The 55,049-nt window shown below is 69.0% G+C and carries 50 protein-coding genes (1 of these 50 cut by a window edge); 22 read left to right on the plus strand and 28 right to left on the minus strand.

Annotation, left to right across the window (positions count from 1 at the left end; genetic code table 11):
* Positions 1–620: the 5' portion of an alpha/beta fold hydrolase gene (locus tag ACFOD9_RS02620; RefSeq protein ID WP_379508532.1), read on the minus strand. 289 nt of this gene lie to the left of the window's left edge; only the first 620 of its 909 coding nucleotides appear in the window; its start codon is at positions 618–620; the stop codon falls past the left edge of the window.
* Between the two features lie 169 nt (positions 621–789).
* On the opposite strand from ACFOD9_RS02620, the gene ACFOD9_RS02625 reads away from it, so the two are divergent.
* The 7 genes from ACFOD9_RS02625 to ACFOD9_RS02655 all read left to right on the plus strand — a co-directional run bounded on the left by ACFOD9_RS02625 (position 790) and on the right by ACFOD9_RS02655 (position 8,151).
* Positions 790–1,290 carry an A24 family peptidase gene (locus ACFOD9_RS02625; protein ID WP_379508533.1) on the plus strand — a complete coding sequence of 167 codons (501 nt, stop codon included), beginning with the start codon at positions 790–792 and terminating at the stop codon, positions 1,288–1,290.
* Positions 1,291–1,376: 86 nt separating this feature from the next.
* Complete coding sequence (cpaB, locus tag ACFOD9_RS02630) at positions 1,377–2,426, plus strand: Flp pilus assembly protein CpaB (protein ID WP_379508534.1); 1,050 nt, start codon at positions 1,377–1,379, stop codon at positions 2,424–2,426.
* A gap of 4 nt (positions 2,427–2,430) precedes the next feature.
* Complete coding sequence (locus ACFOD9_RS02635) at positions 2,431–4,134, plus strand: type II and III secretion system protein family protein (protein WP_379508535.1); 1,704 nt, start codon at positions 2,431–2,433, stop codon at positions 4,132–4,134.
* Between the two features lie 26 nt (positions 4,135–4,160).
* A complete protein-coding gene (locus ACFOD9_RS02640; protein WP_379508536.1) occupies positions 4,161–4,814 on the plus strand; it encodes a CpaD family pilus assembly lipoprotein in 654 nt (217 codons plus the stop codon).
* A 3-nt stretch (positions 4,815–4,817) separates the two neighbouring features.
* Positions 4,818–6,086: a pilus assembly protein CpaE gene (locus ACFOD9_RS02645; protein ID WP_379508537.1), complete on the plus strand. Its 1,269-nt coding sequence runs from the start codon at positions 4,818–4,820 to the stop codon at positions 6,084–6,086.
* Between the two features lie 69 nt (positions 6,087–6,155).
* Positions 6,156–7,127, plus strand: coding sequence for a type II secretion system F family protein (locus ACFOD9_RS02650; RefSeq protein WP_379508538.1), 972 nt, complete (start codon positions 6,156–6,158; stop codon positions 7,125–7,127).
* Positions 7,128–7,146: 19 nt separating this feature from the next.
* Positions 7,147–8,151, plus strand: coding sequence for a type II secretion system F family protein (locus ACFOD9_RS02655; RefSeq protein ID WP_379508686.1), 1,005 nt, complete (start codon positions 7,147–7,149; stop codon positions 8,149–8,151).
* Between the two features lie 110 nt (positions 8,152–8,261).
* Here the strand turns inward: ACFOD9_RS02655 and ACFOD9_RS02660 are convergent, their stop codons facing one another.
* The 3 genes from ACFOD9_RS02660 to ACFOD9_RS02670 form a co-directional block, all read right to left on the minus strand.
* Positions 8,262–8,801 (minus strand): MarR family winged helix-turn-helix transcriptional regulator, encoded by a 540-nt coding sequence (locus tag ACFOD9_RS02660; protein WP_379508539.1) that lies wholly within the window; start codon positions 8,799–8,801, stop codon positions 8,262–8,264.
* A gap of 104 nt (positions 8,802–8,905) precedes the next feature.
* On the minus strand, positions 8,906–9,775 hold the full coding sequence (mtnP, locus tag ACFOD9_RS02665; RefSeq protein ID WP_379508540.1) for an S-methyl-5'-thioadenosine phosphorylase: 870 nt from the start codon (positions 9,773–9,775) through the stop codon (positions 8,906–8,908).
* A gap of 40 nt (positions 9,776–9,815) precedes the next feature.
* The gene (locus tag ACFOD9_RS02670) at positions 9,816–10,574 is read right to left on the minus strand and encodes a TetR family transcriptional regulator (protein WP_379508541.1); all 759 of its coding nucleotides are present in this window, start codon (positions 10,572–10,574) and stop codon (positions 9,816–9,818) included.
* A 274-nt stretch (positions 10,575–10,848) separates the two neighbouring features.
* Between ACFOD9_RS02670 and ACFOD9_RS02675 the strand changes: the two genes are divergently transcribed.
* Positions 10,849–13,851, plus strand: a complete 3,003-nt coding sequence (locus ACFOD9_RS02675) for a TonB-dependent receptor domain-containing protein (protein ID WP_379508542.1) — start codon at positions 10,849–10,851, stop codon at positions 13,849–13,851.
* Positions 13,852–13,965: 114 nt separating this feature from the next.
* Here the strand turns inward: ACFOD9_RS02675 and clpB are convergent, their stop codons facing one another.
* Entirely contained in the window at positions 13,966–16,545 is a 2,580-nt protein-coding gene (gene clpB / locus ACFOD9_RS02680; protein ID WP_379508543.1) for an ATP-dependent chaperone ClpB, read from the minus strand.
* A 181-nt stretch (positions 16,546–16,726) separates the two neighbouring features.
* Here clpB and ACFOD9_RS02685 point away from each other — a divergent pair, with 181 nt between their 5' ends.
* Positions 16,727–19,600, plus strand: coding sequence for a M16 family metallopeptidase (locus ACFOD9_RS02685; RefSeq protein ID WP_379508544.1), 2,874 nt, complete (start codon positions 16,727–16,729; stop codon positions 19,598–19,600).
* 50 nt (positions 19,601–19,650) lie between these two features.
* Positions 19,651–19,950: a hypothetical protein gene (locus ACFOD9_RS02690; protein ID WP_379508545.1), complete on the plus strand. Its 300-nt coding sequence runs from the start codon at positions 19,651–19,653 to the stop codon at positions 19,948–19,950.
* A gap of 23 nt (positions 19,951–19,973) precedes the next feature.
* On the opposite strand, the gene ACFOD9_RS02695 is transcribed toward ACFOD9_RS02690, so the two are convergent.
* From ACFOD9_RS02695 to rpsU, 8 genes are all read right to left on the minus strand, one after another.
* Positions 19,974–20,777 carry a hypothetical protein gene (locus ACFOD9_RS02695; protein WP_379508546.1) on the minus strand — a complete coding sequence of 268 codons (804 nt, stop codon included), beginning with the start codon at positions 20,775–20,777 and terminating at the stop codon, positions 19,974–19,976.
* 23 nt (positions 20,778–20,800) lie between these two features.
* Entirely contained in the window at positions 20,801–22,300 is a 1,500-nt protein-coding gene (gene gatB / locus ACFOD9_RS02700) for an Asp-tRNA(Asn)/Glu-tRNA(Gln) amidotransferase subunit GatB (RefSeq protein WP_379508547.1), read from the minus strand.
* Positions 22,301–22,354: 54 nt separating this feature from the next.
* Positions 22,355–23,545 carry an acyltransferase family protein gene (locus tag ACFOD9_RS02705; protein WP_379508548.1) on the minus strand — a complete coding sequence of 397 codons (1,191 nt, stop codon included), beginning with the start codon at positions 23,543–23,545 and terminating at the stop codon, positions 22,355–22,357.
* Positions 23,526–24,512 carry an acyltransferase family protein gene (locus tag ACFOD9_RS02710; RefSeq protein ID WP_379508549.1) on the minus strand — a complete coding sequence of 329 codons (987 nt, stop codon included), beginning with the start codon at positions 24,510–24,512 and terminating at the stop codon, positions 23,526–23,528. Before ACFOD9_RS02710 ends, ACFOD9_RS02705 begins: the two co-directional genes overlap by 20 nt.
* A 7-nt stretch (positions 24,513–24,519) precedes the next feature.
* Positions 24,520–26,007 (minus strand): Asp-tRNA(Asn)/Glu-tRNA(Gln) amidotransferase subunit GatA, encoded by a 1,488-nt coding sequence (gene gatA / locus ACFOD9_RS02715; protein ID WP_379508550.1) that lies wholly within the window; start codon positions 26,005–26,007, stop codon positions 24,520–24,522.
* Position 26,008: 1 nt separating this feature from the next.
* A complete protein-coding gene (gene gatC, locus ACFOD9_RS02720; protein ID WP_379508551.1) occupies positions 26,009–26,311 on the minus strand; it encodes an Asp-tRNA(Asn)/Glu-tRNA(Gln) amidotransferase subunit GatC in 303 nt (100 codons plus the stop codon).
* A 17-nt stretch (positions 26,312–26,328) separates the two neighbouring features.
* Entirely contained in the window at positions 26,329–26,859 is a 531-nt protein-coding gene (locus ACFOD9_RS02725) for an FKBP-type peptidyl-prolyl cis-trans isomerase (RefSeq protein WP_379508552.1), read from the minus strand.
* Between the two features lie 114 nt (positions 26,860–26,973).
* The gene (gene rpsU, locus ACFOD9_RS02730) at positions 26,974–27,180 is read right to left on the minus strand and encodes a 30S ribosomal protein S21 (RefSeq protein ID WP_008995590.1); all 207 of its coding nucleotides are present in this window, start codon (positions 27,178–27,180) and stop codon (positions 26,974–26,976) included.
* 217 nt (positions 27,181–27,397) lie between these two features.
* Here rpsU and ACFOD9_RS02735 point away from each other — a divergent pair, with 217 nt between their 5' ends.
* The 5 genes from ACFOD9_RS02735 to ACFOD9_RS02755 are packed head-to-tail and all read left to right on the plus strand — an operon-like array spanning position 27,398 to position 30,711.
* Positions 27,398–27,823, plus strand: coding sequence for a CrcB family protein (locus ACFOD9_RS02735; RefSeq protein WP_379508553.1), 426 nt, complete (start codon positions 27,398–27,400; stop codon positions 27,821–27,823).
* The gene (locus ACFOD9_RS02740; RefSeq protein ID WP_379508554.1) at positions 27,820–29,130 is read left to right on the plus strand and encodes an RluA family pseudouridine synthase; all 1,311 of its coding nucleotides are present in this window, start codon (positions 27,820–27,822) and stop codon (positions 29,128–29,130) included. The genes ACFOD9_RS02735 and ACFOD9_RS02740 overlap by 4 nt, the downstream gene beginning before the upstream one ends.
* A complete protein-coding gene (locus ACFOD9_RS02745; protein WP_379508555.1) occupies positions 29,130–29,786 on the plus strand; it encodes an HAD-IA family hydrolase in 657 nt (218 codons plus the stop codon). Before ACFOD9_RS02740 ends, ACFOD9_RS02745 begins: the two co-directional genes overlap by 1 nt.
* The gene (locus ACFOD9_RS02750) at positions 29,783–30,019 is read left to right on the plus strand and encodes a hypothetical protein (RefSeq protein WP_379508556.1); all 237 of its coding nucleotides are present in this window, start codon (positions 29,783–29,785) and stop codon (positions 30,017–30,019) included. Before ACFOD9_RS02745 ends, ACFOD9_RS02750 begins: the two co-directional genes overlap by 4 nt.
* Positions 30,016–30,711 (plus strand): ATP12 family chaperone protein, encoded by a 696-nt coding sequence (locus ACFOD9_RS02755; protein ID WP_379508557.1) that lies wholly within the window; start codon positions 30,016–30,018, stop codon positions 30,709–30,711. Before ACFOD9_RS02750 ends, ACFOD9_RS02755 begins: the two co-directional genes overlap by 4 nt.
* Positions 30,712–30,884: 173 nt before the next feature.
* Here the strand turns inward: ACFOD9_RS02755 and ACFOD9_RS02760 are convergent, their stop codons facing one another.
* The 4 genes from ACFOD9_RS02760 to ACFOD9_RS02775 are packed head-to-tail and all read right to left on the minus strand — an operon-like array spanning position 30,885 to position 34,383.
* Positions 30,885–31,487: an ABC-type transport auxiliary lipoprotein family protein gene (locus tag ACFOD9_RS02760; RefSeq protein WP_379508558.1), complete on the minus strand. Its 603-nt coding sequence runs from the start codon at positions 31,485–31,487 to the stop codon at positions 30,885–30,887.
* 10 nt (positions 31,488–31,497) lie between these two features.
* A complete protein-coding gene (locus tag ACFOD9_RS02765; RefSeq protein WP_379508559.1) occupies positions 31,498–32,436 on the minus strand; it encodes an MlaD family protein in 939 nt (312 codons plus the stop codon).
* 1 nt (position 32,437) lies between these two features.
* The gene (locus ACFOD9_RS02770) at positions 32,438–33,274 is read right to left on the minus strand and encodes an ABC transporter ATP-binding protein (protein ID WP_379508560.1); all 837 of its coding nucleotides are present in this window, start codon (positions 33,272–33,274) and stop codon (positions 32,438–32,440) included.
* Complete coding sequence (locus ACFOD9_RS02775; protein ID WP_379508561.1) at positions 33,274–34,383, minus strand: ABC transporter permease; 1,110 nt, start codon at positions 34,381–34,383, stop codon at positions 33,274–33,276. Before ACFOD9_RS02775 ends, ACFOD9_RS02770 begins: the two co-directional genes overlap by 1 nt.
* Positions 34,384–34,511: 128 nt before the next feature.
* Here ACFOD9_RS02775 and ACFOD9_RS02780 point away from each other — a divergent pair, with 128 nt between their 5' ends.
* From ACFOD9_RS02780 to ACFOD9_RS02790, 3 genes are all read left to right on the plus strand, one after another.
* A complete protein-coding gene (locus tag ACFOD9_RS02780; RefSeq protein ID WP_379508562.1) occupies positions 34,512–37,214 on the plus strand; it encodes a valine--tRNA ligase in 2,703 nt (900 codons plus the stop codon).
* A 70-nt stretch (positions 37,215–37,284) separates the two neighbouring features.
* Complete coding sequence (locus ACFOD9_RS02785; RefSeq protein ID WP_379508563.1) at positions 37,285–38,022, plus strand: 7-carboxy-7-deazaguanine synthase QueE; 738 nt, start codon at positions 37,285–37,287, stop codon at positions 38,020–38,022.
* The gene (locus tag ACFOD9_RS02790; RefSeq protein ID WP_379508564.1) at positions 38,019–39,449 is read left to right on the plus strand and encodes an MATE family efflux transporter; all 1,431 of its coding nucleotides are present in this window, start codon (positions 38,019–38,021) and stop codon (positions 39,447–39,449) included. The genes ACFOD9_RS02785 and ACFOD9_RS02790 overlap by 4 nt, the downstream gene beginning before the upstream one ends.
* 12 nt (positions 39,450–39,461) lie before the next feature.
* Here the strand turns inward: ACFOD9_RS02790 and ACFOD9_RS02795 are convergent, their stop codons facing one another.
* The 7 genes from ACFOD9_RS02795 to rplU form a co-directional block, all read right to left on the minus strand.
* Positions 39,462–41,165, minus strand: coding sequence for an ATP-binding protein (locus ACFOD9_RS02795; protein WP_379508565.1), 1,704 nt, complete (start codon positions 41,163–41,165; stop codon positions 39,462–39,464).
* A 104-nt stretch (positions 41,166–41,269) separates the two neighbouring features.
* On the minus strand, positions 41,270–42,022 hold the full coding sequence (locus ACFOD9_RS02800; protein ID WP_379508566.1) for a TIGR02186 family protein: 753 nt from the start codon (positions 42,020–42,022) through the stop codon (positions 41,270–41,272).
* Positions 42,019–42,933, minus strand: a complete 915-nt coding sequence (locus tag ACFOD9_RS02805; protein WP_379508567.1) for a sulfite exporter TauE/SafE family protein — start codon at positions 42,931–42,933, stop codon at positions 42,019–42,021. Before ACFOD9_RS02805 ends, ACFOD9_RS02800 begins: the two co-directional genes overlap by 4 nt.
* A gap of 122 nt (positions 42,934–43,055) precedes the next feature.
* Positions 43,056–43,658 (minus strand): TetR family transcriptional regulator, encoded by a 603-nt coding sequence (locus tag ACFOD9_RS02810; RefSeq protein ID WP_379508687.1) that lies wholly within the window; start codon positions 43,656–43,658, stop codon positions 43,056–43,058.
* Between the two features lie 160 nt (positions 43,659–43,818).
* Positions 43,819–44,457 carry a GNAT family N-acetyltransferase gene (locus ACFOD9_RS02815; protein ID WP_379508568.1) on the minus strand — a complete coding sequence of 213 codons (639 nt, stop codon included), beginning with the start codon at positions 44,455–44,457 and terminating at the stop codon, positions 43,819–43,821.
* 235 nt (positions 44,458–44,692) lie between these two features.
* Complete coding sequence (gene rpmA / locus ACFOD9_RS02820; RefSeq protein WP_379508569.1) at positions 44,693–44,962, minus strand: 50S ribosomal protein L27; 270 nt, start codon at positions 44,960–44,962, stop codon at positions 44,693–44,695.
* A gap of 18 nt (positions 44,963–44,980) precedes the next feature.
* Positions 44,981–45,331, minus strand: coding sequence for a 50S ribosomal protein L21 (rplU, locus tag ACFOD9_RS02825; RefSeq protein ID WP_379508570.1), 351 nt, complete (start codon positions 45,329–45,331; stop codon positions 44,981–44,983).
* A gap of 214 nt (positions 45,332–45,545) precedes the next feature.
* Here rplU and ACFOD9_RS02830 point away from each other — a divergent pair, with 214 nt between their 5' ends.
* Positions 45,546–46,136 carry a hypothetical protein gene (locus tag ACFOD9_RS02830; RefSeq protein WP_379508571.1) on the plus strand — a complete coding sequence of 197 codons (591 nt, stop codon included), beginning with the start codon at positions 45,546–45,548 and terminating at the stop codon, positions 46,134–46,136.
* Between the two features lie 63 nt (positions 46,137–46,199).
* Here the strand turns inward: ACFOD9_RS02830 and ACFOD9_RS02835 are convergent, their stop codons facing one another.
* The 4 genes from ACFOD9_RS02835 to ACFOD9_RS02850 form a co-directional block, all read right to left on the minus strand.
* Positions 46,200–46,625 carry a hypothetical protein gene (locus ACFOD9_RS02835; protein WP_379508572.1) on the minus strand — a complete coding sequence of 142 codons (426 nt, stop codon included), beginning with the start codon at positions 46,623–46,625 and terminating at the stop codon, positions 46,200–46,202.
* Positions 46,626–46,744: 119 nt separating this feature from the next.
* Entirely contained in the window at positions 46,745–47,761 is a 1,017-nt protein-coding gene (gene hemH, locus ACFOD9_RS02840; protein ID WP_379508573.1) for a ferrochelatase, read from the minus strand.
* Positions 47,762–47,763: 2 nt separating this feature from the next.
* The gene (locus ACFOD9_RS02845; RefSeq protein ID WP_379508574.1) at positions 47,764–50,043 is read right to left on the minus strand and encodes a xanthine dehydrogenase family protein molybdopterin-binding subunit; all 2,280 of its coding nucleotides are present in this window, start codon (positions 50,041–50,043) and stop codon (positions 47,764–47,766) included.
* 1 nt (position 50,044) lies between these two features.
* Positions 50,045–51,037 carry an Mrp/NBP35 family ATP-binding protein gene (locus tag ACFOD9_RS02850; protein ID WP_379508575.1) on the minus strand — a complete coding sequence of 331 codons (993 nt, stop codon included), beginning with the start codon at positions 51,035–51,037 and terminating at the stop codon, positions 50,045–50,047.
* A 102-nt stretch (positions 51,038–51,139) separates the two neighbouring features.
* On the opposite strand from ACFOD9_RS02850, the gene ACFOD9_RS02855 reads away from it, so the two are divergent.
* The 3 genes from ACFOD9_RS02855 (at position 51,140) to ACFOD9_RS02865 (ending at position 54,964) form a co-directional block, all read left to right on the plus strand.
* Positions 51,140–52,369 (plus strand): protease modulator HflK, encoded by a 1,230-nt coding sequence (locus ACFOD9_RS02855; RefSeq protein WP_379508576.1) that lies wholly within the window; start codon positions 51,140–51,142, stop codon positions 52,367–52,369.
* Positions 52,369–53,232, plus strand: a complete 864-nt coding sequence (gene hflC / locus ACFOD9_RS02860; RefSeq protein WP_379508577.1) for a protease modulator HflC — start codon at positions 52,369–52,371, stop codon at positions 53,230–53,232. Before ACFOD9_RS02855 ends, hflC begins: the two co-directional genes overlap by 1 nt.
* Positions 53,233–53,410: 178 nt before the next feature.
* On the plus strand, positions 53,411–54,964 hold the full coding sequence (locus tag ACFOD9_RS02865) for a Do family serine endopeptidase (protein WP_379508578.1): 1,554 nt from the start codon (positions 53,411–53,413) through the stop codon (positions 54,962–54,964).
* The last annotated feature ends 85 nt before the right edge of the window (positions 54,965–55,049 follow it).

Here is a 55,049-nt window from a genome sequence, read left to right on the forward strand (position 1 = left end):
GGACCCATGCCCAGCCCCGGACGGCGTTCGCGCCACCACAGTTCGTCGGCATAGCGCGCGGCATCGTGGGTGAGCAGGGCCATGCGCCCGGCCGGCACCTGCCCGGGCTTTTCGCTGTCCTGGCCCCAGGCGGCACGGCGCGGATCGCCGATCGCGCACATCAGCGCGGCAAGGCAGCGCGACAGCCAGCGCGACAGGCCGGTGGGCAGGCCGTGGCGGACAAATCCCAGCATCGGCGCGGAGAGCACCAGGGCATCGGGCCGCACCCGCCCCTCGGCCACGGCGCGCAGGGCGAGATGCCCGCCCATCGAATGGGCGACCAGCACGTGGGGGCCGGGCCGCTCGGCCACCCAGGCCGGCCAGAACGCGGCAAGATCGGCGACCCAGCGGCCGAAATCATCGACATGGCCGGTCAGGGAATCGGTCCCGAGCCGGCCGGACAGAGCCTGGCCGCGCCAGTCCAGCGCGGTCACCGCCCAGCCCCGGCTGGCCCAGTGATCCAGCGATTCCAGGTATTTCTCGAGGAAATCCCCCCGTCCGGGGAGGAACAGCAGGCTCCCGCGGGGGGCCGTTTTGCCCCCCCAGTCAACCCGCCGGATCGCCCACCCATCTTCGGCCAACCACCGGGATTCCAACGCTTTTTCAGGGAATTCCCGGCGTGGCGAATGGCCCTCCAGCGATCCCGCACCCGGTTGCATACCTAATTCGACCCTCAAGCGGTTGGTTACTTTTTGGTAAGTCCTGCCGTGGCAGGGATGCAAGCGTAGTACCGGGGCACGGGGACCGATCTTGCGTAGCGAACTGCTTACCTATGGACTGCTGGCCGTGCTGGCAATCGGCCTGCTCGCCGCGGCCTTCACCGACCTGAAGCGCCGCCAGATCGACAACTGGCTCAACGCCGCGATCGCACTGGCCGCGCCGGCCTTCTGGTGGGCGAGCGGGCTGGACCTGTGGCCGGGCGTGGCCTGGCAACTGGGCGTGACAGCGCTCGCCTTCGTGATCCTTGCCGCACTGTTCGCCATGCGGATGATGGGCGGCGGCGACGTCAAGCTGCTGGCCGCGCTGGCCCTGTGGATCCGGCCCGAACACTTCCTCTGGCTGGTGGTGGTGATGAGCGTGATCGGCGGCGTGCTGACCATCGTCTTTGCCGCCTGGCACGTCACGCGCCGCCAGACCGGCCGGATCGCCATTCCCTACGGCGTGGCGATCTGCGCCGCCGCCTTGCTGACCGTTTACGTGAAATCCCTGCCTGCACTTCAGGCGACAATTCCGGCCGCCCATCTCGGGTGACCCAATCTTAACCATTTTGACCGAAACTTGGATCTTATTCGGGACCAAACTGACCTGGTCCGATCCTTAGGGGGGCTTCGATAGCCATGGACAAGAGAAAGCTCATGCTGCTGCTGGGGGCGCTGGTCGTCGCGATCGGCACGGCGCTTGCCGCCCGGAGTATGCTGGGTGGGGGCGCTGCTCCCGCCGCCGAAGCGGCCCAGCAGGCCCAGGGACCCAAGGTGCTGGTCGCCCAGCGCGCCCTGCCGGTGGGCACGATCATCACCCAGGATGCGATCAGCTACCAGGCCTGGCCCAAGGACATGGTCAAGGACGCCTACTTCATCGAAGGCGAGGCCGACGTGAACAAGCTGCTCGGCACCGTGGTCCGCTTCCCGGTCACGGCCGGCCAGCCGGTCACCCAGGGCGCGCTGGTTCGTCCCGGCGACCGCGGCTTCCTGGCCGCCGCGCTCGGGCCGGGTATGCGCGCGGTTACGATCTCGGTCTCGGGCCGTTCGGGCGTTGCCGGCTTCGTCTTCCCGGGCGACCATGTTGACCTCATGCTGACCCAGACGGTCAGCCCGCAGGGCGCCGATGGCGGCCTCCCGCTCAACGTCGCCGAAACCATCATCCGCAACCTGCGCGTTCTCGCCACCGATCAGTCGACCGAGACCAAGGTGGTTGATGGCAAGACGGTCGTCTCGAACTTTGGCCTGGTCACCATCGAGGTGAACCCCAAGCTGGCCGAGAAGATCGCGGTCGCCGACAAGCTGGGCCAGCTCAGCCTCTCGCTGCGCTCGATCGCCGACAATCAGTCGGAGCTCGAGAAGGCGGTTGCCAGCGGCCAGGTCAAGCTGCCGGCCGGCGCCTCCAAGGCCGAGGAAGACCGCCTGCTCAGCCAGGCGATGAACCGCCCGGTCGACAGCTCCACCACCTTCCAGACCGGCGGCGACGTCTCGCGCTTCCAGCGCCGGGCCATGGGCAAGCCGGCCGAACCCAAGAGCTTCGGCGAGGCCATGGGCAACGCGCTGGGCTCGATGGTCAAGGCCGTGGCCTCGGCCGCTCCGGGCCTGGGCGGTCCGCTCCCGGTCCAGTCGGGTCCGTCGGTCCGCGTTACCCGCGGCAAGACGACCACCGTCGAACAGGCGGGGAGGTAAGGCCATGACGCCGCGCAATTCCAGCCACGCCACCGGCCACGCAAAGGGCATCCAGATGAAGAACCGACTGGCCATCACCCTCCTCGCCGCTGGGGCCGGCATCGTCCTCCCCGCGGCCCTGGCCACGGCGCCACTCAGCGCCCAGGCCGTGACCCGTCCCTCGCAGGACATCGCGATCTCGATCGGCCGCGGCCAGCTGATCACGGTCCCCGGTCGCATGGCCGACGTGTTCATCGCCGACGACAAGGTCGCCGACGTGCAGATCAAGGCGACCAACCAGCTCTACGTGATGGGCAAGTCGGGCGGGGTCACCACGATCTACGCCAGCGACAGCGCCGGCAACGTGATCTGGTCGGCCAATGTCCGGATCGGCTCCAACATCGATAGCGTCGACCAGATGCTGCGGGTGGCCATGCCCGAAGCCAAGATCTCGATTTCCACCTTCGGTTCGGACACGGTCCTGCTCACCGGCACGGTCGCCGCGCCGGAAGACGCCGCCGAGGCCAAGCGCCTGGTGGAAGCCTTCATGGGCAAGTCCACCAATGTCATCAGCCGCCTGCGGATGGCGACCCCGCTCCAGGTCAACCTCCAGGTGCGGATCGCCGAGGTGAACCGCAGCCTGGTCAAGTCGATGTCGAGCAACCTGACCACGATCGACGGGACCGGCGGGTTCCAGTTCGGCCTGGGCCAGGGCCGCACGGTCGGCACGATCAGCACGGGCCTGCCGGGATACCCCGGCGCCCTGGGCATGGGTGCGTCGGTCGCCACGACCTACGCCAACCCGTTGGACCCCCTGGGGACCAACCCGACCCTCTATCCCCGGATCGTCGCGCCCGGAACCGCGGTCACGCCCGCCGGTGGCGGCGTGACCACGCTGGCCGGGGCCGGCAAGCTGTTCGGCCTCAACCTGCTCGGCACGCTCGATGCGGGCGAGACCGCGGGCCTCGTTACCACCCTGGCCCAGCCCAATCTCACCGCGATCTCGGGCGAAACCGCCGAATTCCTCGCCGGCGGCGAGTTCCCCTACCTGGTCAGCCAGGGCGCGAACGCAGCCACCTCGGTGGAATTCAAGAAGTACGGCGTCAGCCTCAGCTACACCCCCACGGTGCTCGCCAATGGCCGCATTTCCATCCGCGTGCGGCCGGAAGTGTCGGAACTGGGCGAATCGGTGCGCCAGGGCGGCTACGACGTGCCCTCGATCACCACGCGCCGCGCCGAAACCACCGTGGAGCTGGGTTCCGGCCAGAGCTTCATGATCGCCGGCCTGCTCCGCAATTCGACCAGCAACACCGTGCAGAAGCTGCCCGGTGCGGGCGACGTGCCGATCCTGGGCGCGCTGTTCCGTTCCACCGGCTTCAAGCGCGGCGAGACCGAGCTGGTCATCGTGGTAACCCCCTACCTGGTCAACCCGGTGGACGCCAACGACATCAAGCTGCCGACCGATGGCTACCAGGCGCCCAACGATGTCCAGCGCATCTTCGGTAACATGGAAAGCGCCGGGCACTCCGGCCGCGACCGGCCCAAGCCGAGCCAGGCGCCCGCGACCCAGGCGGCCACGCCGCCCACGCCGCGGATCGGCCAGAACGAAGGCGATGCCGCCCCGGCGACCGGCGCCGAACTGCCCGCGCTCGCCAGCGCCGCCCCCGCCAAGCCCGGCAAGCCCGTCAAGGCGGACCCGGCGGCCCAGCCCGGCTTCAGCCTGAAGTGAGAGAGGCCAGACCCATGAGGACTCCCATGAGCATTGCCATGCACACCAAGATCCTGACCAAGGTTCCGGCCGCCCTCGCGCTTTCGCTGGGCCTCGCGCTCGCCGGCTGCGGCGGCATGGCCACCAACCGCGGCCTCGAGAGCGTCCACCAGCCGGTGGTCGAGAAGACCAACTACGTGCTCGACCTGACGACCGGTCCCGGCGGCCTGTCGCTGCCCGAGCAGCGGCGCCTCGCCGGCTGGTTCGACGCGATGAACCTGCGCTACGGCGACAAGGTGTTCATCGACGATCCGCTCGCCAGCGGCGCCACCCGCGCCGCGGTGGAAGCCGTGGCCGCGCGCTTCGGAATGCTGCTGAGCGAGGGCACGCCGGTCACCCAGGGCTATGTCAATGCCGGCACTGCCCGCGTGGTCGTGGTCCGCGCCGTGGCCTCGGTTCCGGGCTGCCCGGACTGGGGCAACAACGCCGACACCAATTTCGCCAATGCCACCAGCCACGGCTACGGCTGCGCGGTCAACGGCAACCTGGCCGCCATGGTCGCCGATCCGGAGCACCTGATCCACGGCGCGACCGGCTCAGGCCAGACGGTCGTCATGAGTTCGAACAAGGCGATCGACGCCTATCGTGAACGCTCTGCCACGGCCGGCCAGGCCAAGGCCCAGTCCACCGGGGGGAACTGATCAATGAACGCGCCGTGGAAGGCCGGGATGCCCGGCAACAACCGAGACCCCTTCGCCGCCTTCATCTGCGACGAGGCCGCGCTCGACGCGCTGCGCCCCGTGGTCGTGGAGATGGGCTGGCAGCCGGAGAAGTGCAACAAGGGTGGCCTGCGTAATGCGGTCCAGTCGCTCTCGATCACCGCCAGCCCGAACATCCTGATGGTCGACCTGTCGGAAAGCGGCGATCCGCTCAACGATATCAACGCGCTCGCCGAAGTGTGCGAACCGGGCACGGTGGTCATCGCCATCGGCCAGGTCAACGACGTGCGGCTCTACCGCGATCTCGTGGCCTCGGGCATCCAGGACTACCTCCTGAAGCCGCTCTCGGCCGGCCAGGTGCGCGATGCCCTGCTCTCGGCCCAGGCGATCTTCACCCAGCCCAAGGCCCACGATTCCAATTCGGCCAAGCGCCACATCTCGACCGCGGTCGTGGGCACACGCGGCGGGGTCGGCGCCAGCCTGCTGGCGACCTCGCTGGCCTGGCTGTTCTCCAACGACCACAAGCTGCCGACCGCGCTGCTCGATCTCGACGTGCACTTCGGAACCGGCGCGCTCACGCTCGACCTCGAGCCGGGCCGCGGCCTGACCGACGCGATCGAGAACCCGAGCCGCATCGACGGGCTGTTCATCGAACGCGCGATGATCCGCGCCAACGACAACCTGGCGATCCTTTCGGCCGAGGCGCCGATCAACTCGCCGCTGATGACCGATGGCTCGGCTTTCGTGCAGCTGGAGGAGGAATTCCGCCAGGCCTTCGAGATGACGGTCATCGACCTGCCGCGCAATATGCTGATCAACTTCCCCCACCTGCTGGCGGACGTGAACTGCGTGGTCCTGGCAACCGAATATACCCTGTCCTCGGCGCGCGATGCGATCCGCATCCTCTCCTGGCTCAAGGCCAATGCGGCCCACGTGCAGACCTTCGTGGTGGTCAACAAGGTCCAGACCGCCGCGCAGGAAATCAGCAAGGCCGACTTCGAGGCCTCGATCGAGCGCAAGGTCTCCTACCAGATCCCCTATGACCTGAAGTCGGTGACCAATGCCGCCAAGCTCGGGCAGACCTTCGCCGAGGCCAACCGCACCACCAAGGCCGGCGCCGTGGTGCGCGAGATTGCCCAGGTAATCACCGGGGTGAGCGATGCCGCCGAGGCCGCCGCCGCGGGCAAGAAGTCGCTGCTCGGCAAGTTCGACCTCAAGGGCCTGCTCGCCAAGAAGGAGAAGGCACCGGCCTGAGCGCCGGGCCTTCCCCCGCCTGCCCCACCTGCCGTTCATGACCATGCCTGACCGCCCGGAGACTGCCCGATGAACACGATGCAACTGATGGTCGTCGCGACCGGCGGTGCCGCCGTTCTGGCGATGGGCGTCGGCGCGTTCCTGGGGCCGAACCCCCAGAAGGAACAGGCCCGCCGGCTCCAGGCCTTGCGCTTCCGCCATTCCGAGAACGCCACCGACAAGGTCGAGGCCCAGCTCAAGAAGGCGGTGGCCGCGCGCAAACCCCAGGCCCACCGCATCGCCGGCTCCGGCTCGCGCATGGAGGCCCTGGCACTGCGCCTGCACCGAACCGGCATGGGCTGGTCGATCACCAACTACATCTATGCCTCGATCGGCCTCAGCCTGGGGATCGCATTGCTGATCTACCTCAAGTCGGGGATCCCGCTGCTGTCGCTGTTCGTCGGCGCGGTGATCGGGCTCGGCCTGCCGCATATGCTGGTCAATTTCTTCATCAAGCGCCGGATCGACGCCTTCACCACCAAGTTCCCCGACGCGATCGAACTGCTTGTGCGCGGGCTGCGCTCGGGCCTGCCGGTCACCGAGACGCTGGGCGTCGTGGCGGGCGAAGTGCCCGGCCCGGTGGGCGAGGAATTCAAGCTGGTGACCGAGCGCATCCGCATCGGCAAGACCATGGAGGATGCCCTCCAGGAAACCGCCGACCGCCTCGCCACGCCCGAGTTCCAGTTCTTCTGCATCACGCTCGCGATCCAGCGCGAGACCGGCGGCAACCTCGCCGAAACGCTCTCCAACCTGTCCGACGTGCTTCGCAAGCGCGCGCAGATGAAGCTCAAGATCCGGGCGATGAGCTCGGAGTCCAAGGCCTCGGCCTATATCGTCGGCTCGCTGCCGTTCATCGTCTTCGGCCTGATCTGGTGGGTCAACCCGGGCTACGTCCACAAGTTCTTCGAGGACGAGCGGCTGATCGTCGCCGGCTGCGGCGGCCTGGTGTGGATGAGCATCGGCGCCTTCATCATGGCCAAGATGGTCAGCTTCGAGATCTGAGCGGGGGAACAAGACCATGATGACCACCCAGGCCGCTCACCCCACGCTGCTCGGCGTCGACGTGATCCTCGTCGGCTCGATCCTGGCCGGCGTCGCCGCGCTCGCGGTCGTGCTGGCGATCTATGCCGCCGTCACCGTCCGCGATCCGATGGCCAAGCGGGTCAAGGCACTCAACGAGCGGCGCGAACAGCTCAAGGCGGGCATCGTCACCAGTGGCGCGCGCCGCCGCCAGAGCCTGGTCCGCAAGAACCAGACCACCGAGCGGCTCAAGGACATCCTCGGCAAGCTCCAGGTCCTCCAGGACAGCCAGATCCACGACATCCAGCAGAAGCTGGCCTATGCCGGCATCCGCAAGAAGGAATATGCGGTCGCGGTGATCTTCGGCCGGCTGGTCCTGCCGATCGTCTTCGGCCTGGTTGCCGCCGCCGTGATCTACTGGGCCAACTACTTCCCCGACTGGGGCAGCACCAAGCGCTTCATGGGCTTCGCGGCCGCGGTGATCCTGGGCTACAAGGCGCCCGAACTCTACCTCAGCAACATTGCCTCCAAGCGCACCGACGCGATCCGCAAGGGCTTGCCCGATGCGCTCGACCTGATGGTGATCTGCGCCGAGGCGGGCCTCACCGTCGATGCCGCCTTCGGCCGCGTCGCCAAGGAACTGGGCCGGGCCTATCCGGAACTGGGCGACGAGTTCACCCTCACCGCGATCGAGCTGTCGTTCCTGACCGAGCGCCGCATGGCCTTCGAAAACCTGGCCTACCGGGTCAATCTCGATGCGGTGAAGGGCGTGGTCACCACGATGATCCAGACCGAGCGCTATGGCACCCCGCTGGCCAGCGCCCTGCGCGTGCTCTCGGCCGAATTCCGCAACGAGCGCATGATGCGCGCCGAGGAAAAGGCCGCGCGCCTGCCCGCGATCATGACCGTGCCGCTGATCCTGTTCATCCTGCCGGTGCTGTTCATCGTCATTCTCGGCCCGGCCGGCTGCTCGATCGCCGACGCCTTCGCCAATCAGAGCAAGTAGGCCAGACCAAGCAGGCCACACCGGCCGAACGCGGCAAAAGGGCCGCCGGGGCAATCCCCGGCGGCCCTTTTCGCATTCAGCGGCAAAGCAGGATCAGGCGGTAGGCGGGATCAGGCGGCCATGTCCTGCCGGGTCGCCCCATCCGCCGCCCCATCCGCCAAGCCGTCCACCGGCCCCGCAGTCAGCCCGGCACCTGCTTCGCCCGCCGGGCTGAATTCGGCTCCCTGCCGCACCCGGCCAAGCAGGCGGACCAGGGTGCGCCGCTCCTCCTCGTCGAGCGCGCCCAGGATGCCGCGCTCCATCTCCAGCGCCAGCGGCATGATCCGCGCGTGGACGCTGCGCCCGTCCGGGGTCAGTTCGAGATGATGCGAACGCCCGTCACGGGTATTGGCCCGGCGCACGGCAAGGCCGCGCGCTTCCAGCGCCTTGGCCGCGCGGTTCACCGCCACTTTGTCCATCAGGGTCGCGCGGACCAGGTCGCGCTGGGTGCGCGGCCCCGCATCGCCCAGCACCACCAGTACCCGCCATTCGGGAATGCGGATGCCGAAGCGGGCGCGGTATTCCTCGGCGATGCGATCGCTGACGGCGCTCGCGGTGACCGAAAGGAGATAGGGGAGGAAGTCGGAGAGCGGCGAATTGGGGGCAGTCATAATCGCCGTCCGCTGCCCGCCTCCCTATCGTTTGGCAAGGGCAAACCGGCCCGGATCGGCGGAATTTTCCCGATCCGTGGAACCCTTGCCACAGTCCGGCGCGATCACCCCAGCACGCGGCCGGCCACGGCATCGAGCCAGGCGACCAGGCGCCGGTCGCGGGCCTCCGGCGCGGTGACCAGCGCATGGTCGAGCACGGTGTCGATCGGGCTGGCGGTCCGCTCGGCCGGCAGGCGGGCCACCAGCTCGCGCACCGCCGCGCGGGCAAGCTCGGCATTGGCCCGCATCACCGCGAAGACCTCGGCCGCTTCCACCCCGGCCGCGCTGTCGCGCCAGCTGTCGTAGTCGGTCACCATGCCCAGCACGGCATAGGGCAGCTCGGCCTCGCGGGCGAGGCGCGCCTCGGGCATGGCGGTCATCCCGATCACGTCGGCGCCCCATTCACGATACATCCGGCTTTCGGCGCGGGTCGAGAACTGCGGCCCCTCGATGGCGACATAGCAGCCAGCGGGATGGACCACCGCGCCCGCGCCGCGCGCCGCCTCGACCGCCAGGGCGGCCAGCCGCGGGCAGACCGGATCGGCCAGGCCCACATGGGCGACCAGCCCCGGCCCGAAGAACGAGCCTTCGCGCCCAGCGGTCCGGTCGATGACCTGGTCGACCACCACGAACTGCCCCGGCGCCAGCTCCTCGCGCAGCGAACCGATCGCGCTCAGCGCCAGCACGTCGCTCACCCCGCAGCGCTTGAGCACGTCGATATTGGCGCGATAGTTGATCGCCGAGGGCGGCAGGCGGTGCCCGGCGCCGTGGCGGGCAAGGAAGGTCACCCGCACCCCGCCCAGCGTGCCGGTGATCACCGGCCCCGAAGGCTCACCGAACGGCGAGGCTACCGGGATCTCCTGGGCCTCGTCCAGCCCGACGCCTTCGGCCAGGCCCGAGCCGCCGATGATGCCGATATGCCAGCCGCGTGCCATGCCCACCCCCTCAAATAGAACCGCCGGTCGCCCGCCGCGCTCAGGCGCTGGGCACGAGAATGCCGGCGACGACGAAATCGTTGAGGTGGGCGCGATAGCGGTCACGCAGGCCCTCATCAAGCAGGGTGGCGTCGAGAACTTCGGTGTCCGAGCAATAGCGCAGCGCCAGTTGCGCGGTGAAGAACCGGTCGGCCGCGCCGATCACGGTGAAGTAGAACAGTTGCGGATCGACCGGGCGGAACACACCCCTGGCCACGCCCTCGCCAATCAGCGCCGCATAGGCGTTCAGCATCGGCTTGAGGTAGCTGTCAGCCAGCCGCCGGGCCTCGGCCGGCTGGCTCTCGCGGATCATCCGCAGCAGCAGGCGGTGGGTGTAGGGCTGGCGGAAGAAGTTGTCGACCACGCCGGCCATGTGGATACGCAGCTTGGTTTCCGGATCGAAGTCGCGCGCCAGCAGGGTTTCCACCTGGCGGACCCGCGCGCTCCACTCCCGGTCGATCAAGGCGCGCAGCAGGCCGGCCTTGTTGCCGAAATAATATTTCACCAGCGCCGAATTGAGCCCCGAACGGCGCGACAGCTCCGACAGCGAGACATCCTCGATATCGCCCTGGCACATGATTGCGCTGGCCGCATCCAGCAACTGGGTGCGGGCATCGCCGGCCTCATCGGGAACCATGGCAGCGGAGGGCGTGCCGTCAGGAGCCATCATGCCAGGCTGCGGCCCTTCCGGCGCGCAATCGCCCGGATGCGCGGCATCGGCATCATCGGCGCCCGCGCCAACCGGCAGGAACCTGTCCATCACTGCCGTCCCGATCCCGGGTTCGACCGGCAAGCCATTCTCGGGCAACTCCCTGTGTCTTAATCGGGCGGTTAAATAGGCGTGGTGGGTGGCCGCGGTCAAATGCGACGTGCGAGGCCAGCCGATCGCGCCGCGCGGCTCCGCAGGCATCCGCCGCCGAATGTTTATCCTTCATTTACCATGGATCGCTACATTCCCCCTTGAGAACGCGCGGCAGGGCCGCACGCAACCGCCGGCAGATCAACCCGGCAACAGACAAGGGAACGCAAAGACGATGGGGCGCAAGACTATCCGGCTGGCCGCAATGGGCGTGTCGCTGCTGGCCTGCATGGCAGCCGAGCAAGCGCTCGCGCAAGCGACCGCAGCCCCGGCCGCGCCGCTTGCCGAAACCCCTGCCTCGGAAGCCCCGGCCGCCGATACCATCGTGGTCACCGGCTCGCGCCTCGCCCGGCTGCGCGCCGATGCCACCGTCCCGACCCTGGTGACCCCGGCCTCCGCGCTCGAACGCTCGGGCGACGTGCTGCTCCAGGAAAGCTTCAAGCGCTCGCCGGCCTTTGCCTTCACCACGCCGGGGGCCAGCAGCCCGATCGGCGCGCAGTCCGGACCGTTCGGCTCGGGCCAGACCTTCATCGACTATCTCGGCCTCGGCTCGCAGCGCACCCTGGTGCTGCTCGACAGCCGCCGCTCGATCAGTTCCAGCAGCGCCTCGGTGTTCGGCGCGGGCGATCCGGGCAGCCAGGTCGATCTCAACACGATCCCGACCCTGATGGTTGACCGGATCGAGACCATGTCGGTCGGCGGCGCGCCGATCTACGGCTCCGATGCCATCGCCGGCACGGTCAACATCGTGCTCAAGGACCAGTTTCAGGGGCTGAAGCTCGATGGCGAATATGGCCTGTCCGACCACGGCGACGCCGCCCAGTACCGCCTCGGCGTGCTGGCCGGAACCGACTTTGCCGGCGGGCGCGGCTCGGTCGTCGCCAGCTTCGAATATACGCAAGGCGACGGCCTGCTCGCCAGCGACCGCGAGGTCACCCGCGATGGCCCGACCTACCTGCCGCCGGTCACCGGCACCTCGGCGTTCAAGAACGTCTACGTGCCGAATATGCGGATCTCGGCCTTCTCGGAATATGGCGTGCCGGTGGCCTTCCCGCTGACCGTCCCCGGCCTCAAGGTGTCCGGGCGCAGCTTCGACATCCGCAATGCCCAGGGCCAAACGCTCGGCTTCAACGCCACCGGCCAGCTGGTGCCTTATGATCTGGGCACGGCCAGCGGCTCGCCGCTGACCTCGGCCGGCGGCGACGGCTACAACGCCGCCAATGCCACCAGCCTGCTCACCCCGCTGCGCCGCTATGTCGGCATGGTCAAGGCGCGCTACCGGCTGACCGACGGGATCACCGCCCATGTCGGCCTGTCCTATGCCAATTCGCGCGGCACCACGCTGCGGACCGATCCGGCCTACAATTCGCTGGCCTTCGGCAACCTCGGCACGGTCAACGGCTATCTCGCCATCCCGCTGAGCAACCCCTTCCTCTCCGCCGCCGACCGCGCGACGATCGCCTCGTCGATCACCGCGGCCACCGGCAATCCGCGGCCGAGCGTGTTCTACCTTGGCCGCGCCAGCACCGATGCCGTGAGCGGCCGCGCCACTTCCACCACCGAGCTCTATCGCCTGGTCGGCAGTGTCGATGGCAGCTTCGCCCTTGCCGGCCGCGAATGGCAATGGGAGGTCAGCTCCACCTACGGGCGCATGGTCAACACCGGCGAGGGCCGCCAGCTCCTCGAACAGAATTTCCAGAACGCGCTGGCCGGCTGCACCGGCGCCAGTTCGCCGCTGGCCTCGATCAACCCCACCTGCTCGGCCTTCAACCCCTTCGGTCAGACCAACAGCCAGGCCACGCTCGACTATGTCAGCGCCGCCTATACGGCCAAGTCGAAGAACACCCAGTGGGTGGCAACCGCCTCGGCGCGCGGCTCGCTGTTTGACCTGCCCGGCGGACCGGCCGGCGTGGTCGTCGGCTACGAACACCGCTACGAGCATTCGCAGTTCGATCCCGATGCCTTCCTGTTCGGCAAGGTCGTCAGCCCCGATCCCACCGTGGCGCGGGTGTCGTGGGGCCGCTCCGCCCCGGTAGATGCGGTGCGCGGGCACTTCCACACCAACGAAGTGTTCGGCGAACTGCGTCTGCCCTTCATCGAGCAGGTCGAGGTCAACGCCGCCGGCCGCTATGTCGATCATTCGACCGCGGGCGGCGCCTTCACCTGGACCACCGGTGCGCGTTTCCGCCCGGTGCCCGACGTGGCCCTGCGCGGCAATTTCACCCGATCGATCCGTTCGCCAGCGGTCACCGAACTGTTCAATCCGGCCAGCCAGGCCTTCCTCACCGGCAACGATCCGTGCGATTCGCGGTTCCTCGCCAGCGGCCCCAACCCCGCCGTGCGCGCAGCCAATTGCGCCGCCGCCGGGGTGCCGACTACGCTGATCTCGAACATCGTCACCACCGGCGTGCTCGGCATCAATTCGGGTAACCGCGCGCTGAAGAACGAGGTCGCCGACAGCTGGACGCTGGGCCTGGTGCTCACCCCGAGCATGGTGCCCGGCTTCGCGCTCACCGTTGACTGGCTCGACATCCGCCTGAAGGACGCGATCATCTCGGCCACGGCGCGCCAGGTGCTGGAAGCCTGCTACGATTCCACGAGCTACCCGGCCCCTTCGGCCTGCGGCCAGTTCACCCGCAATGCCGCCGGCCAGGTCACCGCCCTCCGCACCGGCTTCATCAACGCCGCCTCCACCCGCTACAGCGGCCTCGCGGTCGATGCCTCGTGGCGGATCGGCGCGCCGTTCCTCGGGCAGGACGGCCGGATCACGCTGGACGCGCAGTACCAGTATACCGACCGGCTCGAAACCCGCATCGGCGATGGCGCGATCACGCACCTGGCTGGCGCGATCGGCAACTCGAAGCACAAGGCCACCGGCACCCTGGCGGCCGATACCCGGTCGGTCGGCGGCTGGCTGCGGATGCAGTACATCGGCCCGGCCGAGGTGGACATGGATGCCGCCGCCGGCACCTATGACCTGCCCCACCGCGATGCCGTCGCCTTCATCGATGCCGGCGCGCGCTTCACGGTGCAGGACAAGTTCACCCTTCGCCTCTCGGTCGAGAATGTGTTCGACACGAAACCGCCTTTCCCCTCGCCGGCCGGCGGCGGGGTGATCGCCTACTGGCAGGGGGTCATGGGCCGCTATGTCAAGGTTGGTGCAAGCGCCGCGTTCTGAGCCTCCGCGGAAAGCTGCACCAAAAGAGGGGCCGGGGAGCGCAAGCTCTCCGGCCCTTCGTCTGTATCGCAACCGACAATCTCGCCCCCTCCCGGCGAGAGATGGGTTAGTGCCTCAGGCTACCGAAATCGCCAGCTGGCCCTCGCCCTCGTCGATCCGCACCGCGGCGCCGTCGGGGATCTGGCCGCCCAGCAGCTTTTCCGCCAGCGGATCCTGCAAATAGCGCTGGACCGCGCGCTTCAATGGCCGCGCGCCATAGACCGGATCGTAGCCCACCCGGCCCAGCCAGCGCCGGGCCGCATCGCTGAGGTCGAGCGTGATCTTGCGGTCCTTGAGCAGCTTCTGCACCCTGCCCACCTGGAGGTCGACGATCGGCGCCATGTGCTCCTGGCCCAGGCGGTGGAACAGGATGATCTCGTCGAGCCGGTTGAGGAATTCGGGCCGGAAATGGCCGCGCACCACTTCCATCACCTGCGGCTCGACACTCTCCACGTCCTGCCCTTCCTCAAGCCCGGCCAGGTACTGGCTGCCCAGGTTCGAGGTGAGGATGATCAGCGTGTTGGTGAAGTCCACCACACGGCCCTGCCCGTCGGTCAGCCGGCCATCGTCCAGCACCTGGAGCAGCACGTTGAACACGTCGGGATGGGCCTTTTCCACCTCGTCGAACAATACCACCTGATACGGGCGCCGTCGCACGGCCTCGGTCAGCACGCCGCCCTCGTCATAGCCGACATAGCCCGGAGGCGCGCCGATCAGGCGGCTCACCGCGTGCTTCTCCATGAACTCCGACATATCGATGCGAACCATCGCGGCGTCGTCGTCGAACAGGAAGCCGGCCAGCGCCTTGGTCAGCTCGGTCTTGCCCACGCCCGTGGGGCCAAGGAACAGGAAGGAGCCGAGCGGCCGGTTGGGGTCCTGAAGCCCCGCCCGGGCGCGGCGCACGGCCTTCGACACGGCGGTGACCGCGTCCTTCTGGCCGATCACCCGCGCGCCGATCACCTCTTCCATGCGGAGCAGCTTCTCGCGCTCGCCCTCCATCATCCGGTCGACCGGCACCCCGGTCCACCGGCTGACCACCCCGGCGATGTCATCGGCGGTCACTTCCTCGCGCAGCAGGGCGCCGTCGCCCGAAGCCCCCTGCGCCGCCGCCAGTTGCTGCTCCAGCTCCGGGATCCGGCCATAGGAAAGTTCGCCGGCCTTGGCATAGTCGCCCTGGCGCTGGGCCTGCTCCAGTTCCACCCGCGCGGCGTCGAGCTGTTCCTTGATCTTGCCTTCCGCCGCGATCTTGTCGCGCTCGTTCTGCCAGCGGGTGGTCAGTTCCGAGCTCTGCTGCTCAAGGTTGGCCAGCTCCTCGCGCAGGGCCGCAAGCCGGTCCTTGCTGGGCTGGTCGCTCTCGCGGCCCAGCGCCTGCTCCTCGATCTTGAGCTGGATGATCCGCCGGTCAAGTTTCTCGATCTCCTCGGGCTTGCTCTCCACTTCCATGCGGATGCGGCTGGCCGCCTCGTCCATCAGGTCGATCGCCTTGTCGGGCAGGAAGCGGTCGGCGATGTAGCGGTTGGACAGCGTCGCCGCCGCCACGATCGCGCCATCGGTGATCCGCACCCCGTGGTGCAATTCGTAGCGGTCCTTCAGCCCGCGCAGGATCGAGATCGTATCCTCGACCGTCGGCTCGCCCACGAACACCGGCTGGAACCGCCGCTGCAAGGCGGGGTCCTTCTCCACATACTTCTGGTATTCATCGAGCGTGGTCGCGCCAATGCAGTGCAGCTCGCCGCGCGCAAGCGCGGGCTTCAGGAGGTTGCCCGCATCCATCGCGCCCTCGCCCTTGCCCGCGCCGATCAGGGTGTGCATCTCGTCGATGAACAGGATAATCTGGCCCTCGGCGCCCTTCACCTCGTCGAGCACGGCCTTGAGGCGCTCCTCGAACTCGCCGCGATACTTGGCGCCCGCAATCAGGCTGCCCATGTCGAGCGCCATCAGCGCGCGGTCCTTGAGGCTGTCGGGCACGTCGCCATTGGCGATCCGCAGGGCCAGGCCTTCCGCGATCGCGGTCTTGCCCACGCCCGGCTCGCCGATCAGCGCCGGGTTGTTCTTGGTGCGCCGCGCCAGGATCTGCACCGTGCGGCGGATTTCCTCGTCGCGCCCGATCACCGGATCAAGTTTGCCGTCGCGCGCCGCTTGCGTGAGGTCGCGCGCATATTTCTTCACCGCATCATAGCTTTCCTCGGCCGAAGCCGAATCGGCCGTGCGCCCGCCGGTCGCCTCCTGGATCGCCGCCTCCAGCGCCTTGGCATCCACGTTCGCCGCCTTCAGCGCCTGCCCGGCCGCGCCGGTGCTCAGCGCCAGCGCCTGCAAGATCCGCTGCACCGGCACGAAAGAGTCGCCCGCCTTGGCGGCAAGCTGCTCGGCCTGGTCCAGCACGCGCACGGCATCGTTATCGAGGCCAGGCGTCGCCTGCGCCCCGCCGCCCGAAACCGCCGGAACCTTGCCCAGCGCCTTCTCGACCTCGTCGTTGGCAAATTTCGCATTGCCCCCGGCGCGCTGGATCAGCTGCGCGGCCATGCCCTGGTCATCATCAAGCAGCGCTTTCAGCAGATGCTCGGGCGCGATGCGCTGGTGGCTCTTGCGGATCGCAACGGTCTGCGCGGCCTGAAGGAAACCCTTGGCCCGATCGGTAAACTTTTCGAGATTCATGTGGGTGTCTCGCCTCCTGTTGGTGGAGAGATAGTGTTGCACTTTGGCAACACAAGTTCCTCGCCCGTGATTTTTATGCCCGGCCCAATCTGGTCATGCTTTGACGTTCCGCAAGAGTCTGATCGCAGGCGCAAAAATTGCCGGCACTGGCGCGCACCGGCAGCGATGCTAGACATCCGTCATGCACCGCTTCTCCGCCCCGCTCGCCGCACTCGTCCTCGCCGCCTGCGCCGCCCAGCCGCGCCCCGCGCCGCCGGCAGCGGCCCCTGCCCCACCCGTCGCCACGGCCGAACCCCAGCCCGCGCCGCTCTCCGCCCTGGTCGATGCCGTTTCCATCCCCTACGAGAAGTTTACCCTGGCCAACGGCCTCACCGTTCTCGTCCACACCGATCGCAAGGCGCCGATCGTCGGCGTCACCACCTATTATCGCGTCGGCTCGAAGAACGAACCCAAGGGCCGCACCGGCTTCGCCCACCTCTACGAGCACCTGTTCTTCGGCGGCTCGGAAAACGTGCCCTCCTTCGATGTGCCGCTGGAAGGTGCCGGCTCCACCCCCACCAACGGCTCCACCTGGTACGATCGCACCAACTATGTCGAAACCGTCCCCACCGGCGCGCTCGACCGGGCGCTGATGATGGAGGCGGACCGGATGGGCCACCTGCTCGGCGCGGTCACGCAAGCCAAGCTGGATAAGCAGCGCGGCGTGGTCCAGAACGAGAAGCGCCAGGGCGACAACCAGCCCTATGGCCTTGCCGAATATGCGATCGGCGAAGGGCTGTTCCCGGTCGGCCACCCCTATCGCCACTCCACCATCGGCTCGATGGCCGATCTCGATGCGGCAACCCTGGCCGACGTGCGCGCGTGGTTCCGCGATCACTATGCCCCCAACAACGTGGTTCTCGCGCTGACCGGCGACATCGATGCGGCCACGGCCCGCCCGCTGGTGGAAAAGTGGTTCGGCGCCATTCCCGCCGGCCCGCCGGTCAGCCCGGTCGCCGCCGCGCCGGTCACCCTGCCCGCGCCGGCCAGCCGCGACATGGCCGACCAGGTGCCCACCTTGCGGCTCACCCGCAACTGGAGCGGCCCCGGCCTCAACGATGCCGATGGCCCGGCGCTGATGGTCGGCATGGACGTGCTTGGCGGCCTTGCCTCCTCCCGGCTCGACAATGCGCTGGTGCGCGGCCAGCAGATCGCCGTGGCAGTCACCGCCTCGGCCCAGCAGTTCGAAGCGGTGAGCCAGCTCCAGGCCTCGATGGACGTCAAGCCCGGCGTCGATCGCGCCCGGGCCGAAGCCGCCCTCGATGCAGTCATCGCCAGGCTGGTGGCCGAAGGGCCGACCGCCGACGAGGTCCGCCGCTCCGCCACGCGGCTCGCCAGCGCCCAGATCGGCGCGCTCGAACAGGTCGGCGGCTTTTCCGGCAAGGGCGCGACCCTGGCCGAGGGCCAGCTCTATTCGGGCGATCCGGAAAAGTTCCGCCGCGACCTCGCGGCCATTGCCGCGCTCACCCCGACGCAGGTCCAGGCCGCATTGGCCAAGTGGCTCGGCCGGCCCGCCTTCGCGCTCGCCGTGGTGCCCGGCACGCGCACCGAAAAGGGCGAGCAGATGGGCGGCTGGGGCGATGAAGGCGCCGCCCCGCCCCGCCCGAAAGACCCGAAGAAGCCCGTGTCCGCGGTCAAGCAGGGGCCGAAGCGCGCCATTCCCGAGGTCGCCCCGGTGGGCGATCTCGCCTTCCCCGCGCTGGAACGGGCCGCCCTGTCCAATGGCGTGGCAGTCACCCTTGCCCGCCGCACCGCCGTGCCCAAGGTGCTGGTCTCGATCAGCTTCGATGCCGGCACCGCGGCCGACCGGCTCGATGCGCCCGGCACGCAAGGCGCCATGCTCGCCCTGCTCGATGAAGGCACGGCCACGCGCGATGCCACCCGGATCGCCGAGGACCAGGAGCGCCTCGGCGCCACGATCAGCGCCCAGGCCGGGCTGGATTCCTCGGTGGTCACGCTCGATGCGCTGACCGCCAACCTTTCCCCCTCGCTCGCCCTGATGGCCGATCTGGTCCGCAATCCCGCCTTCCGCGCCGAGGATGTCGCCCGGGTCCGCGACCAGCGGCTGAGCGAACTGGCCCAGGCCGAGGCCAGCCCCGGCGCCCTCGCCTGGCGCACCCTCGCCCCGCTGCTGTTCGGCCCGGACCACCCCTATGGCCTGCCCGCCGATGGCCTCGGCACGGCCAGCGCGGTGAGCGCCCTCACCCCCGAGGCGCTGGCCGCCGCCCATGCCCGCTGGCTGCGCCCCGATCTTGCCCGGATCACCGTGGTCGGCGATGTCACGATGGACCGGCTGCTGCCTCTGCTCGAACAGGCCTTTGGCGCCTGGACCGCGCCCGCCGCGCCGCCCCCGGCCAAGCCGCTCACCGCCCCGATCCCCGCGCCCGCCGCCCGGATCCTCGTCCTTGATCGGCCCAACTCGCCGCAGTCCTACATCCTCGCCGGCCGCGTCCTCCCCCTCACCGGCCGCGACCAGAACCACGAGGCGCTCGATCTGGCCAACGAGGTTCTCGGCAATGGTTTCCTCTCGCGGCTCAATCTCGACCTGCGCGAGGACAAGGGGTGGAGCTACGGCGTGCGCTCGGCCATCTCCAGCCCGGTGGGCCAGCGCAGCTTCAGCCTTGCAGCCCCGGTGCAGGCCGACCGTACCGGCGATGCAATCCGCCTGCTGCTGGCCGACATCGCGGCCTTTCCGGCGGCAAGGCCCGTCACCCCGGACGAACGCACCCGCGTCACCGACGGCAATATCCGCGGCCTGCCCAACCGCTATGAAACCAATGCCCAGGTCCTCCAGGCGATCGTCGCCAACCAGCGCCTCGGCCGGCCTGACGACTATGTGACCACGCTGCCGGCCCGCTACCGCGCGATCGATGCCGCCGCGCTCGATGCCGCCGCGCGCAGCTGGCTGGGACCGCAGGGGCTGACCTTCGTGGTGGTGGGCGACCGCAAGGTGATCGCCCCGCAGCTCACCGGCCTCGGCCTGCCGATCACCTATGCCCCCGCGCCGGGCGGTTGACAGGGGCCGAAGGCTCGGCAACCTTTGGCCGCGCATCAGGGAGTATCGAAATGAGCGTTGCCGGCACCTACGAAGTCACCATCAAGACCCCGATCGGGCCGCAGACCGGCACGATGACGGTCGTCCCCGATGGCAGCACCTTCACCGGCCAGTTCACCAGCCCGATGGGCGATGCGAGCATCGAAGACGGCGCCGTTGCCGGCGATACGCTCACCTGGAAAGTCAGCCTGACCAAGCCGATGCCGATCGCGCTGACCTGCACCGCCACGGTCAGCGGCGATGCGATTCAAGGCAGCGTCAATGCCGGCGCCTTCGGCTCCATGGCACTGGAAGGCACCCGCAAGGGCTGAAATCGGGCGCCCGGCGGCAGCGATTACGGAATCGAGAAGTCGTAAATCCGGAAGCTCGTCTTGCCGCCGGGCAGCACGAAGGCATATTCGCCCGCCGGCAGGTCGGCCGCGAACTGGATCCGGAAGATCCCGTCGCCCATGTCCTCGGCATCGAAGGGCAGGGTATTCTTCGGATCGACGCCGACCACCTCGACATAGGGCTGAACCCTGCCGACCACGAATTGCCGGGTATTCTTGTCCACCCGGAATTTCACCAGGCTGAATTCGTTGGGCGATTGCGCGGCGGCCGAACCCACGGTCCCGAACGTGTTCACCTTCTCATCGTCGGCGTTGAAATAGAAGTAGAAGGTTGGCCGCGAGCCGTGGATCACGGTCTGGGCCTGGGCCTGGGTGACCGTCAACTTGGCCATCAGCGGAAACAGGATGCTTCCGTTGCCGGTGACCTTCAGCCCTGCCGAAGCGGCCGGGCGCAGCATGGTCATCTTCGCCGGCTGGGCGCTTTCCAGCAGGTAGATGCCCGGCGCGTGCTTGACCAGCGGATCGGCCGAGGCATTGTTCACGCCCTGCGCCCGCGATGAGCCGGTGCACTTGTCGACCATCGCCACGATGACATCCTGCGCCACCCCGGCCGAACTCAGCGCGATGATCGCCTCGGTCGACGTATCGTAGTTGCAGGGCAGTGCCCTGATCTTGGCGATGATCACGTCGGGGCCAAGCCCGGCCCGGTGCAGGGCCATCACGCTGCGGTTATCGAACGACTGGGCATTCGCCGCCGTCGCCGCGCCAAGCGCCAGCGCCATGGCCAGCGCCCCTGTTCCCCTCCGCATCCGTCAGCCCCCCGTTCGCGAAATCAGCCCAGCGCCTTCTTCAGCAGCTCGTTGACCACCTGCGGGTTGCCCTTGCCCTGCATGGCCTTCATCGTCTGGCCCACGAAGAAGCCGAACAGGGCTTCCTTGCCGCCCTTGTACTGCGCCACCTTGTCGGCATTGTCGGCCAGGACCTTGGCGACCACGGCCTCGATCGCGCCGGTATCGCTCTCCTGCTTCAGCCCCTCGCGCTCGACGATCGCTTCCGCGCCGTCTCCGCTCTCCAGCATCTTTTCCAGCACCTGCTTGGCGATGGAGCCAGAGATCGTGCCATTGCCGATCAGCGCCAGCAGCTCGGCGGCCTGCGCGGGCGAAACCGGGCTGTCTTCAAGGCTGCGGCCGATGCGGTTCAAGGCGCCGAAGAATTCCGAGGTCAGCCAGTTGGCCGCCTGCTTGGCCACGCCGTCCTCGCCCTTGCCCTGCCTGGCGGCGGCCTCGGCCAGCAGCGCCTCGAACCAGCGCGCGGTTTCCACCTCGGCGGTCAGCACCCCGGCCACGTAGGGCGTGAGGCCCAGCGCGTTTTCATAGCGGTGGCGCTTGGCGTCGGGCAGCTCGGGCAGGCTCGCCCGGCAGGCTTCCACGAAAGCATCGTCCAGCTCCAGCGGGAGCAGGTCGGGATCGGGGAAATAGCGATAGTCGTGCGCGTCTTCCTTGCTCCGCATCGAGCGGGTGGTGCCGGTGTCGGGATCAAACAGGCGGGTTTCCTGGACGATCTTGCCCCCGCTCTCCAGCACGTCGACCTGGCGGCTGGCCTCATGCTCGATGGTGGCCATGACGAAGCGCACCGAGTTGACGTTCTTGGTCTCGGTCCGGGTGCCGAATTCGTCACCAGGCTTCCTCACCGACACGTTGACGTCGGCGCGCATGGAGCCTTCCTCCATGTTGCCGTCGCACGATCCCACATAGCGCAGGATCGCGCGCAGCTTGCGGAGATAGGCTCCGGCCTCGGCCGGCGAGCGCAGGTCCGGGCGGCTGACAATCTCCATCAGCGCCACGCCCGAACGGTTGAGATCGACATAGGACATGGTCGGATGCTGGTCGTGCATCAGCTTGCCGGCATCCTGCTCGACATGGATGCGCTCCACCCCGATGCGCTTCACGTCGGCTTCGGGGTTCTTGTCATCGAGGCTGATGTCGATGTGCCCCTCGCCCACCAGCGGGTGGTAGAGCTGGCTGATCTGGTAGCCCTGCGGGAGATCGGCGTAGAAATAGTTCTTCCGGTCGAACCGGCTCCACTTGTTGATCTGCGCGTCGATCGCCAGGCCGGTGCGGACCGCCTGGCGGATGCATTCCCGGTTGGGCACCGGCAACATCCCGGGCATGGCCGCATCGACCAGGCTCACCTGGGAATTGGGCTCGGCCCCGAAGGTGGCCGAGGCGCCGGAAAACAGCTTGGACTTGGAAACGACCTGCGCGTGAACTTCAAGGCCGATCACGACCTCCCATTCGCCCGTGGCGCCCTGGATGCGATATGCGGTGCTCATGACAGCTCCGTTAGGGCCGCAAGGGCCAAGAGAAAAGGGGGAAGCTGCACAGGGTCACGCAGCGACCGAGGCCAGGCGCCCCATCGAACCTGCAATGCGGCGCGAAAGGTTGCGCGCGGGCCACTCGATCAGCCGCCCGGCCAGCCAGGCGCAGGCCAGTGCCACGGCCATCATCACCGCCACCAACAGCGCGGACGGCAGGGCCGGCAGGAGCAGCAGCGCCTCGCCACCAGGGGCGGCTGCCACCCACTGTCCGCCCAGCCTTTGCTGGGCAAGAGCCAGGCCATCGAAGATCCGCCCAAACACCAGCCCGTGGACCATGTAGAGTCCATAGGAAAGCACGCCCAGCCAGCGCAGCGGCGCGGTCCGCAGCAGCGCGCTGAGCGCGCCCTGCTCGCGCGCGAACACCAGCACCATGGCGGCAAAGGCAAGGTCCAGCGGCAGGAGCGGGGCATCGCGGGCGATCAGGATGACGACGACCACCACAAGGCCCAGTTCGACCAGCCCCGGCATCACGCTGCCCACCCCGCGCGCCGGCCCGCTGGGCGCAAGGCGCGGCCACAGCGCCCAGCAGCCCATGCCAAGCCCGAAGCCGATCAGGCCACGCAGGAAGTGATCGGGCAAGGGCGCGGCGCCCCCCAGATCGGCCAGACCCAACGCGAGGGCGAAGCCCGCACCCAGCGCCAGCGCCCGCCGGCCAAGGGCGCGCCAGGCCAGGGCGGCCACGATATAGAGCGCCAGTTCGACCGAGACCGACCAGCTCTGCACGTTCCACAGATCGCGCCCCGGCCAGATCCAGTCCTGCACCAGCAGGAGCGAGGCCGGCAGCGCGGCCAGGTCGCGCGGCCCGGTGAAGGGGATCCTGCCGCCCGGCCCGCCCCCCGGCCCGCCCGTCGGCCAGGCAGCCAGCAGCCCGCACTCCAGCACCAGGTAGGCCAGCACCATCGCGGCATGGAGCGGCCAGATCCGGCCCCAGCGCAGCAGCAGGAAGCGAGCCATGGAATAGCCCCGCGCCAGCCGGTCGCCATAGGAAAAGGCGATCACGAAGCCCGACAGGACAAAGAAGAAATCGACCCCGCGCGACAGGTTGTCGTGGAACGGATTGGCCAGCAGCGGCGCCGTGCCGGAAACGTGATGGAAAGCCACGCCCAGCGCCGCCAGCCCGCGCCACGAATCGAGCGCCGCGAAGCGGAGGCGCCCGGCGGCGGTCATCGCCCGCCGGCCATCATGCCCGCTGCGGCGCACCGGCGGTCGCCAGCGCCTTGAGCCGTCCGCCAAGCCGGATGAACGGGCGCTCCACCGCCACGGTCAGCAGCCAGGCGAGGATCAGGCTGGCAACAAGCACGGCCAGCTTGACCGGCGGATTGGCATTGACCCCATCGCTCAGCACGGCCTGGGCCGCCCGCAGCACCGGCACGTGCACCAGGTAGAGCGTATAGGATATCGTGCCCAGGAACTGGAACGGGGCAGATCCGAACACCGATCCGCCATGGACCCCCGCCAGCACGCAGGCCGCCGCGGCAAACGGCAGGACCACGGCGGCGCCAGGCCAGTCCGGAGCCAGCGCCATGGCGCCGATGAGCACGACGAAGGGGATCTCCAGGCGCACCGGCAACGCAAGCCGTGAACGCCACAGCAGGTGCCCCGCCGCAAGGCCGAACAGGGCGCGCATCAGGTATTGGTTGCCACCTGCCGCCACCTCGCGGTCGACCAGCCCCAGCGCGACCAGGCACAACGCCAGCAAGGGCCGGACCGCCTTGTCCGGAACCCGCAGCCCCAGGTTGGCGGCACCCAGCGCCAACAGCGGCAGGTAGAACTCCCAGCAGATGCTCCAGGCCGGAAAGTTGAGCGGATCGCGGCCCATGACCGGCGCGCCCATCACCGTTTCCAGCGATTCGGGGCTTTGCCGAATGACCAGCGCCAGCCCCAGCGTGGTCACGTAGAACACCGGGGCCAGGCGCAGGAACCGGCGCAGGGCGAACAGGCCAAGCGGGCTGGTGGGCGCCGTGGCCCGGGTCAGGACATAGCCGCTCAGCACGAAGAAGACATCGACCCCGAGGCCAAGCACCGGTCCCTTCCAGCCCAGCGCCCGCATCGTGAAACTATTGATGCCCAGATGCAGCAGGGCCACGCCCAGCGCCAGGGCGCCGCGCAGGCCATCAAGGTCCGGATGATGAACGGACCGAGCCGGAGCGACCGATCCCGCGCTCACCGTCCTCCTACCACCACCGCTGCGGCTTGGCCGCGAACCCGGCGCGGGCCTCGATGGCGAGGCCCGCGTCAAGCACGCCCTGCTCGTCGAACGGCTTGCCGATCAGTTGCAGGCCCAGCGGCAGCCCCTGGCCGTTCAGCCCCGCCGGGACCGACATCGCCGGCAGGCCCGCAAGGCTGGCGGGAACCGAGAACACGTCGTTGAGGTACATCGCCAGCGGATCGTCGGTATTTTCGCCAAGCGCGAAGGCCGCGGTCGGCGTGGTCGGCGCGAGGATCACGTCGCAGCGGGCGAAGGCCTCCGCGAAATCGCGGGCAATCAGGGTGCGGACCTTCTGGGCCTGGGTGTAATAGGCATCGTAGAAGCCCGCCGACAGCACGTAGGTGCCGATCAGAATGCGCCGCTTGACCTCGTCGCCGAAGCCGGCGGCGCGGGTGGCGGCATACATCTCCTGGAGGTTCGCGCCATCGGGCAGGTCGCGCAAGCCGTAGCGCACGCCGTCATAGCGGGCGAGGTTCGACGAAGCCTCGGCCGGCGCGATGATGTAGTAGGTGGGCAGCGCATATTTCGTGTGCGGCAGCGAGATGTCAACGATCTGCGCCCCGGCATCCTTCAGCCAGGCCACGCCCTGGTCCCACGCGGCCGCGACCTCGGCGTCCATCCCGTCCATCCGGTATTCGCGCGGGATGCCCACGGTCTTGCCGGCAAGGTTGGCGGACAGGCCCGCCTCCCATTCTGGCACCGGCAGGTCGAGGCTGGTCGAATCCTTGGGATCAAACCCGGCCATGGCCTCCAGCATGATCGCGCAATCGCGCACCGAACGCGCCATCGGCCCGGCCTGGTCGAGGCTGGAGGCGAAGGCGACCACGCCCCAGCGCGAACAGCGCCCGTAGGTCGGCTTGATCCCGGTGGTGCCGGTGAAGGCGGCTGGCTGGCGGATCGAGCCGCCAGTGTCGGTCCCGGTCGCCGCCGGGCACAGCCGCGCGGCGATCGCGGCGGAAGACCCGCCCGAGGAACCGCCGGGCGCCAGCGGGGCGTTATCACCGCCCGCGCGCCGCCAGGGCGAAACGACATTGCCGAAATAGCTGGTCTCGTTCGACGAGCCCATGGCGAACTGATCGAGGTTGAGCTTGCCCAGCATCCCGGCGCCCGCCTGCCACAGCCTGGCCGAAACGGTGCTTTCGTATTCGGGCGTGAAGTGTTCGAGGATGTGGCTGGCCGCGGTGGTCTGCACGCCCTTGGTGGCGAACAGGTCCTTCATGCCGATCGGCACGCCGGCCATCTTGCCCAGCGCCTTGCCGCCGGCGCGATCCGCATCGACCGCGCGCGCCGCATCCAGCGCCTTGTCGGGGGTGGTGACGATGAAGGCGTTGAGCGCGCCTTGCGCGGCGGCGACATTGGCGTTGAACGCCTCGGCCACTTCAACGGCGGTAAAGTCTCCGCCGGCAACGCCCGCGCGGATTTCGGCAACGCCAAGCTCGGTAAGGTCAGTCATTCTATTCAATCACCTTGGGCACGCCGAAGAATCCGTGTTCGGCCGCCGGGGCATTGGCCAGCACCGCATCGCGGATGCCGCCCCCGGTCAGCGGATCGGCATTCGCCACATCGTCGCGCAGGCGCAGGTGGTTGGGGATCACCGCGGTCATCGGCTCGACCCCGGTCACGTCAACCTCGCCAAGCTGTTCCACCCAGGCGAGGATGCCGTTCAGCTCGGGCACCATCGCGGCGAGATCCGCCTCGGTCACCTTGAGGCGGGCGAGCGAAGCAATCTTCGCCACGGTTGCGGTATCGACCGACATATCAGTTCAGTCCCCGATCAGGGCTTCGGAGCGGCTTCGGGCGCGCCTTCCGGTGCACCGTGGGCGCCGCCGCCCTGGAGCCCCTGCATCATCTGCATCATCTGGCGCTGCTGCTCGAACTGCTGCCGGCTCATCACGCCGAGCACCTCGATGTCGAAATAGAGGTCGGAATTGGCGGGGATCGGGCCGTTCGCCTTGTCGCCATAGGCGAGCCTGGCTGGGATCTTCACCTTGTACTTGCCGCCGGCCTGCATCTGCTCGAGCGCCTGGGTGAAGCCGGGGACGACCTCGCGCAGGGCGAGCGGCGCCTTGCCCTGGTCGAACACGGTGCCGTTGGCGAGCTTGCCGGTATAGTCGATGAAGGCGACGTCATCGATGCTGGGCGACGGGCCTTCGCCGGCCTTGACCGTCTTGACCGAAACCAGCGCCGGCATCGCCGCCCAGGCACCGGCGCCGGCCACCGCAACAGCGGCGGCAACGCCCAGCCACAGCCTGCCGAGCGAGCCCTTGGCGAGGGGCTGGAGCGGAACGCGGGTGATCTCGGTCATCGATTCGTCCTCATGATCTCGACTGCGCGCACACGAAAAGGGCGCGGAAAAATCCGCGCCCTCTTGGCGTAAACCTCCGACCGGGGCAAGCCCGGCGCGGAGCCAAATCCAATCTTACTTCGCGCCGTCGCGCTCAGCGCGCTTGCGCTCGAGCTTGCGGGCGCGGCGAACGGCGGCAGCCTTTTCGCGGGCGCGCTTTTCCGAGGGCTTTTCGAAGTGACGGCGCAGCTTCATCTCGCGGTACACGCCCTCGCGCTGCAGCTTCTTCTTGAGCGCGCGCAGGGCCTGGTCGACGTTGTTGTCGCGGACGAGAATTTGCATAAACCGACACACCTCACAAATCGCAGGCAGGAACCCCGCCGGTCTGCTGGCGCGGGGGAAGCCCGATAATGGCAAATACGAACGATGCCGAATCTCTGGTGAGTCCGGCTCGAAGAAGCGGGCCGCTAGCAGAGGTGGCGTTCGATGGCAAGCGATCGGGCAAGCATGGGTCGCCAAGCGGCTGGCTTCTGAAGCCCACCCCGGCTAAGGCGCCGTGATGACCGCGCCGCCCACCTTTGCCAGTTCCTCGCTGCTCGTCGCCCTGGGCGGCGGCCTGGGCGCCTGGCTGCGCTATATCACCAGCCGGGCCTGGCTCTCCGCCATCGGCCCGGTCGCGGCCACGGCCTTTCCCTGGGCCACGCTCACCGCCAATGTCCTGGGCAGCCTCGCCATGGGCCTGCTCGTCGGCTGGCTCGCCCGCCACGGTACCCCCGGCGGCATCCTTGGCGGCGAGGCCTGGCGCCTGCTGCTGGGCGTGGGCGTTCTGGGCGGCTATACCACCTTCTCCTCCTTTGCACTGGAATTTGCCTTGTTTATCGAACGCGGCGCGCTTGGCGCTGCGGCGCTGTATGTCGGAACCTCGCTGGTCGCCGGCTTTCTCGCCCTTTTCGCGGGCCTTGCCCTGATGCGGAGCCTCGCATGAGCGCGCCCAAGGAAGCCCCCTTCGATCCGCGCGCCGACCAGGTCCGCCAGTTCACCGTCGGGCGCGACGATGATGGCGTGCGGCTCGATCGCTGGTTCAAGCGCCATCTGCCGCAGATCGGCTTCGCCACGGTGTCGCGCTGGGCGCGCACCGGCCAGGTGCGGATCGACGGCAAGCGCGCCGATCCGGCCGATCGCGTCGCCACGGGGCAGGTGATCCGCGTCCCCCCCGGCGGGGTGGAGCCGGCCAGCAGCGGCCCGCGCGCGCGCAAGCCGCTCACCGAGGACCAGCTGGCCCTTGCCGATTCGATGGTCATCCACCGCGATCGCTCGGCCATCGTGCTCAACAAGCCGCCGGGCCTGGCCACCCAGGGCGGCTCGGGCACCTTCGAGCACGTCGACGGGCTGCTTGATGCCTATGCTCATGATGGCCCGCGCCCGCGCCTCGTCCACCGGCTCGACAAGGACACCTCCGGCGTCCTCCTCGTCGCCGCCACGCCCGGCAGCGCGGCCTATTTCTCCAAGCGCTTCTCCGGCCGCTCGGCGCGCAAGATCTACTGGGCGCTGGTGGTCGGCATCCCCGACATCAAGGATGGGTTGATCGAACTGCCGCTGTCCAAGCAGCCGGGCACCGGCGGCGAGAAGATGATGGTTGATGAAAGCGGGGAAGGCCAGCCGGCCCGCACTCGCTACCGCGTGGTCGATCGCGCCGGCAACAGCGCCGCCTGGGTCGAACTCCAGCCGCTCACCGGCCGCACCCACCAGTTGCGCGTCCACATGGCCGCGATCGGCCACCCGATCGTGGGCGATGGCAAATATGGCGGGCAGGCGGCTTTCCTCACCGGCTCGATCAGCCGCAAGATGCACCTCCACGCCCGCCGCCTGATCATCGACCATCCGGACGGCACCCCGCTCGACATTACCGCCGAGCTGCCCGATCACTTCGCCGCCTCGATGGCGCAGCTGGGCTTCGATGAAACGCTGGGGGCAGACCTGGCCGAAGCCCCTAGGGTGCCGGAAAAGGAAGCCCGCAAGACTGCGGCCAAGGCCCATTCCAAGCAATACCGCAAGGAACGGCGCGGCGAACGGCGCAAGCGCAGCGAGGCTCCGGCGGCCAACCGCAAGCCCACCGGCCAGCGCAGCGCCGCGCCCGGCCCCCATGCTGGAAAGCCTGCCGGGAAGACTCCCGGCAAACCCGGCGCGAAACCGGCCGGCAAGCCGGGTGCAAAGCCCGGCGCGAAGTCTGGCGCGAAGTCTGGCACGGGGCGGCCGGCGCCGTCCGGCAGGCCCGCCCCGCGCCAGCGCTGATGACCACGCGCCTCGCCGTGTTCGATTGCGACGGCACCCTGGTTGATGGCCAGGGCGCGGTCGTTTCGGCCATGGCCATGGCCTTTGCCGAAGTCCGCCTCGCCCCGCCCGATCCGCACCAGGTCCGGCGCATGGTCGGCCTGTCGCTGCCCCAGGCGGTGATGCGGCTGGCGCCCGGCGCCGATGGCGACCAGGTGCGCGAGGCGGTGGCCGCCTACAAGGCCGCCTTCCGCGCCGCCCGCGCCGCCGGCACCCTGGCTGAACCGCTGTTTCCCGGCATGGCCGACCTGCTGGCCGATCTCGCCAGCGCCGGCTGGACCCTGGCCGTCGCCACCGGCAAGAGCGATGCGGGCCTGGCCCATTGCCTGGCCGGCCACGGCATCGCCGGCCATTTCGCCTCGCTCCAGACCGCCGACCGCCACCCCTCCAAGCCGCACCCGGCCATGCTGGAAGCCGCTCTTGCCGAAACCGGCGCCGATCCCGCCGCCGCCGTGATGATCGGCGATACGGCCTATGACATGGCCATGGCCACCAGCATCGGCGTGCGCGCCATTGGCGTCGCCTGGGGCTATCACGAGGCGGCCGAACTCACGGCCGCCGGGGCCGACTATGTCGCCCGCGATGCCGCCGACCTCAGGGAGTATCTCCTCGCATGACTTCTTCGCCCCCGGACAATCAAACCGCGAAGGATCCGGCAAAAGCCCGGTTCATCGCCATTTCCCTTGTCCGCCTGTCCGGCGCCCTGCTGGTCCTGTTCGGCCTGATGATCACCGAGCGGCGGGTCGATCTGCCCTGGGCGCTCGGCGTGGTGCTGACCGTGGCCGGCTTCTTCGATGTCTTCGTCATGCCAAAATTGCTGGCGCGCCGCTGGCGGACGCCCCGGCCATGAAGCGGTTCTACGAACAAGCCACCGTCGGCGAGCGTGACGGCACCTGGCACGTCCTGCTCGATGGGCGCGCGGTGAAGACCGTGGGCGGCCGATCCCAGGCCATGCCCACCCGCGCCCTGGCCGAAGCGCTTGCCGCCGAATGGGCCGCGCAGGGGCCGCAGATCGCCGCATCGGGCTTCATCCTGCGCGACATGGCCGACTATGCGCTGGACGTGGTCGCCCCCGATCCGGCCCAGGCGATCCGCGAACTCCTGCCCTACGGCGAGACCGACACCCTGTGCTACCGCGCCGATGCGGGCGATGCCCTGCGCCGCGAGCAGGACCTGGCCTGGGAGCCGCTGCTCGCCGGGGCCGAGGCGCGCCATGGCCTGGCCTTCGCGCGGATCGGCGGGGTGATCCACCGCCCGCAGCCGCCCGAAACACTCGCCCGGCTCGAAAGCCTGCTGGCCGGCATGGATGCCTTCGCCCTCGCCGCCCTGCGGAACCTCGCCGGCCTTGCCGCCTCGCTGGTCATCGGCCTCACCGCGCTCGATGGCGCGGTGCCCCCGGACGAGTTGTGGACCGCCGCCAGCCTCGAGGAAGACTGGCAGGCCGAACGCTGGGGCCAAGACGAAGAGGCCGAAGCCCGCCGCGAAGGCCGGCGCCAGGTGTTCCTCGCCGCCGCAAGGTTCGCAAATCTGGCGCGAGGCTGAAGGCAGATGGCCCGCTAGAATCTGATGACATGAGATTGAAGCGCCGGTCTCCCCTCCCCATTGGGGAGGGGCTGGGGGTGGGGGTACCGCGCTGGCTTGGAACCCCCATCCCAACCCTTCCCCATTGGGGAAGGGCTTTGCGCTTCAACGCAATGTCATCCCGCTCTAGCGGGTTACCCCACCCAGTCCGCCACCTGCGCCGCCACGGCATTGGCCGCCTGGTTGAGCGCGGGCGCGAGTCGCCGCGCATCGGCCTTGGTCACCGGCACGCTGGCCTCGAAGCGCCGCGTGGCCACGGCGCCGCCCGGCCCTTCGCGCACCGCATCGTAGCGCACCACGGCGGCATGGCTCGGCGCATCGTAGCCGAAGGCCAGCAGCCGGCCGGCCAGCCGCGCCCGGCCGCTGGCGGCGGCTTCGGCATCCTCGAACACCAGCCGTCCGCCCTTCGCGCGCAGGGTTTCGGCCAAGAGATGGCGGAACAGCCGGGCCGGGCGTTCGGCCCACATCGCATCCTTGAGATAGGCGACGTTCGCGGCATCGATGGTCACCGCCACCCGCTGCACGCCCAGCACCCGGTCGGTCTCGGGATCGAGCACGACCAGCGCGCTGTCGGCATTGCCGTTGACCGCCTGCCCGGCGGCGGGGGCGGCCGCGGCGGTGATGGTGAACAGGGTCGGCGGAGCCTTGCCGCCGCCCAGGCTCACGCAGCCGCCCAGCGCGAGCGCGAGGGCGGCTGGGCCAACAAGCCGAAAGGCCAAGGTGGGAGTCAGGGTCATGGCCAAATCCTCAGGGCTTGTAGTCCGGCAGCTTGCCGCCGCCGATCACCGCTCCGGCCCCCTGGTCGTCGATCTTCTCGGTGATCGCGCGCAGCGCACGGGTGGTTTCGCGCAGGTCGCGGATCGCGGCCTCGGCGGCGGGGAGCGTGGTGGCCGAAAGCTGCCGCGCCGCCGGCCGCGCCTCGCCCACCGTGGCGTTGAGCGTATCGGCGGCCTGCCTGGCCGCGGTCAGCGTCTGGCGCAACTGGGCGGCCAGCGGCTTGCCCTCGTTCTCCATCAGGCCATTGGCGCTGTTGGCCGCCTGCTCGAAGGCCACCAGGGTCGTGCCCGCCTGGCGCAGGGTGACCTGCAATTCGGCCAGCGTGCGCGAGACCTGCGGCGAGGCATCGGCGAGATGCGCGGTCATCCGGTCGGTATTGGCCAGGATATGGGTGATCGACTTCTGGTTCTCGTCCGAGAGCAATTGCGTTAGCCGCTCGGTCAGCGTCGCCAGCCGTTCGAGCAGCAGCGGGGCATTGTTGAGCAGGGCGCCGAGCCCGCCGCGCTTGGTCGGGATCACGGGGGCGCCTTCCGGCCCCGGCTCGGTCAGCGGCGGAGCGCCTTTCACCGCGCCCTCCAGCAGGATCGAGGAATCGCCGGTAAAGCTGCCCTGGATCGTGGCCGTGGTGCCCAGCAGAATCGGGATCTTGCGGTCGATCCGGATCCGCACGCGCACGAAGCTGGGATCGCGCGGCCACAGCTCGATCTTCTGGACCTGCCCGGCCGGCACCCCGGCGAAAGTCACCTTGCCGCCCTTGACCAGCCCGTCGACCGATTGCTTGAAGAAGATGTCGTAATCGTTCTGGTCGCCCTCGCCCACGCGGGTGATCCACAGCACGAACGCCGCCACCAGCGCCATCAGCACCAGCGTGACCGCCCCGACCCAGACGTGGTTCGCCCTCGTCTCCATGCTACGTTTCCATGCCTTGCTGGCTGTCCCCTGTAGGCCCGGAACCGGCGCCTGCCCGCTCCTGGCTGTCCCGCGCGGCCCTGCCGCGCGGGCCGTTGAAGTATTCCTGTATCCACGGGTGATCGGTGGCAAGCAATTCCGGTATGGTCCCGATCGCGATCACCTTGCCATCGGCCAGGACGGCCACCCGGTCGCAGATCTCGTAGAGCGTATCGAGATCATGGGTAATGAGAAACACGGTCAGGCCAAGGGTATCCTGCAATTCCTTGGTCAGCCGGTCGAAGGCCGCCGCGCCGATCGGGTCGAGCCCCGCCGTCGGCTCGTCGAGGAACAATAGCTCGGGATCAAGCGCGAGGGCGCGGGCCAGCCCGGCGCGCTTCCTCATGCCGCCCGAAAGCTCCGAGGGATACTTGGCCACCGCCTCGTCGGGCAGGCCCGAAAGCATCACCTTGTAGCGCGCGATCTCATGGCGCAGTTCGTCGGCAATGTCGGGGTAGAACTCCTTCAGCGGCACCTCCACGTTCTCGCCCACGGTGAGCGTGGAAAACAGCGCGCCGCCCTGGAACAATACCCCCCAGCGCGAACGGATGTCGATGTCGGCATCGTCCTGGGCGCTGGTGATCGACCGGCCCAGCACGGTGATCGAACCGGCTTCGGGGATCTGCAGGCCGATGATCGAGCGCATCAGCACCGACTTGCCGGTGCCCGACCCGCCCACCACGCCAAGGATTTCCCCCCGGCGCACGGTCAGGTCCAGCCCGTCATGGATCACGTGCTCGCCGAAGCGGTTGACCACGCCCTCCACTTGGATCGGAAATTCCGGGTCAGCCTCGGCCATCAGCCCCAGCCCACCTTGGTGAAGAACACCGCGAAGAAGGCGTCGAGCACGATCACCATGAAGATCGCCTGGACCACGGCCATGGTCGTCTTCAAGCCCACTTCCTCGGCATTGGCGCGCACGTTCATGCCCTGGTAGCAGCCGCAAAGCGCGATGATCAGGCCGAAGAACGGCGCCTTGACCAGGCCCACCCACAGGTCGCGCAGCGGCACCACCTCCTGGATCCGCAGCAGGAACGAGACGAACGGGATGCCCAGCACGAAATCGGAAATGAACGCGCCGCCGATGATCGCCAGCACCGCGGCATAGAAGCCCAGCAGCGGCATCATCAGCACGGCGGCGAAGATCCGCGGCAGGACCAGCGCCTCGATCGGGGAGACGCCAATGGTCCGCATGGCATCCACCTCCTCGGTCAGCTTCATCGTGCCGATCTGGGCGGCGAAGGCCGAACCGGACCGGCCGGCCACCATGATCGCGGTCATCAGCACGCCCAGCTCGCGCATGGCGAGGCGCCCGGTGAGGTTCACCGTATAGACCTCGGCCCCGAACTGCTGGAGCTGGACCGCGCCCTGCTGGGCAATGACGATCCCCACCAGGAAGCTCATCAGGCCGATGATTCCCAGCGCCGAAACGCCGACCAGCTCGGCCTGGCGCACCAGCGACCTGGCCCGGAAGCGGCGCGGCTGGGCGATGGTCTGGCCGATCGCGAGGATGATCTGGCCAAGGAAACCGATCACCCCCACCGCGCCCTGGCCGATCCCGGACACCAGCGCGCCCACCGCCTCGGGCACGCGCTCGATAAGCTCCGGGCGCGGCGCCGCGATCGGGGTCTCGGTGGACGAGGCGCTGACCGCCTCGATCAGCCGCCGGGCCTCGTCGCTGGCGCCCACGATCTCGGCTCCGGTATCGCGCGCCGTGCGCCAGGCGACCCAGGCGCCCACCGTGTCGATCGCGGTGACGCCGGAAAGATCAAGCGTCCGCACCGGCCCGGCGAGCGCGCGCAAGGCGCGGTCGAGCGCGCCGATCCGGGCAACGATCAAGGGTCCGCCCAGGGCAACCGTGGTCGCCCCGTCGTCCTCGCGCGTGGTGAACTCGGCTTCCTGCCTCATGCGCGCCGGTTCATGCGGGAAAAACCGGGGGGCGACAAGGGCGACGAACCGTTCGCCGCAGCCGCCACGGCCCGATCGCCCCTCCAATGGCTTGCGCCACGGGGGGGGCGCTGGCAAAGCGCCCGGTCATGACCGCTCCCGAGACCATCGTCGGCACGCTCGACAAGACCTTCGATCCCGCAGCCATCGAGGCGCGGTGGTATGCCCATTGGGAAAGCACCGGCCTGTTCCGCCCGGAACGGCCCGATGCCACGCCCTTCACCATCGTCAACCCGCCGCCCAACGTCACCGGCTCGCTGCACATCGGCCATGCGCTGGATAACACGCTTCAGGACGTGCTGATCCGCTACGAACGCCTGCGCGGCAAGGATGCCCTGTGGGTGGTCGGCACCGACCATGCCGGCATTGCCACCCAGATGGTGGTCGAACGCCAGATGGAAGCGGCCGGCGACAAGCGAACCAACTACAATCGCGAGGATTTCATCGCCAAGGTGTGGGAATGGAAGGCCGAGAGCGGCGGCACCATCACCCGCCAGCTCCGCCGCCTGGGCTGTTCGATGGACTGGAGCCGCGAGCAGTTCACCATGGACCCGCATTTCACCAAGGCGGTCGTCAAGGTCTTCGTCGATCTCCACAAGGAAGGCCTGATCTACCGCGACAAGCGGCTGGTGAACTGGGACCCCAAGCTCAAGACCGCGATCTCCGACCTCGAGGTGGAAACCCGCGAGGTCAAGGGCGGCTTCTGGCACTTCAAGTACCCGCTGGCCGATGGCGCGCGGCGCGATGATGGCCTTGATTACATCGAGGTCGCCACCACCCGCCCCGAAACCATGCTGGCCGACATGGCCGTGGCCGTCCATCCGGACGATCCGCGCTACAAGGCGGTCATCGGCAAGGCGATCCTCCAGCCGCTCACCGGCCGGCGCTTCAAGGTCGTGGCCGACGAACACGCCGATCCCGAACTCGGCTCGGGCGCGGTCAAGATCACCCCCGGCCACGATTTCAACGACTTCGAAGTGGGCAAGCGCGCCGGGATCAAGCCGGCCGAGATGCTCAATATGTTCGACGCCGAAGCCCGCGTGATCCAGACCGCCGATGGCCTGATCCCCGAAAAGTACCTCGGCCAGGACCGCTTCGTGGTGCGCGATCTGATCGTGGCCGACATGAAGTCCGCCGGGATGCTCATCCCGCACGTGACGAAGGACAAGGACGGCGAGCCGGTCGAAGCCGATTTCGAGCCGCGCACGATCCAGACCCCCTATGGCGATCGCGGCGGCGTGGTCATCGAACCCTGGCTGACCGACCAGTGGTATGTCGATGCCGAAACGCTGGCCAAGGCACCGATCGAGGCCGTCCGCTCCGGCGCCATCGAGATCGTCCCGAAGACGTGGGAAAAGACGTTCTTCAACTGGATGGAAAACATCCAGCCGTGGTGCGTTTCCCGCCAGTTGTGGTGGGGCCATCGGATTCCCGCGTGGTATGCGGAAAACGGCGAAGTCTTCGTCGCCGAAACCGAGGAGCAGGCCCAAGCGCTGGCCGGCAACCGCAAGCTGACCCGCGACGAGGACGTCCTCGACACCTGGTTCTCCTCCGCCCTGTGGCCCTTCGCCACTCTCGGCTGGCCGGACGATACCGAGCTGGTCCGCCGACACTATCCGGGGGACGTCCTCATCTCCGGCTTCGACATCCTGTTCTTCTGGGATGCCCGCATGGCCATGCAGGGGCTGCACTTCATGAAGCAGGTGCCGTGGAAGAAGCTCTACCTCCACGGCCTCGTCCGCGCGGCGGACGGCCAGAAGATGTCCAAGTCCAAGGGCAACGTGGTCGACCCACTGGGCCTCATCGACCAGTACGGCGCCGATGCCCTGCGCTTCTTCATGGCCGCCATGGAAAGCCAGGGCCGCGACGTGAAGATGGATGAGCGCCGGGTCGAGGGCTATCGCAACTTCGCCACCAAGCTGTGGAACGCCGCGCGTTTCTGCCAGGCCAACGGCATCTGCGGCAGCCAGTCCGTCGCTGCTCCCGCCGCCACCAGCGCGGTCAACCGCTGGATCATCGGCGAAGTGGTCGAAACCGTCGCCGCGCTCGATGCAGCCCTGGCCGACCTGCGCTTCGATGCCGCCGCCAACACCATCTACCACTTCGTCTGGGACCAGTTCTGCGACTGGTACATCGAGCTGGTGAAGGGCTCGTTCGACGCGGAAACCCGCGCGGTCGCCGGCTGGGTGCTCGACCAGATCCTGGTCATGCTCCACCCCTTCATGCCCTTCGTCACCGAGGAACTGTGGAACGCGCTGGCCGCGCGGCCCCATGAGCTGATCGTCGCCCGGTGGCCCCAGCCCGCCGCCGAGGTCGATCCTGCCGCCAAGGCCGAGGTCGAATTCCTGATCGCTCTGGTCGGTTCGCTGCGAACCGCCAAGAACGAACTCGGCATCGCCCCGGGCGCCCGGCTCGACGCCTACCTGCCCGAGCCTTCGCCCGCCACGCGCGGGATCATCGAACGCAACCCGGCCGCGATCGATCGCCTCGCCCGGCTCAACGGCATCCGCTTCCAGCCCGCTCCCACCGGCGCGGCCATGCAGGTCGGCGCGGGCGATGCCAACATCATCGTACCGCTTGAAGGCGTGATCGACATCGCGTCCGAAAAGGCCCGCCTCGAAAAGGCGCTCGGCCTGTCCGAGAAGGAAGCCAAAAGCCTCGAAGGCCGCCTCAGCAACCCGTCGTTCGTGGAAAAGGCCAAGCCCGAAGCGGTCGAAAAGGCCCGCGCCGACCACGCCCTGCACGCCGCCGAAGCCCAGCGCCTCAAGGCGGCGCTGGAACGGCTGGGATGATCGTGCTCGCGCTCGATCATACCCGCCCGGGAGCGGCGGCCGCCCACGGGGCTGACGGATGGGAAGCCGCGTGGCACTGACGCTTGCCACGACCACGCCGGGTGAACCGGAAATCTTCGCCTCGCTCCAGGGCGAGGGCGCCTCGCTCGGCCGGCCCACCGCCTTCGTGCGCCTCTCGCGCTGCAACCTGGCCTGCCACTGGTGCGACACCGCCTACACCTGGCGCTTTTCCGGCGACAACCGCCCCCACCGCGATGACCTCGCCTTCGAGCGCGAGACCAACCAGCTGGTGCTGGACGAGGCCGATGTCGCCGCCCGGATCGCCGCGCTCGGACAGGATCGCCTGGTCATCACCGGCGGCGAACCGCTGCTCCAGGGCGCGGCGCTGGCCCGGATGGTCGCCCTGCTTCCGGCCGGCACCCAGATCGAGATCGAAACCAACGGCACCGTCGCCCCCCATCCGGCGCTCGATCCGCTGGTTGCCCAGTACAACGTCAGCCCCAAGCTTGCCCACAGCGGCAATCCGGCCGAGCTCGCGCTGGTCCCCGAACGCCTCGCCGCTTTTGCCGCCGATCCGCGCGCCTGGTTCAAGTTCGTGGTCGCGATGCCGCAAGACCTTGCCGAAGTGCTCCGCCTCAGGGACACTTACGCCATGGCCAGCGAACGGATATTCCTGATGCCCGAGGGAACCGGCAGCGCCATCTTGCGCGAACGCATGGCCTGGCTGGCCCCGCTCGCCCTCGAACACGGCCTGCGGCTGACCGACCGCCTGCACATCCACCTCTACGGCGATACCCGCGGCACATGAGCGGGCCGGGCGGAAAGGCGGGGGGCGGCAAAGCGCGGGGCCGGCGCGGCGATCTCACCAGCGGGCCGATCCTGCCCACCCTGATCGCCTTCTCGGTCTCCACCCTGCTGTCCAGCCTGCTGCAAACCTTCAACCAGTCGATCTCCCTGATCTGGATCGGCCGGCTGCTGGGCGAATCCGCGCTGGCCGCCACCACCAACGGCAACACGGTGATGAGCCTGCTGTTCACCGTGCTGACCGGCTTCTCGATGGCCACGATGATCCGCATCGGCTTCCATTTCGGCGCCGGCAACGAACGCGCGGCCCGCCGCACGTTCGGCTGCGGGATCGGCTGGGCGCTGGGGGTCTCTATGGTGCTGGCCGCCGCCGGCGTGGTGTTCACCCCGCGCCTGCTGCACCTCCTGGGCACGCCCCCCGCCGCCCATGACCAGGCGGTCCACTACCTGCGCGTGCTGTTTCTCACCCTGCCGCTCACCGGCCTCTCCAGCACGGTCGCCATGGCCTCGCGCGGGGCGGGGGATTCGCGCAGCTCGCTCTATGGCACCGTGGTCACCCTGGTCACCTCGGTCGTGCTCAATCCGCTGCTGATCCTGGGCGCCGGGCCGCTGCCTCGCTTCGGCCTGCCCGGCGCGGCGCTGGCCTCGGGCCTGGCGAACCTCGCCGGGATCTGCGTGATGGGCGTGGTCATCTGGCGCCCCGGCGCGCCCTTGCGGATCCCCGCCTATGCCCTGCGCTGGTTCCTGCCCAGCCGCACCGAACTGGCCTACCTCCTGCGAAACGGGATGCCGATCAGCCTGCACCTGCTGCTGGCGGTTGGCGCGCAGCTGGTGATGATCGGGCTGGTCAACCGCGAAGGCCTGAACTTCACCGCCGCCTTCGGCGTCTCGATGCAGATCTGGAACTATATGCAGTCGCCCTCCTTCGCGATCAGCGCCGGGCTGACCGCCATGGCCTCGCAGGCGATCGGGGCCGGCGATCATGCCCGGGTGGGCGAGATCACGCGCACCGGCATGATGGTCAACACCTCGGTCGCTGCCGTCCTCGCCATGACCATCCTGGTTCTGATCCGCCCGATCCTCGCGCTGTTCTTCGGCCACGGCAGCCCGGCGATCCCGATCGGGGTGCATATGCAGTCGATCTGCATCTGGGGCTTCGTTCTATCGGGCCTGATGAGCGCGATGACCGCGGTGCTGCGGGCCTATGGGGTCCAGCTGGCCAATGTCGCGGTCAACCTTGTCTCGGTCTATTTCGCCCGGCTGGCCTTCTACTTCCTCACCTACCCGCTGCTCGGCGCCGACGCGCTGTGGTGGTCGTTCCTGTTCGGAACGGCGGTCTCGGTGGTGCTGATCCGGATCGTCTTCGTGCGCGGCGGCTGGACCCGGCTGGGCGACGAAGCGCGCCAACCGGCCTCGATCACCGCCGGATAGCTGGCCCGGCGCCTAGCGCCCCTGGGCGCGCCAGCGCATGACGGTGCGGATAACCATCTCCTCCTCGCCGCCCGACCGCCGCCACAATTCGCTGATCGACGGGTCGGCCGAGGCCGGGCGCTTCATCTCGTCGAGATCGTCGAACGAGACGCGGATCGGCACGGACACGCCCTCGCCGCAGATGATGCATTCGCGGTTCCGCAGCGCCGGGATCGCGTCGAGGAACCCGCGCGCCCCTTCCGGCATGGCCGCCTTGACGAAGGCCTGGTCGCGGTCGTTGTTGAGGCGCATCGAGATGATCGTGCCGCACTGCGACAGCACGCCCTCGGCCAGATCCGACGGGCGCTGGGTGATCAGGCCCAGCGAGACGCCATACTTGCGCCCCTCCTTGGCGATGCGCGAGAGCACCCGGCCCACCGACGAACCATCGGCATTGCGCTCGTTGGGCACATAGCGGTGCGCTTCCTCGCAGACCAGCAGCACGGGCCGCGTCTCCTCGTCGCGCGCCCAGATCGCGAAGTCGAAGATCAACCGGCCCAGCACGGCAACCACGGTCGAGGTCACTTCCGAGGGCACGCCCGAAACATCGACGATCGAGATCGGCCGGCCCGAGGCGGGCAGGCGGAAGATCTTGGCGATGAACTCGCCCATGGTATCGCCCACCAGCACGCCGGAGAACATGAACTGGTAGCGCGGATCGGACTTCAGCTCGTCGAGCTTGGTCTTGATCCGCATATAGGGAATGGAATTGGTGCCCTTGTCGAGCTTGCCCATTTCGTTCTGGAGAATGTTGGACAGGTCGGAGAGCAGATAGGGGATCGGGCTGTCGACCGTGATCTTGCCCATGCCTTCGGCCAGCCGGTTCTTCGCCCGCGCCTGAAGCAGGCACTTGGCGAGAATGTCGGCATCGATCTGCCGCGCTTCGCCTTGCGAGGTCAGCAGCACCTCGCAATGCTCCTCGAAGTTGAGCAGCCAGTAGGGCAGCTGCAGGTTCGAGGTATCGAAGATCAGGCCGGTGTTGCGGAACGCCGAGGCATATTCGCCGTGCGGGTCGATCATCACGATATGGCCCTGCGGCGCGCTTTCGCAGATCTTGTGGAGGATCAGCGCCGCGCTGGTCGACTTGCCGGTGCCGGTCGAGCCGAGCAGGGCGAAGTGCTTGCCCAGCAGCGCATCCACATAAAGCCCGGCGCGGATGTCGCGGGTCGGGAAGACCGTGCCGACCTGGATCGAGGAGCGTCCGTCGGAAGCATAGATCTGGCGCAGGTCGTTGGAGGTCGCCGGATAGACCAGCGCGCCGGGGATCGGGTAGCGGGTCACGCCGCGACGGAACCCGTGGATCTTGCCGGTCAGCCTCTCTTCCTCGCCCTCACCGAGAAAATCGATGTTGGCGAGGATGCCGCCCGGACTCTTGCTGTCCTGGCGCTGGGTGCGGACGCTGGCGAGCAGCCAGCCGCGCCCGACGCGGATCTTGATCTGGCTGCCGACCTGGCCGGCCAGCGCGACCGAGGGATCGGCGTCGTCGGCGCATTCCTGGAGCCGCTGGAGATCAAGCGCGATCGCCGAGGACGAACCGGAAATGTCAAGGATGACCCCGATCGGCTCGGCGGAATTGGCCGGTCGGGCCAGGCCGAGATCGCCGGCCAGGCCCGGATCGAGCTCGCCCAGGGTGGCGGGCGCCGCCTGGTCGAAACCGCTCATGCTCATGTCGGACATCCTGGTCAGCCTTCTCGCGAATGCGCGGCCGCTCTACCCCGACGAGCGTTAACTTTGCCCTAAAGCCTTGCGATTGCTTCGATCCTCGCCACGATCGGCCCGCATCAGACGAAGGCGAAAAGCCGCCCGGCCAGCCAGCCCATCAGGATCGACAGGGCCACGGCCACCAGGCCGTAGAAGAAGGCATAATGCCGGGCGAAATCCGCCACGAGCCGCTCGAACCCGCGCTTCTCCACCTGGACCGTGGCGATGGCCGAGGCCACCACCCGGCCCTTGGAGACGGCGAAGGTTTCGGCGGTGTAGGTTCCGGTCTGGACGCTGGACGGCAGGGCGATGCGCGCCTGGTAAAGCACCTGGCCGCTCACCGTCACCCCTTGCGGGTCTTCCTGGTAGAGCTGCTCGTCGGCCATGACCCCGGCGAGGCCCGCGGCGAACCGCACCTGCCGGCCAGGATCGATCGTGCCGATGGGCGATAGCTGGATGAAGGGCAGGCCCAGCTCGTAGATCGCCGCGGTCCGCCCATCGACGATTTGGGCCAACGGGCGCGACGAGGCCACGGCATAGAAGCTGGGCGCCGAACGGAACTGGGCGGCGGCGGCATTGATCCAGATGCCGGCGTGCTTCTGCTTCTCGCGCACGGTGATCGACTGGGTCGGCCCCTTGAGCACGACGACGATATCGTAGTCGCGCGCCGCGCGGGCGCCCTGGGGATCGAGAATCGCACCGAACAGCAGCAGTTCGGTGCCGGTGAAGCCCTGGCGCACCTCCACCTCATGCTGCGACACTTCGGGCACGAGGATCGGATCGCGCGCGGCCCCCAGGAGCACCAGGCACAGGAGCGCGAACAGGCGTTTCATAGCGGGGTGATCGTGTAGATCGCGTCGGGCCGATAGGTCAGCCCCAGCGCCATGCGAAGGGCCACCACCAGCACGATTCCGGCAAGTGCCAGGCGCAGGCGCTCGGGCCGGACCGACAGGGCCAGCCGCGCGCCAACCTGAGCGCCGGTGACCGAGCCGAGCAGCAGCAGGACAGCCAGCACCATGTCCACCGCCCGCGTGGTCAGCGCGTGCATCATGGTGGTGGCCATGGTGACGAACATGATCTGGAACAGCGAGGTGCCCACCACCACCCCCGCGCTCATGCCCAGGATGTAGAGCATGGCCGGAACCAGCATGAACCCGCCGCCGATCCCCATCAGCATGGTGGCGATGCCGGTGACCACGCCCAGCAGCAACGGGGCGAGCGGGGAGATATAAAGCCCCGAGCGATAGAACCGCCAGCGCAGCGGCAGGCTGGCGACCAGCGGGTGGTGGCGGCGCTTGCGGGCGGGCAGCACCTCGCCCCGGGCATGAGCGCGCACCTCGCGGATCGAATCGCGGGCCATGAAGGTGCCGATCGAGCCGAGCAGCACCACGTAGAGCAGGCTGATCACCGTATCGATCTGGCCCAGCGCGCTGAGCAGGCGGAACAACAGGGCGCCAAGGCCAGTGCCGATCACCCCGCCCAGCACCAGCACGCCGCCCATCTGGTAATCGACCCCGCCCCGGCGCGAATGGGCAAAGACCCCCGAAACGCTGGCCCCGGTGACCTGGCTGGCGGCCGAGGCCGCCGCGACCGTGGGCGGGATGCCGTAGAAGATCAGCAGCGGCGTGGTCAGGAACCCGCCGCCCACGCCGAACACCCCCGACAGGATTCCGGTCAGCGCGCCGAGCGCGATGATCACCAGGCCGTTGACCGCGAGGTTGGCGATGGGAAGATAGACATCCATGGCTTGGCCGCAGCCTAGTGCCAGTCCGGCGCCGGGGAAAGCCGCGATGGCCGGCAAACCTGCGGAGAACCCCGTCCTGGGCGACGCGCCGATCCCCGCCCGGAGGAGCGCGGGCCGCCCGGCTAGTCCGGCGCGCCTTCCCATCCGGCCGCGGCATCGACCGCGCGCATGGCCTCGGCAACGATCCGCACCGCCTCGCCGCGCGCGGCATCGGCCGGCAGGCCGAGCGAACGGCTCAGCGGCTCGCCCATCAGGGCATCGCCCAGGGCCAGCAGGACCAGGGTGAGCACCGTGGCCCTGACCGCGGCGCCGTCCTCGGGGTGGAGCCGATCGACCAGGGCGTGGATCGCCCCGACCACGGGATCAAGCGCGTCGCGGTTGCCGGTCACCAGCATCCACGAGGCCAGGGCTCCGCCGCCCTGGCTGCCGAAGGCGTCGAACACCAGGTCGACCACGTCACGGCGCGAACCCTCGCCCGCCCGGCGCGCGGCGACGGCCGCGGCGATGGTGTCGCAGATCCCCGCGCCCATTTCGGCCACCAGCGCGCGCTGGAGGCCGCCGGCCGAGCCGAAATGGTGCAGCAGGTTGGCATGGGTGCGGCCGACCCGGCTGGCCACGGCCTTGAGGGTGACCGCCTGGGGGCCGCCATCAATCAGCAGATCGCGCGCGGCCGCGAGGGCCGCCGAACGGCTTTCCTCATGCGAGAGGCGCCGCCGTGAGGGCACTTGCGTCAATGCCTGACACCTTTTCCCATCAAGTGCGCGACCACGGCGCCGGGTCTAGGCGCCCCGCCCCGATCCCGCAATCCGTTGCACCAGGGCCAGGACAGGCAGCGCCGGGCCGATCCCGCGCGGCGCCGCCCCCGGGACCGGCCCGCGCCGGGCGCTAGGCCGCGCGGGACATCGGGGCCGGGGCGCCGCCACTGCCATTGCCCCCGAGATCATGGTCATCGTCGCCGCCGCCCGCTGCGCCTGCCAGATGCAGCAGGTGGACCTGGGCCGGCGCCATTTCGCCCCGGCCAACCGAAAAGCGCGGCTCGCAGGCGCCGGTGGGCCGGAAGCCAAGCTTGGCCAGGACCCGGCCCGAGGCGGCATTGTCGACGAAGTGATTGGCCCGCACCAGGCGATGGCCCAGCGTGCGCGCGATCGCCAGCACCGCCCGCCCGGCTTCGGTGGCATAGCCCTGTCCCCAGCGCTCCCGTGCGATCCAGTATCCCAGTTCCGGCGGATGCTCCGATTCGGGCACCTGGCCCGGCTCGCCCGAAGCGGCGCCGGCACCCGGATGAAGGCCGATGCAGCCGATCAGCTCGGCCCCGCCGCTGGTCTGGGGCAAGGTGATGAAGAAGTGCGGGAAGCGCCGATCCTGGGGCAGCGCGGCAAAGGCGCGGGCATCCCCGGCGCCATAGGGCCAGGGCGCGCGGGCAAGGTTGTGCACGATCGCGGCGTCGGCGATCTGCCGGAACAGATCGGCCCAGTCTTCAGGCCAGCCGGGCCGCAGGAACAAGCGTTCGCTACGAAAGAACATCGGTGTCCTCCTCTCGTCTCCCGTCAGCCCGCAGCCCGGCTAGGGCGCAAAGATGACAGACTTGTGGCGATCCGCGGAACGAAGGCACGGGCCATCGGTCCTGCGGGGCGATTCGAGGGAGAAACGCAAAAAAGGGAGACGGGCCGAGGCCCCTCTCCCTCTGATTCTGCCGGGATCCTGATCGCAGGTCCGGCGGGGGCCATCCCGTCAAGGATGGCCCGTCATCGACCATCCGTTATTCGGCGGCTTCAGCCTGCACGTCGACCGAGACGTACTTGCGGCCGAGCTTGCCCTGGTGGAAGCGCACGCGGCCTTCACCCAGCGCGAACAGGGTATGGTCCTTGCCCATGCCCACGTTCACGCCCGGATAGACGCGGGTCCCGCGCTGGCGGATGATGATGTTGCCACCGATCACCTGCTGGCCGCCGAACTTCTTCACGCCAAGGCGCTTCGACTCAGAATCGCGACCGTTGCGCGACGAGCCGCCTGCTTTCTTGTGTGCCATCTCGAACTACTCCGGATCTTATTCAGCGGCCGCAGGCGCGGCGGCCTTTGCAGCCTTCTTGGCCTTCTGCTCGCCACCGACGGCGAGAATACGCAGCAGGGTCAGCTGCTGGCGATGGCCGTTGCGGCGGCGATAATTGTGCCGGCGACGCTTCTTGAAGACGATCACCTTCTCGCTCTTGGCCTGGGCGATGATCTCGGCCGAGACCACGACGCCGGCGGCGTCCTTGATCTCGCCGCCATCGCCGGCCAGCAGGACATCGCCCAGAGTGATCTTGTCGCCGGCTTCACCCGCCAGCTTCTCGACCGCGATCTTGTCTCCGGCGGCAACCCGGTATTGCTTGCCGCCCGTGCGCACGACTGCGAACATGGTAATCCGTTCCAATCCAAACTTGCTTCTGCCGCCCCGCCTGCCCGACACCCTGCCAAGCCGTGGCGACACGCCGACTCCCCGCCGAAGGCAGGAGCCGGAAAGAAGGTGCGCCCATAAGGCGAGTACCCCAGTCTGTCAACAAGCGCCGGGGGCGAAATGGCGGCCAACGGACGGGGTTTCGTTCGCTGGCGGGCCGTTCTATGCCAGTGCCATGAACTGGCCAGATCCCGCAAGCTCTCCCGCAGAAACCCGGCGCCGCGCGCAGCGGATCGCCCGCCGGGCCGGCACCCTGGCGCTCGGCTGCGCGCTGCTCGCAGGGTGCGCCACCAATGGCCAATACCCCTCGCTGGCCAAGGGACCATCGGAACTGGCCAGCGAAGGGCGAATCAGGGGCTGTGGCAACATGGCGGCCCCGCCCGTGCCGGTTGCGACGGTCCCCGTCGCCCCCGCGCCGGCACCCGCCCCGGCCGACCTGACCGGCCGGCTGGTCGAGATCACCGCCGAGGCCCGCGCCGCCCACGAAAGCTTCGCCAGCCAGCGCGCCCGCGTGGCCGGCCTCGCTGGCGCCGGGGCGGCGCGCGGATCGGATGGATGGGCCGTGGCCCAGGTGGCGCTGGCCGAGCTGTCGTCGGCTCGCAGCAGCACCGCGCTCGCCCTGACCGAGCTGGATAGGCTTTACGTTGCCCAACGTGTCGACGGGGGCGATGGCCAGGCCATCGCCGCCGTCCGCGACCAGGTGACCGCATGGGTCGCCGATGAAGATGCGGTCCTGGCCGGTCTGGTGGGGCGCCTCGGAAACTGACCGGCGGTCAGGCCTGATCGGTCAACCGGACACCCAAACCCCTCTGCGTTCCTTTCCGTGCGCTCAGTGGCCCACCACGGCGTAAATCACCGCAATCGCCACGCCCCAGCACATCAGCAGCACCGGCAGGATCAGCACCTGGGCCGAGGCTTCCGCGGCGGTGAGCCGCCCCGACAGGGTCTGAACGCCGCGATTGGCGAACTGGCCCGGGGTAAGCGTGCGGCTGTCATTGCCGGGCTTCATCGCGGCCCATTGGCGGCACAGGCCGAAACCGGCCACGATCGAGAACACGATGACCACCATCGGCAGCACCAGTTCGCCGTTCATGAACAATACGCTCATCAGCGCCAGGAAGCCCAGGTAGCAGGCAACGGTAACGCCATAGAGGCTGGCGGGCAGTTCGAAGCTGCGATCCACCCGGGTCTGTACCGGGGCATCGGAAACGGCCGCCGCCGCGGTGAGATCGGCCTGGCTGATATGCTGCGACATCGGCGAATCCTCTAGATCCTCTGGGAGAAAGGGGGCGTTTCGCCCTCCGCTCCGCATCGGTAGGCCGCTTGTCGCGCCGATTCGTTGACTTCGATCAAGCGCCCGCGCGATCCGCGCGGTCAGCCGATCCAGCCGGCCAGTTCGCGTCGCGCCAGCGCCTCAAGCATGGCCATGCCCGCCTCGCCCGCATTGAGGCAATCAAGCGCGGCATAGTCCTCGCCGCCCGCGCCAAGGAACTGCTCGCGCCCGCGGATCGCCAGTTCCTCGCGCGTTTCGAGGCAATCGGCGGAAAAGCCCGGCGCGGCGATCGCCAGCCGCCGGGTGCCCCGCCCGGCCTCGGCGGCAAGCACCGCGTCAGTTGCCGGCTCCAGCCATTTCGCCTTGCCGAAGCGCGACTGGAAACTCGTCTCGATCCGCACCTCGCCCCAGTCGACCGCAAGCGCCTCGGCCAGCAGCCGCGCGGTCTTGCGGCACTGGCAATGGTAGGGATCGCCCAGGGCAAGGGTGCGCTCCGGCATCCCGTGAAACGAGAGCAGCAGCACTTCCGGGCGAAACGGCAGGGCCGCAAGCTGGCGGGCGATATCGTCGCGCAGCGCCGCGATGTGGGCCGGATCGTCGAAATAGGGCGGCAGGGTGCGGATTGCCGGCTGCCAGCGCATGGCCTTGAGCGCGCCGGCCAGCCCATCGATCGCGCTGGCCGTGGTTGCCCCGGAATACTGCGGATAAAGCGGGGCGACGAGAATCCGGTCGCACCCGGCCGCCTTCAGCGCCGCCAGCTCGGCCCCCAGCGCCGGATTGCCATAGCGCATGGCCCAGCGCACCTGCACGCCCGGCCCGAGCCGCACCTGCAAGGCCTCGGCCTGGGCCTTGGTGATCGCGGCCAGCGGCGAGCCGTCCGGCCCCCAGACCTGGGCATAGGCATGGGCGCTCTTCTTCGGTCGGGTGTTGAGGATGATCCCGCGCAGGATCGGCTGCCAGACCAGCGGCGGGATCTCCACCACCCGGCGGTCGGAAAGGAATTCGCCGAGATAGCGCTTCACCGCCGCCGGGGTCGGCGCGTCGGGCGTGCCGAGGTTAACCAGCAGCACGCCAATGCCGCCGGTCCGCACGGCCGGATGATTCGATGGGCGGTCCATGGTCACACTTCCTCGGCGAACAGCGGCAATTTGCGAAAGCGCACCCCGGTGGCGGAATGGAGCGCGTTGGCGATGGCCGGAGCCACGGCGACCACGCCCAGCTCGCCCGGATCGACCGGCGGCGCCGTGCTCTCCACGAAAGCCACCACGATCTCGGGGGTATTGCCCAGCACCGGCAGGGAAAGCTGCGACAGACGCTCGGCCACCGGCAGGCCGCGCGCCCAGCTGGTGCTCGCCCCCAGGGTCAGGCCGAGGCCGAAGACCAGCCCGCCCTCGATCTGCTGGCGCGCGAGATCGCGGTTCACGATCCGGCCGATATCGGCCACGGCGGTGATCTTCTCCACCCTGACCCCGGCCGCGTCCTGCCGGGCCGTGGCGATCACCGCGATCCGCCCGGCGCGGGTGCCCTCGGGATCATGCGCGGGGCCAAGACGATGGCAGGCCAGCCCCTGCCCGCTGGCATCGGCACCGGCATCCCAGCCGGCCAGGGTGGCGCATTGCTGGAGGCATTCGGCCAGGCGCAGATCACCGCCCAGCATCGCGATCCGGTAGGACAAGGGCTCGCGCCCCGCGGCCCGGGCCAGTTCGTCAACGAAGCTCTCGGTGAAGAAGGCGGTCATCGCGTGGCCATTGCCCCGCATCCGCCCGGCCGGGATACCTGTCACCACGGGCACGTGGTCAAGCGCGAAATGGGCCAGGCCGTAGGGCGGCACCGCGCCCGACAGGGCCAGCGGATCGGCCTCGCCCGCGCTGGCGGCAAGGGCGGCGGCAGGCGCCTCCCCGCCGAACAGCCGGCGCCCGAACTCGCGCGCGGCGGCCGGCGTGGCGATGCGCGTGTGCCAGGAGATCACCTCGCCGCCCTGCCCTTGCGCGCTCTCGCGCGTCCGCGCCCAGAGTACGGCGGCGGCGGGCGGGCGCGGCTTGCCGGCGACCTGCTCCTGCCAGCGCGACCAGACCAGCTGCACCGGCTTGCCCACTTCGCGGGCGATCAGCGCGGCTTCCACGGCATGGGGCGTATCGAGCCGGGCATCGAACGAGCCGCCCGCCGGCATGGGATAGAGCACCACGTCGCGCGGATTGAGCCCCAGCGCCCTGGCCGCCGCGCGCCGGCTCGTCTCGGGCGACTGGGTGGCCAGCCACAGCTCCAGCCGCCCGCCTTCGAGCCGCGCGGTGCAACTGGCGGTTTCCAGCGTGGCATGGAGGGCCGGGGCAATATCGTAGCGGGCAATCAGGCTCGGCGGGCCTTCGCCCATGGCCCCTTCGGGATCGCCCAGGGTGGCGATCCGCTCGGTCCGCGCCTTCTTCACCGCCTGATCGAGCGCGGCCTCGATCCGGCTGGTATCGACCGGGCGGGAAACCTTGAACGCGGGCGCCACGCGGGCCAGCGCCTGGTCGGCGGCCCACCAGGTCGGTCCCACCGCGGCCAGCCAGTCCGAACCGTGGACCAGTCGCACGCCCCCCGCCCTGCTCTCGTCAACCGTGCCCAGCGCCGCCGCTTGCCCCACCGGGGCATGGCGGATCGCGGCGAAGACCATGCCCTCCAGCCGGATATCGCCGGCAAAGCGCGCCGAGCCTTCGGCCAGGGCCGGCAGGTCGATCCGGGGGAAGGCCGTTCCCGTCCCGGCCGCCGGCTCGGCCGGTGCCGGCCCCAGCGCGGGATCGCCGGGCAGGTCGTGGCCGGCGGCATCCTCGGCAAGATCCCCGAAACCCGCGCGCCGGTTGCCGTGGCTGACAAAGCCGCCCGCCGCCTTGCACTCGGTCCAGGCCACGTCCCAGCGCGCCGCCGCCGCCCGGCACAGCAATTCGCGCGCCGCCGCCGCTGCGAGGCGCGCCGGTCCTTCATAAGCGGCCAGCGATGTGCCGCCGGCCGTCGCCATGAAACGCTCGCGCTCGGCAAAGCCGCGGGCCATCCGGCTGTCCTCGCCCTCTGCCAGCCCGGAAGCCAAGGGCATCCACAACGGCGCCCAGTCCGCCGCCAGCACCGCATTGGCATAGGCTCCGCTGATCGGCGCGGGCACGGCGGCAACCTTGCGCCAGTCGGCCCCCAGTTCCATCGCCACGACCTGCGCCAACAGGGTGGAGACGCCCTGCCCCATTTCCAGCTGCGGCACGGCCACGGTGACGATCCCGGTCCGCGCGATCGCCAGCCAGGCGCCGAAGGCGAATTCGCCGTCCTTGAGCGGCAGTTCCTGCGGGAAGTGGCGCGGGGTCAACGCCCAGGCAACCAGCAGGCCTCCGCCCGCCGCGCCGCCGATCAGCAAGCCGCGACGAGTCAGGCGCATCTCAGGCCGTCTGCTCCAGCCAGTCGGCCACCTTGCGGGCCACGGCCATGAAGGCCTGGCCCTGCGCGGTGTCGCCGGCGGCGGGCGGACGGCCGGCATCGCTTTCCTGGCGGATCGCGAGATCGAGCGGGATGTGGCCCAGGAAGGCAACGCCGCCCTTCACCGCCATGTCCTGCGCGCCGCCATGGCCGAAGGGATCGCTCTCTTCGCCGCAATGCGGGCAGACATAGCCCGACATATTCTCGACCATGCCGATCACCGGCACCCTGGTCTGCTCGAAGAAGTTCATCGCCCGGGTCGCGTCGATCAGGGCAAGGTCCTGCGGGGTGGAGACGATCACCGCGCCATCGGGCTTGTGCTTCTGGACCATGGTGAGCTGCACGTCGCCGGTGCCGGGCGGCAGGTCGATCACGATGACATCGGTGTTGTCCCAGTGCGCGTCCATCAGCTGGCCCAGCGCCCCGCCGGCCATCGGCCCGCGCCAGGCCACCGCGCGGCCCGGTTCGACCAGGTTGCCAACCGAAAGCATCCGCACGCCCCACTGCGTATCGAGCGGCACCAGCTTCTCGTCATGCGCGGTGGGCTTGCGGCCCTCGCTGGCCATCAGGCGCGGCTGGGAAGGGCCATAGATGTCGGCATCGACCAGCCCGACCCGCAGCCCCAGCCGGGCCAGCGCCACGGCGAGATTGGCCGACAGGGTGGACTTGCCAACCCCGCCCTTGCCCGAACCCACCGCGATGATCCGCGGGCCATTGCGGGGCACGGGCGCCGGTTCGGCCTTGTCGGCGGTCAGCGCCACGCGCACTTCGCTCACCCCCTCGGCCCCGCGCAGCGCGGCCTTGACCGCGATCTCCAGCTTGTCGCGCCCGAGCTGGTCCAGCCCGCCGGCATCGAGCACCACGGTCACCGCGCCCTGCCTCTCGAGCAGGGTCGACAGGCGCCGCTTCGCATCCTCGGGCAGCAGGGTCTTCAGGGCTTCGGCATCGGCGCTCATGGCGGGTTGATTGGCTCCAGTTTGTCCGGTTCGTGCCCCTAGCAAGGAAAATGCGCGAACGGGCACTGTTTTTGTGAGGCCGCCGTTCCTATAACGGCGGCCATGAGAACAATTGGCGATGCGATCGCACGCGGCTGGCTGGCCGCAACCGGGGGGAACGGCAATCCCGCAGACGAGACCAACGGCGACAAGCCGGAGGGTCGCAAGGCCGCGCCCAGCCCCTGGGGCACAGGCGGCGACCCCGCGGCGGGCGCTGCCGACGAACCGGACGAACCCTCCGCCCCCGGCGCCGAGCCGGCCGACAAGCCGCGCCCGTCCGGCCCGCGCAATCCGTGGCTGCCGGGCGGCGCCCTGCCCGGGCGGTCCACGCCGCCGGGCGGCGAAGGCCCGCGCCGGCCCACCGGGTTCGACGAGATCTTCCGTGGCCGCCCCGGCGGCGGCGGCGGGTTTGGCGGCGGCCGCTTCCCCGGCCTGCCCCAGCGCCCGGGCGGGCGTTCGTGGGTGCCGCTGATCGTGGCCGGCGTGGCGGCGATCTGGCTGCTGTCCACCACCACCCATATGCTCGGCCCCAAGGAACAGGGCATCGTCACCACGCTGGGCAAGTATTCGCGCACGATCGAGCCGGGCGTCTCGTGGACCCTGCCCTGGCCGATCGAGGCCGTGCGGGTGGAAGACGTCACCTCGATCAAGCGCGACACGATCCCCGAGGGCGAGGCCGAAAAGCTGATGCTCACCAGCGACCAGAACCTGGTCGATATCTCCTATCTCGTGCGCTGGAACATCAAGGACCTCAAGCTCTACGCCTTCCAGCTCGCCGATCCCGACAACACGGTGAAGGAAGTGGCCGAGGCCGCGATGCGCGCCTCGATCGCGGAAGTGCCGCTGTCCGATGCCATGGGCGGCACCGGCCGCGCCATGGTCGAACAGAACGTGCGCGCGCGGATGCAGGCCGTCCTCGATGCCTACCGGTCCGGCGTGCTGATCCAGGGCGTGGAGATCAAGAAGGCCGATCCGCCGGCCAAGGTGATCGATGCCTTCCAGAAAGTCACCGCCGCCCAGCAGGACGCGCAGCGCGAGATGTCGAACGCCCAGGCCTGGGCGCAGCAGATCACCCAGCGCGCCCAGGGCGATGCCGCCGCCTTCGACAAGGTCTACGAACAGTACAAGCTCGCCCCCGAGGTCACCCGCCGCCGGATGTATTATGAAACCATGGAACGCGTGCTGGCCGGCAACGACAAGGTGATCGTCGCCGCGCCCGGGGTCACCTCCTACCTTCCGCTGCCCGAAGTGAAGCGCAAGGCCGCCGCTGCCGCCGAAGGGGGGAACCAGTGATGCCGTTCAGCTCGTTCTGGCAGGAAAACCGCGCCGCGCTGGCCGCGGTCGCCGTGGCCCTGGCTGCCCTGCTCGCCTGCGTCACCATCGTGCCCGAAACCGAGCAGGCGGTCGTCGTCCGCTTCGGCGAGCCGGTGCGGGTGATCAACCGCTTCCGCCCCAATGCCGATTTCGGCAGCACCGGCGCCGGCCTCATCTTCCGCCTGCCCATGGCCGAACGGCTGGTGCGGATCGACAAGCGGGTGCTCTCGGTCGACATGGAGCGCCAGCAGGTCCTCTCCACCGACCAGCAGCGGATCGAGGTCGATGCCTATGCCCGCTTCCGGGTGATCGATCCGGTCCGCATGGTCCGCTCGGCGGGGACGACCGAGCGGCTGGAGGAACAGCTCCAGCCGATCCTGTCCTCGGTCCTGCGCCAGGAACTGGGCAAGCGCACCTTCCAGTCGCTGCTCACCGCCGAACGCGGCCAGGCGATGAAGAACATCCGCACCGGGCTGGATCGCGAAGCGCGCGAATATGGCGCCCAGATCATCGACGTGCGGATCAAGCGCGCCGACCTTCCCGACGGCACCCCGCTGGAATCCGCCTTTGCCCGCATGGCCGCCGCGCGCGAGCAGGAGGCCACCACCATCGTCGCGCTGGGCCAGAAGAACGCCCAGATCACCCGCGCCACGGCCGAGGCCAATGCCGCCCGCGTCTATGCCGAAGCCTTCAACAAGGATCCGGCGTTCTACGATTTCTACCGCGCCATGCAGAGCTACGACACCACCTTCTCCAACCCCAAGAACGCTGGCACCAGCACCATCCTGCTTTCGCCGGAAAGCGATTACCTGCGCCAGTTCAAGGGGAAGGCCGGCAATTGAGGAAGTGGTTGTCGGGTGCCGCAAGCCCTCGACAGATGTCGAGGGCGCACCAAACAACCGCAACCTTGCCATTCAATCTGCGTTCAGGCCTAACGGCGTGAAACCGCAACGCTGAAACTCCCGCGCCCCGGCCCCGTGCCGGCGCGGCACCGGAAGGAAAACAGAGGACGTGAAGCCCGTGCGCTACGCTTATGGTATCACTTCGGCGCTGCTGCTCGGCGGCGCGGCCCTCAGCCTTGCCACCGGCCTGCCCGCCGGCGCCCAGGTCGCCCAGAACGACGCGCAGCAGATCCAGCAGGTCGTCCCCCGCGCCGGGGCGCCGGCCAGCTTCGCCGATCTCACCGCCCAGCTCCAGCCGGCCGTGGTCAACATCTCCACCCGCCAGCGCGTGCGCGTCGCGGCCCAGCAGGGCAATCCCTTCGCCGGCACGCCCTTTGCCGATCTGTTCGGCGGCGATCAGGGCGGCCAGCAGGGCGCCACGCCGCAAACGCGCGAGGCCCAGTCGCTCGGTTCCGGCTTCCTCATCTCGGCCGATGGCTACGTGGTCACCAACAATCACGTGATCACCGCCGACGGCCAGGGCGAGGTCGAATCGATCACCGTCAAGACCGACGACGGCACCGAATATCCCGCGAAGCTGATCGGCCGCGATGCCGCCTCCGATCTCGCCGTACTCAAGATCAGCGCCCCCAAGCCCTTCCCCTTCGTCAAGTTCGGCGACAGCCGCCATGCGCGGGTGGGCGATTGGGTGATCGCCATCGGCCAGCCCTTCGGGCTTGGCGGCACGGTCACCGCCGGGATCATCTCGGCGGTCTATCGCGCCACCGGCTCGGGTTCGGCCTATGACCGCTACCTGCAGACCGACGCGGCGATCAACCGGGGCAATTCCGGCGGCCCGATGTTCGATATGCGCGGGCAGGTGATCGGCATCAACAACGCGATCTTCTCGCCCACCGGCGGCTCGGTCGGCATCGGCTTCGCGATTCCGGCCGAAACCGCCGCGCCGATCGTCGAAAAGCTGAAGGCCGGCCAGGCGATCGAACGCGGCTACCTGGGCGTTCGCATCCAGCAGCTGAACGAGGATCTGGCCGATTCGCTGGGCATCCCGCACAATCGCGGCGAATTCATCCAGGCGGTCGAACCGGCCGGCGCCGGCGCCCGCGCCGGACTCCAGCCGGGCGACGTGGTCCTGCGGGTCGATGGCAAGGAGGTCACCCCCGACCAGACCCTGTCGTTCATCGTCGCCAATACCCCGCCGGGCAAGCGCATCCCGCTCGATCTCATCCGCAACGGCCAGCGCCTGACGGTCAACGCCGTCGTCGCCAAGCGCCCGAGCGAGGAGGAACTGGCCCAGGCGCAAAGCTTCGGCCAGGGCGACCAGGACAATGAAAACGCCTACAACCAGCCCCCGCAGAAGCAGGGGCCGGGCGTGGTCGAGAAGGCGCTGGGTCTCTCCGCGATCCCGCTCACCCCGGCGATCGCCAACCAGCTTGGCGCCGCCGCCGGCACGCAAGGCGTGGTCGTCACCGTGGTCGATGCCTCGTCGGATGCGGGGCAGAAGGGTCTCCAGCGCGGCGACATCATCCTCTCGGCCAATTACCAGCCGGTCACCACCCTCGCCCAGTTCGAGGCCGTGGTCCGCGCCGCCAAGGCCCAGAACCGCCCGGCCGTCCTCCTGCGCGTCCAGCGCCGCGGCCAGCCGGCCACCTACGTGCCGATCCGCCTGCGCTGACCTCCCGGAAAGCCCTCTCCCTCCTGAGCCCGTCGAAGGGCGGGGAGAGGGTTCAAATGGAACCGCAGACAAACGTCGTCCCGGA

It is taken from the genome of Novosphingobium bradum (genome assembly GCF_042646485.1).
In the GTDB taxonomy this organism is placed as follows: Bacteria; Pseudomonadota; Alphaproteobacteria; order Sphingomonadales; family Sphingomonadaceae; genus Novosphingobium; species Novosphingobium bradum.

Coding starts and splice junctions, on each gene's coding strand:
- ACFOD9_RS02770 (WP_379508560.1), bottom strand. CDS start 33,274: ATGGCCGAGGCTGACCCGGAATTTCCGATCCAAGTGGAGGGCGTGGTC.
- rpmA (WP_379508569.1), bottom strand. CDS start 44,962: ATGGCACACAAGAAAGCAGGCGGCTCGTCGCGCAACGGTCGCGATTCT.
- ACFOD9_RS02690 (WP_379508545.1), top strand. CDS start 19,651: ATGAGCGTTGCCGGCACCTACGAAGTCACCATCAAGACCCCGATCGGG.
- ACFOD9_RS02740 (WP_379508554.1), top strand. CDS start 27,820: ATGAGCGCGCCCAAGGAAGCCCCCTTCGATCCGCGCGCCGACCAGGTC.
- ACFOD9_RS02655 (WP_379508686.1), top strand. CDS start 7,147: ATGACCACCCAGGCCGCTCACCCCACGCTGCTCGGCGTCGACGTGATC.
- ACFOD9_RS02635 (WP_379508535.1), top strand. CDS start 2,431: ATGACGCCGCGCAATTCCAGCCACGCCACCGGCCACGCAAAGGGCATC.
- ACFOD9_RS02800 (WP_379508566.1), bottom strand. CDS start 42,022: ATGAAACGCCTGTTCGCGCTCCTGTGCCTGGTGCTCCTGGGGGCCGCG.
- hemH (WP_379508573.1), bottom strand. CDS start 47,761: ATGGACCGCCCATCGAATCATCCGGCCGTGCGGACCGGCGGCATTGGC.
- ACFOD9_RS02695 (WP_379508546.1), bottom strand. CDS start 20,777: ATGCGGAGGGGAACAGGGGCGCTGGCCATGGCGCTGGCGCTTGGCGCG.
- ACFOD9_RS02765 (WP_379508559.1), bottom strand. CDS start 32,436: ATGGAGACGAGGGCGAACCACGTCTGGGTCGGGGCGGTCACGCTGGTG.
- ACFOD9_RS02760 (WP_379508558.1), bottom strand. CDS start 31,487: ATGACCCTGACTCCCACCTTGGCCTTTCGGCTTGTTGGCCCAGCCGCC.
- ACFOD9_RS02660 (WP_379508539.1), bottom strand. CDS start 8,801: ATGACTGCCCCCAATTCGCCGCTCTCCGACTTCCTCCCCTATCTCCTT.
- ACFOD9_RS02750 (WP_379508556.1), top strand. CDS start 29,783: ATGACTTCTTCGCCCCCGGACAATCAAACCGCGAAGGATCCGGCAAAA.
- cpaB (WP_379508534.1), top strand. CDS start 1,377: ATGGACAAGAGAAAGCTCATGCTGCTGCTGGGGGCGCTGGTCGTCGCG.
- ACFOD9_RS02675 (WP_379508542.1), top strand. CDS start 10,849: ATGGGGCGCAAGACTATCCGGCTGGCCGCAATGGGCGTGTCGCTGCTG.
- ACFOD9_RS02670 (WP_379508541.1), bottom strand. CDS start 10,574: ATGGACAGGTTCCTGCCGGTTGGCGCGGGCGCCGATGATGCCGATGCC.
- rpsU (WP_008995590.1), bottom strand. CDS start 27,180: ATGCAAATTCTCGTCCGCGACAACAACGTCGACCAGGCCCTGCGCGCG.
- ACFOD9_RS02650 (WP_379508538.1), top strand. CDS start 6,156: ATGAACACGATGCAACTGATGGTCGTCGCGACCGGCGGTGCCGCCGTT.
- ACFOD9_RS02795 (WP_379508565.1), bottom strand. CDS start 41,165: ATGTCCGACATGAGCATGAGCGGTTTCGACCAGGCGGCGCCCGCCACC.
- ACFOD9_RS02685 (WP_379508544.1), top strand. CDS start 16,727: ATGCACCGCTTCTCCGCCCCGCTCGCCGCACTCGTCCTCGCCGCCTGC.
- mtnP (WP_379508540.1), bottom strand. CDS start 9,775: ATGGCACGCGGCTGGCATATCGGCATCATCGGCGGCTCGGGCCTGGCC.
- hflC (WP_379508577.1), top strand. CDS start 52,369: ATGCCGTTCAGCTCGTTCTGGCAGGAAAACCGCGCCGCGCTGGCCGCG.
- ACFOD9_RS02815 (WP_379508568.1), bottom strand. CDS start 44,457: ATGTTCTTTCGTAGCGAACGCTTGTTCCTGCGGCCCGGCTGGCCTGAA.
- ACFOD9_RS02725 (WP_379508552.1), bottom strand. CDS start 26,859: ATGACCGAGATCACCCGCGTTCCGCTCCAGCCCCTCGCCAAGGGCTCG.
- ACFOD9_RS02780 (WP_379508562.1), top strand. CDS start 34,512: ATGACCGCTCCCGAGACCATCGTCGGCACGCTCGACAAGACCTTCGAT.
- ACFOD9_RS02735 (WP_379508553.1), top strand. CDS start 27,398: ATGACCGCGCCGCCCACCTTTGCCAGTTCCTCGCTGCTCGTCGCCCTG.
- gatC (WP_379508551.1), bottom strand. CDS start 26,311: ATGTCGGTCGATACCGCAACCGTGGCGAAGATTGCTTCGCTCGCCCGC.
- ACFOD9_RS02850 (WP_379508575.1), bottom strand. CDS start 51,037: ATGAGCGCCGATGCCGAAGCCCTGAAGACCCTGCTGCCCGAGGATGCG.
- rplU (WP_379508570.1), bottom strand. CDS start 45,331: ATGTTCGCAGTCGTGCGCACGGGCGGCAAGCAATACCGGGTTGCCGCC.
- ACFOD9_RS02645 (WP_379508537.1), top strand. CDS start 4,818: ATGAACGCGCCGTGGAAGGCCGGGATGCCCGGCAACAACCGAGACCCC.
- gatB (WP_379508547.1), bottom strand. CDS start 22,300: ATGAGCACCGCATATCGCATCCAGGGCGCCACGGGCGAATGGGAGGTC.
- ACFOD9_RS02745 (WP_379508555.1), top strand. CDS start 29,130: ATGACCACGCGCCTCGCCGTGTTCGATTGCGACGGCACCCTGGTTGAT.
- ACFOD9_RS02845 (WP_379508574.1), bottom strand. CDS start 50,043: ATGCGCCTGACTCGTCGCGGCTTGCTGATCGGCGGCGCGGCGGGCGGA.
- ACFOD9_RS02775 (WP_379508561.1), bottom strand. CDS start 34,383: ATGAGGCAGGAAGCCGAGTTCACCACGCGCGAGGACGACGGGGCGACC.
- ACFOD9_RS02790 (WP_379508564.1), top strand. CDS start 38,019: ATGAGCGGGCCGGGCGGAAAGGCGGGGGGCGGCAAAGCGCGGGGCCGG.
- ACFOD9_RS02805 (WP_379508567.1), bottom strand. CDS start 42,933: ATGGATGTCTATCTTCCCATCGCCAACCTCGCGGTCAACGGCCTGGTG.
- ACFOD9_RS02835 (WP_379508572.1), bottom strand. CDS start 46,625: ATGTCGCAGCATATCAGCCAGGCCGATCTCACCGCGGCGGCGGCCGTT.
- ACFOD9_RS02830 (WP_379508571.1), top strand. CDS start 45,546: ATGAACTGGCCAGATCCCGCAAGCTCTCCCGCAGAAACCCGGCGCCGC.
- gatA (WP_379508550.1), bottom strand. CDS start 26,007: ATGACTGACCTTACCGAGCTTGGCGTTGCCGAAATCCGCGCGGGCGTT.
- ACFOD9_RS02640 (WP_379508536.1), top strand. CDS start 4,161: ATGAGCATTGCCATGCACACCAAGATCCTGACCAAGGTTCCGGCCGCC.
- ACFOD9_RS02855 (WP_379508576.1), top strand. CDS start 51,140: ATGAGAACAATTGGCGATGCGATCGCACGCGGCTGGCTGGCCGCAACC.
- clpB (WP_379508543.1), bottom strand. CDS start 16,545: ATGAATCTCGAAAAGTTTACCGATCGGGCCAAGGGTTTCCTTCAGGCC.
- ACFOD9_RS02755 (WP_379508557.1), top strand. CDS start 30,016: ATGAAGCGGTTCTACGAACAAGCCACCGTCGGCGAGCGTGACGGCACC.